Raw genomic sequence first — 57,285 nt, forward strand, 5'->3', positions numbered from 1 at the left:
AAAAGACCTATGTGCTGCGGCGTATCCTGAACCCGATGGGGACGACGGATGGCATCGAATTCCTGTTGGGTAAGTTGAAGCAGACCAAGACCAACGGTGAATTCTTCGATTCCATGAACGCGTAAAATGGGCGACACGATCTTTGCCCTGGCCTCGGCGCGGGGCAAAGCGGGGGTTGCGGTTTTTCGGGTCTCGGGGCCAATTGCGGTGGCGTCTGTCGGGCGGCTGTGCGCTGTGCCCGAGCGGATGGGTCTGCGCCGGCTGGTCTGGGGTGAAGTCCTGGACGAGGCCTTGGTGCTGCGCTTTGCGGCAGGGGCGAGCTTTACCGGCGAAGAGGTGGTCGAACTGCAGGTGCATGGGTCGCTTGCGGTGATCCGGGTAGTCTCGGAGGCGCTGTTGGCGGTGGGGCTGCGGCCGGCGGAAGCGGGCGAGTTCACCCGGCGGGCGCTGGAGAATGGCCGGCTGGACCTGGCGCGGGTTGAGGGGCTGGCCGATCTGGTGGATGCCGAGACGGAGGCTCAAAGGCGGCAAGCCTTGCGGGTGTTTTCGGGGGCGATTGGGGCGCGGGCCGAGGGTTGGCGGGCTAAGCTGATCCGGGCCGCGGCGCTGATCGAGGCGACGATTGATTTTGCCGACGAGGATGTCCCAGTGGATGTGACGCCGGAAGTCCTTGAACTGATTGAGACTTTGCAAGCGGAGTTGCGGGCGGAGATTGCCGGATCAGTCGTGGCCGAGCGGGTGCGCGACGGGTTCGAAGTGGCGATCATCGGGGCTCCGAATGTGGGGAAGTCGACCTTGCTGAACGCTTTGGCGGGGCGTGAGGCGGCGATCACCTCTGAAGTGGCGGGGACGACGCGGGATGTGATCGAGGTGCGGATGGACCTGGGTGGGCTTGCCGTGACGCTGTTGGATACCGCGGGGCTGCGTGAGACCGAGGACCGGGTGGAGGCGATTGGCGTGGCGCGGGCTTTGAAGCGGGCGGAGCAGGCGGATTTGCGGGTCTTTCTGCTGAGCGCACCGGATGAGGAGTTGATGATGGCGCCGTTGGCGGGTGATGTCGTCGTTCTTGGGAAGGGCGATCTGCGCGGTGACGGGGTGTCTGGGCTGACCGGGCAGGGGGTTGATGAGCTGGTTGCGCGGGTTCGGGCGGAGTTGGAAGCGCGTGCGGCTGGGGCCGGGGTCATGACGCGGGCGCGGCACCGCTATGCGATGGTGGCGGCGGTGGAGGCTTTGGAAATCGCGGCGAATAGGGTAAGGGTGGCGGGGGCCGAACTGGTTGCCGAAGAGTTGCGGCAGGCGGGGCGGGCTTTGGATGTGCTGGTCGGGCGTGTCGACGTGGAAAACCTGCTGGATGAGATCTTCTCCAGCTTTTGTATTGGCAAGTAGGGAGTGTTTCACGTGAAACATTTCGACGTGATCGTGGTGGGTGGCGGGCATGCGGGCGCGGAAGCGGCTGCTGCTGCTGCACGGATGGGTGCCCGCGTGGCGCTGGTGTCGATGCGGCGGGACCGGATCGGCGTGATGTCGTGCAATCCGGCGATTGGCGGCTTGGGCAAGGGCCATTTGGTGCGCGAGATCGACGCGCTGGATGGGATCATGGGTCTTGCAGCGGATGAGGCCGGCATCCAGTATCGGCTTTTGAACCGGCGGAAGGGTCCTGCCGTGCAGGGCCCGCGCGTTCAGGCGGATCGGAAACTGTATCGCCTGGCGATTCTGGGGATGCTGGAGCGGCAGGCCGGGTTGGAAATCATTGAGGGCGAGGTTGTGGACCTCGTTGATGAGGCAGGAAAGATCGTCGGCGTGGACCTCGCCGAGGGGGTTCGGATAACGTCGGCTGCCGTAATCTTGACCGCCGGGACATTTCTGAACGGGGTCATTCACATCGGGAATGTTCGGCGCTCTGGTGGGCGCGAGGGAGATGTGGCTTCGGTTCGCCTTGGGCAGCGTTTGGCGGGATTTGGACTGGATCGCGGTCGGTTGAAGACTGGCACGCCGGCACGCCTGGATGGTCGCACGATCAATTGGGCCATTCTGGATCAGCAGCCTGGCGATGAAATGCCCGTGATGATGTCCTTTGCAAATCGCTCGCCCAAGGTGCGTCAGGTCGCCTGTGGGATCACGCATACCAACGAACGCACCCATGACATCGTGCGCAGCAACCTTTCCCTTTCGGCCATGTATGGCGGCCACATCGAGGGCGTTGGTCCACGCTATTGCCCCTCGATCGAAGACAAGGTCGTCCGGTTCGCCGATAAAAGTGAGCACCAGGTGTTTCTTGAGCCGGAAGGGCTGGATGACGACACTGTCTATCCGAACGGGATCTCTTCTTCGCTGCCCGCAGAGGTTCAAGAGGCCTATATTCGAAGCATTCGGGGCCTCGATTCTGTTCGGATTCTGCAGCCCGGCTATGCCATCGAATATGATTATTTCGACCCACGAGCCTTGGGGCCCGGTCTGGAAACAGTGGTCCCCGGTCTGTATTTTGCCGGTCAGATCAATGGCACGACAGGGTATGAAGAGGCCGCCGCACAGGGGTTGGTGGCGGGTGCCGCCGCCGCATCAAGCGTTTTGGGTCGCGATGGTCCGATCTTTACGCGTCGGAACAGCTATATTGGTGTGATGATCGACGATTTGCGAATGCGTGGGGTGACGGAGCCCTATCGGATGTTCACATCGCGCGCCGAGTTTCGCTTGCAGTTGCGGGCTGACAATGCGGATCAGCGGCTGACGTCCATGGGGCGGGATGTTGGCTTGGTGGGCGCCGGCCGTCATGCTGACTTCCAAAAAAAGATGGCGAATGTTCATGGGTTGCGTGATTGCCTTGCCAATGTCTCTGTGACCCCGGCCGAGTTGCAAGCCGTTGGGATCTCCACAAGCCGAGATGGCGCCCGGCGTAGCCTGTTGCAAGTCTTAGCGTTTCCTAATGTCTGTTGGGATCAGATCGTTCCTCTGGTGCCCGATGTGGCCACAGCGGACGAGGCCACGCGGTCCCAGGTCTGGTGTGACGCGCTCTATGCGCAGTATCTTGACCGTCAGGACAATGACGTGGCGGGCCTGGACCGCAATGCGCTGACACCGATTCCACGGGAAATCAGCTATCTTGGCCTGCCGGGGTTGTCCAATGAGCTGGCTTCAAAGCTGGAGCGGTTCAGGCCAAGTTCGATCCAAGAGGCTGAGCGGATCGAGGGCATGACGCCGGCGGCCTTGGTTTTGATCCTTGCACAATGCCGAAAGTTCGCATCGCTGAAAGCTGTCCATGGCTGACCAGACCAACTTGCCCCAGCCCGAGTGGCTGAATGTTTCACGTGAAACAATGGATGATCTGGCCCGTTTTGGTGCTCTGGTGACCCAATGGACCGCGCGAATCAACCTGATCAGCCCCGCATCCATTCCTGATATCTGGAATCGCCATATTCTGGACAGTGCGCAGCTCTTTGGTCTGGCCAAGGATGGCCGCACTTGGATTGATTTGGGCAGTGGTGGCGGGTTTCCGGGCATCGTGGCTGCCATCATCGCCCGAGAGCTTCAGCCAACTTGGCGATTCAATCTCGTGGAATCGGATCAAAGAAAGACCGCCTTTCTGCGGAAGGCAGCGATTGAACTTGGCCTGGTTCTTCACCTGCATGCGACTCGGGCCGAATCTCTGAAGCAAATGAAAGCGCAAACACTGACGGCGCGGGCTCTTGCTCCGCTGTCGGACCTGCTGTCCCTGGTTGATCGTCATCTAGAACCGGGTGGCCGCGCGATCCTCCCCAAAGGGGCGCGCGCCCAAGCCGAAATTGATGAAGCCCGCGCCTCTTGGTCCTTTGATCTTGATGTGATCCCAAGCCGCACTGACCCCGCAGCGCAAATCCTGATGATCGAGAACCTGCGACATGTCTGACTTCACCCGTGCCCGCCAACCCATGATCGTCGCGATTGCCAACCAAAAGGGCGGCGTGGGCAAAACGACGACGGCCATTAACCTGGCGGCTTGCCTCGTGGAGTCCGGGGCCCGGGTGCTGTTGGTCGACCTTGATCCCCAGGGGAACGCGTCGACGGGACTTGGTGTCGCGCCAGATGCACGGAAATCGACCTCCTATGACCTTTTGGTCGAAGAAGCCGCTGTCCACGACATTCTGATGCCAACTTCAATCCCGGGTCTGGACATCATTCCCGCCAATTCTGACCTATCTTCTGCAGACATCGACCTTGTCGCCAACGAGAAACGGACGTTCCTTCTGCATGACTCGCTCCGCCACGGCATCGAGGACAGTTTGGACTATGACTTTCTGCTGATTGACTGCCCGCCTTCGCTTAGCCTTCTGACGATCAATGCCCTGGTCGCCGCACATTCCGTTCTGATTCCTCTGCAGGCGGAATTCTTCGCGCTTGAAGGCTTGTCGCAGCTCATGATGACGATCCGCAAAGTCCGCGCTGCCGCCAATCCAGGTCTTCGCATCGAAGGCGTCTTGCTGACGATGTCCGATGCGCGCAACCGTCTCAGCCAGTTGGTCGAATCCGATGCGCGGCAGACGCTTGGCGACCTTGTTTTCCGCACAGTAATCCCAAGAAATGTGCGATTGAGCGAGGCGCCCTCTTTCGCTCAGGCCATCCTGCAGTATGATCCGCAATCACGGGGCAGCGAGGCCTATCGCAACCTCGCAGCCGAGTTTCTTCAGCGCCACCCGCTGACGGATCGCAAAGCGGCAGGTTAAGGCAAGGAGAAAGACATGGAAAAACGTGGTTTGGGTCGAGGCCTCTCGGCGCTTCTTGCTGATGCCAACCTGACCGGCGGCGCCGAACCGGCGCGGCCGCTGAAGTCGGAGCTGCTGGTCCCTGTGGACCATCTCCACCCGAATCCGGATCAACCGCGCAAGACCTTCACGCCCGAGGCGCTCGATCAACTGGCTCAGTCGATCCGGCAAAAGGGGATCATTCAGCCCTTGATCGTTCGTGCTTCTTCGCGCGCCGATCACTACGAAATCGTTGCTGGTGAACGGCGCTGGCGCGCGGCGCAACTTGCTGAACTTCATTCTGTGCCGGTGGTGGTTCGTGAGTTCTCGGATGTCGAAGTCCTTGAAATCGCAATTATCGAGAACATTCAGCGCGAAGACCTCAACCCGATCGAAGAGGCACTGGCCTACCGACAGTTGATGGATCGCTTTGGGCACACCCAGGAAAAGCTTGCGGAGGCCCTGTCCCGCAGCCGCAGTCACATCGCGAACTCCATGCGGCTGCTGACTTTGCCCGAGACGGTGCAATATATGCTGCGCAAGGGTGAGCTGACGGCTGGCCACGCGCGCGCCCTGATCACCTCAGCGGACCCGACAAAGTTGGCGGTTCAGGCGGTGCAGCGTGGGCTTTCCGTCCGTCAGGTGGAAGAGCTGGTCAAAAAGCCCGTGCCCGACTCCAAGCGTCGCCCCCCCAACACCGAGAAAGACGCTGACACGCGGGCCATCGAATCGGATATTTCGGCCAATCTTGGCATGGGTGTGAAGATCGACTTTCGGGGCGTGGATGGCGGGACCGTCACGATTTCGTTCCGTTCGCTCGACGAACTGGACCTGCTGTGCGACGTTCTTTCGCGCCTGGACCGCAAGGAAATGATGGACCGCCTCTAAAGCTTGCCTGCAGGTCTGGGCCGGAGCACTTCGGCCCTAGCCAACCAAAAGCTCACGCAGGATGGCATTTAGCACCATCCGTCCGGTCGGCGTTGCCCGCAGCCGATCACGGTGAAGATCGACGAACCCGCCGTCAATGAGCTCGGCAATCTTTTTCTCGGGCAGGTCCTGCCCCCGAAGCCGGGCATATCGCGCGACATCCAGCCCCTCCGACAAGCGCAGCGCGTTCAGGAGATATTCCGTCGCCTGATCCTCTCCCTCCGACAGGTTGCGCGGAAGCTCACCTGTGGCGCCAGATTCCACCAGATTCAGCCAAGCGCCAGGAGCCTTCGGTGCCTCCGTTGCCCAGCGTTGCCCCTGCAGGGTCAGCCGCCCATGCGCGCCCGGGCCGATCCCAGCGTAATCCCCAAGGCGCCAATAGATCAGGTTATGACGGGCTTCCTGACCAGATTTGGCGTGGTTCGACACCTCATAGGGCATGAGGCCGGCCGCCACGGTCATGTCTTGGGTCAGGTCATAGAGCTCGACCGACAGGTCCTCATCGGGCAGCCCGACCAGCAGACCGCGCGCATGCCGCGCTGCAAAGACGGTGCCTTCTTCGACGGTCAACTGATAAAGCGATAGATGATCGGGTGCCATCGCCAGGGCTTCGGTCAACTCCTGCTGCCAGTCCGCAGCCGTCTGATCCTGTCGCGCATAGATCAGATCAAAACTCACGCGCCCGAAATGCTTCCGTGCGATATCATAGGCGAATTTACCCTCCGCAACGCTGTGCATCCGACCCAAACGCTTCAAATCGCCATCGCGCAGGGCCTGCAAGCCGATCGAGATCCGATTGACCCCGGCCTGGGCATAGCGTTCAAACCGTGCAGCCTCGACGGAACCGGGATTCGCCTCCATCGTGACCTCGAAGTCATTCGCCACCGTCCAGGTCGCCCGGATGCGCTCCAGCATCGCGGCAACCAGATCGCTGTCCATCAGCGAAGGGGTCCCACCACCAAAGAAGACCGTCGACAACAGCCTTCCCTGGGTTTCCCGTCCGATCCGGTCGATCTCTGCCAGATAGGCGCTCTTCCAGCGGTTCTGGTCGATCCGATCCGCCACATGGCTGTTAAAGTCGCAATAGGGGCACTTCGACTGGCAAAAGGGCCAGTGCAAATACAGCCCAAATCCCCCATTCTGCCAATCTTCGCTCATCCCTGGTAGGCCGTCACTTCGATCTCGACCAGCATTTCTGGCCGGATCAGGCCCGCGATCACCATGGTCGCTGCTGGCCGGATCTCGCCCAGATGTCGGCCAAGGACCGGAACCAACTGTTCGACCAACGAAGGATCGACCACCGTATATTGAACCCGAACCACGTCGGAGGGCTCGAATCCCGCCTCCTCCAACACCCGCCAGATCGTCGCAAAGCAGTTCTCCGCCTGGGCCGCAATCCCCTCGGGCATGGCCATCGTGGCGTAATCATACCCCGTGACGCCGGACACAAAGCACCAGCCCCCCTTCACGACAGCACGGCTATAGCCCATGGTCTTTTCGAAAGGCGATCCCGTCGAGATATGTTTCACGTGAAACACTCCGCTACAAGTTTCCGAAACGCATCCGCCCGATGGCTGATCAAATTCTTCTCTTCATCGGCCATTTCCCCAAAGGTCCGATCATGCCCAACGGGCTGAAAGATCGGATCATAGCCGTGTCCCGTGCTTCCCCGCATTGGCCAGACGATCCGCCCTTCGCAACGCCCCGCCACGACCATCTCCGCCCCATGTGGCTCTACAATGGCCAAAGTGCAGCAAAAAGCTGCCGAGGTTGCCCCTCCGACCACCTCCAGCATCCCCCAAGTCTTCCGCATCGCCCGTGTAAAGTCCCGCCCGCCAGAGCCCTCAGCCCAATCCGCCGTATAAATCCCCGGAGCCCCGCCCAAAGCCGCGACCTCCAACCCGGAATCATCGGCCAATGTCACCAGACCCGACCCCTTCGCCCCCGCCCGCGCCTTCACCAAAGCATTCCCGGCAAAGCTCCGCTCGGTCTCCTCCGGCTCGCTCAGCCCAAAGTCCTTCAGCCCCAGGATTTCCACCTCGAAAGGCGCCAGCAGAGCCTGAAACTCCGCCAGCTTTCCCTTGTTTCCGGTGGCGACCAGCAATTGGCTCCCCCGTGCGATCTTCATCCCAAAGCCGCCTTCTGCGCTGCCACCAACTGCGCAATTCCGGCTTCGGCCAGATCCAACAACCCGCCCATCTCGTCCCGCGAGAAAGTTGCCCCCTCCGCCGACATCTGCAGCTCGATCATCCGGCCACGCCCGGTCAGAACAAAGTTCCCATCCGTGCCAGCAACCGAATCTTCGGCGTAATCCAGGTCCAAGACGCCTTGCCCGGCATAGATCCCGCAAGACACTGCCGCGACATGGTCAAGGATCGGGTCCGACACAATCGCCCCCGACTTCAGCAACCCATTCACCGCCAGCCGCAAAGCCACAAACCCGCCGGTGATCGAGGCGCATCGCGTCCCGCCGTCCGCCTGCAACACGTCGCAATCAATGACGATCTGCCGCTCTCCCAGGGCCGAGCGGTCGACCCCCGCCCGCAAAGCCCGTCCGATCAGCCGCTGGATCTCTTGCGTCCGGCCCGACTGTTTGCCCGCCGCAGCCTCGCGCCGCGTCCGCGACCCGGTTGCGCGCGGCAACATGCCATATTCCGCCGTCACCCAGCCCAGCCCCGTCCCTTTCAGGAAGCTCGGCGGCTTGTCCTCGATCGAGGCCGAGCACAGAACATGCGTTTCCCCCATCTTGATCAGACAAGACCCTTCGGCGTGTTTCATCACACCGGTCTCGATCACCACCGCCCGCATCTCGTCCAGTTTCCGTCCCGAGGGTCGCATGCTTCACCTTTCAGCTTTATCCACAGGCCAGATACGCCCGCGACCCGCCCTCACGCAACCCTGATTGACGTTTCGCCCGTTACATCCCTACATTCCCCCCATGATCCCAAAGTCCCCGCTCTCCGAGTTGAACGACCGTTCCCGCGAGGTCTTCCGCCGCGTCGTCGAATCCTACCTGTCCAACGGCGACCCGGTCGGCTCGCGCACCCTGACCCGCGCGATGACGGAAAAGCTTTCCGCCGCCACGATCCGCAACACGATGCAGGACCTGGAATACCTCGGCCTTCTGGACAGCCCCCATATCTCCGCCGGTCGCATCCCGACGCAAACCGGCCTCCGCCTCTTCGTCGACAGCCTGCTGGAGGTCGGCGAGATCGACGCCAATGACCGCTCCCGCATCGAATCCGCCTTGCCGCAAGAAGAAACCGAGGTCACGACCCTGCTGGATCAGGTCGGCGGCGCGCTTTCCCATATCACCGGCTCCGCTTCGCTCGTCCTGGCGCCAAAGCAGGAAACCGCGCTCCGTCATATCGAGTTCGTCTCCCTCGCCCCTGACCGCGCCCTGACCGTCCTCGTCTTTGTCGATGGCCATGTCGAAAACCGCGTCTTCACCCCACCGCCGGGCCAAACCCCCGCCTCCCTGCGCGAAGCCGCCAATTTCCTGAATGCCATTGCCGAGGGCCGCCGCCTCTCCGAACTCCGCCCCCTGATCGCCGCCGAAATCGCCTCCCGCCGCCAAGAGATCGACACCCTCGCCCGCACCATGGTCGAATCCGGTCTGGCGCTCTGGCAAAACCCCGGTGAGCGTGGCGAACGCCTGATCGTCCGCGGCCAAGCGAATCTCCTCCCCAACGCGCCCGAGGTCGACCTCGACCGCATCCGAACCCTGTTTGACGACCTGGAAAAGAAGCGCGACATCGCCGATTTCCTGGAAATGACCGAGACAGGAGAGGGTGTGCGCATTTTTATCGGTTCCGAGAACAAACTCTTCTCACTTTCGGGTTCCACTTTGGTCGTTTCTCCCTATATGAACGCCGACCGTAAGATCATCGGCGCCATCGGCGTCATCGGCCCCACCCGGCTCAACTACGGCCGGATCGTGCCCATCGTGGACTTCACCGCCCAACTCATCGGGCGGCTGGTCTCCGAACGGGGCAAGGGCTGACACAGAAGGAAAGAACCATGGCTGAAGAGACCGCAGCTCAGGCACATACCGACGACAAGGACTTGGAACATTTCCTCGCCCAGGATGGCGAGATCGAGGCGCTCAAGGCCGAGCGCGACGAGTTCCGCGACCGCTACATGCGCGCCCTGGCCGATGCCGAGAATTCGCGCAAACGCGCCGACCGCGACCGCCGCGAGGCCGAGAACTACGGCTCCACCCGCCTGGCCCGCGACCTGCTCCCGGTCTTTGACAACCTGCGCCGCGCTTTGGGCGCCGTGACCGACGAACAGCGCGCCGCCAATGCCGCCCTGCTGGAAGGCGTCGAACTGACCCTGAAAGAGCTGACCGCCGTCATGTCCAAACACGGTGTCAAGCCGATCGAGGCCAAGCCCGGCGACCTCTTCGACGCGCAATGCATGGAGGCGATGTTCGAAGCCCCCCTGCCGGGCACCAAGGCTGGCCAGATCATCCAGGTGATGACCGAGGGCTTCATGCTGCACGACCGCCTTCTGCGCCCGGCGCAAGTCGGCGTGTCGTCCTTCACCGGCTAAGCAACGGCGGGATTTAACCCGCCCCACGCCGCCCTACCGATCCCGCCCAAGCGTAGGGCGGGATTTATCCCGCCGCCCCCGCCAAGCCCTTCAGCTCATAGATCAAGGCCAAGGCATCGCGCGGAGACAGCTCGTCCGCGCTGATATCGCGAAGCCGCTTTTCCACCACCGACTCACGCGCAACCGGCCTCGACACCTCCGCCACCGCCCGAAACAGCGGCAGGTCGTCGATCAAGGCCTTCGAGGGCCGCTCGCGGTCGCCCTTCTCCAAAGCCTCCAGCACCACCTTGGCGCGGTCCACCACCGCCAAAGGCAGCCCCGCCAACCGCGCCACCTGCACGCCGTAACTGCGGTCCGCGGCGCCTTCCTTGACCTCGTGCAGAAAGACCACCTCGCCCTCCCATTCCCGCACCGCCAGGGTCGCATTGCGCACCCCCGACAGCTTTCCGGCCAGCGCGGTTAGCTCATGATAATGCGTGGCGAACAAGGCCCTGCACCGGTTGACCGCCTGCAGATTCTCCAACACCGCCCAGGCAATCGACAGCCCGTCCCAGGTCGCCGTGCCCCGGCCGATCTCGTCCAGGATGACCAAAGCGCTGTCGTCCGCCTGGTTCAGGATGGCCGCGGTTTCCACCATCTCGACCATAAAGGTCGACCGCCCCCGCGCCAGATCATCCGCCGCCCCAACGCGGCTGAAGATCTGCCCCACTACCCCGATCCGCGCCTTGCGCGCTGGCACATAGCTCCCCATCTGCGCCAGCAAAGCGATCAGCGCATTCTGCCGCAGAAAGGTCGATTTCCCCCCCATGTTCGGCCCGGTGATCAGCCAGATCGCCGGAACCCCCGCCGCCGTCAGCCCGCAGTCATTCGGCACAAAGGCCGCGCCCTGCCGCCGCAAAGCCGCCTCCACCACCGGATGCCGCCCGCCCTCAATGACAAAGGCCCGGCTCTCGTCGACGTCAGGAGCCACCCAATCCTCGACCACCGCCAGTTCCGCCAGCCCCGCCGCAAGGTCGATCTCGGCCAAGGCCCGCGCCGCCGAGGCCACCGCGCCCGAGCGTTCCAGCACCGAGGCCCGCAGCCGGTCGAAAATCCCCTTCTCGATCTCCAGCGCGAGGTTTCCAGCGTTCAGGATACGCGTTTCCAGCTCTGACAGTTCGACCGTCGAAAACCGCACCTGGTTCGCCGTCGTCTGGCGATGGATGAAGCGAGGATTGCCCCGCATCACCGCCTCATGCGTCGTCGTCGTCTCGATGAAATAGCCCAAGACATTGTTATGCTTGATCTTCAGCGACGAAACGCCGGTCTCGGCCACAAACGCCGCCTGCATCTCGCCCACGACCCCGCGCCCCTCGTCGCGCAGGCGCCGCGTCTGGTCCAGCCCGGTGTCGAAGCCCTCGGCCACAAAGCCGCCATCCCGCGCCAGCAAAGGCGGCTCCGCCACCAAAGCCGCATCCAAAAGCCCCACCAGATCCTCATGGCCGAGCAAAGCCGCGTCGAACAACGGCCCGCCCTGAACCATCCCCGCCACCCGCGCGGCGCCCATCAACCCTGCCCGCACCGCCGCCAGATCCCGCGGCCCACCGCGCTCCAAGGCCAGCCGCGACAGAGCCCGGTCCATATCCGGCACCATCCGCAAGGCATCGCGCAGCCCGTGCCGGTCGCCGTCGATCACCCAGGTCACCCGCGCCAGCCGCCCCCGCACCACCGCCACATCCCGCGACGGAGACCCCAACCGCGCCTCCAACAACCGCGCCCCCGCCGAAGTCACCGTCCGGTCGATCACCGACAGCAAAGACCCCTCCCGCCCGCCGCTCAAAGCCTGCGTCAGCTCCAGGTTCCGCCGCGTCGCCCCGTCCATCTGAACGGTCCCTCCCGAAGCCTCCCGCACCGGAGCCCTCAGCAGCGGCAGTTTCCCCCTCTGCGTCAGCTCCAGATAGTCAACCAAAGCCCCCATGGCCGAAACCTCGGCCCGCGTGAAAGCCCCGAACGAAGCCAACCCCGCCACGCCATAAAGCCGCGCCACCCGCGCCTCTGACCCGCTGGAATCAAACGACCCCCGGCCCAGCGAAGTGACCTGAGCCCCCGCCTCCTCGATCCCCTCGCGCCAAACCGCCTCCCGCGCCTCGGACACCAGCACTTCCTTCGGCCCCAACCGCGCCAATTCCGCCCCAAGCTTCGCCCCCGGGCAGGTCATCACCCGAAACTCCCCGGTGGAAATATCCGCCCAGGCCAAAGCCCCCTCATCCCGCACCTCGGCGAAAGCGCACAGGTAATTCGCCCGCCGCGCCTCCAGCAACGTGTCCTCGGTCAGGGTCCCCGGCGTCACAAGCCGCACGACATCCCGGCGAACGACCGACTTATACCCGCGCTTCTTCGCCTCCGCCGGGTCCTCCATCTGCTCGGCAATCGCGACGCGGAACCCTTTGCGGATCAGCGCCAGCAAATAGCCCTCCGCCGCATGGACAGGCACGCCGCACATCTGGATGGGCGCGCCCTGATGCGTGCCGCGCTTGGTCAGGGCAATATCCAAGGCCTCGGCCGCCAGCACCGCATCCTGAAAGAACATCTCATAGAAGTCGCCCATCCGGTAAAAGAGCAAAGCCCCCGGATGCTGCGCCTTGATCTCCAGATATTGCGCCATCATCGGCGTCACGTCGTCAGCCATCGCCCACTCCTTGATCGCCGCCACAAAACCACTGCCCGTCGCAAAAGGGAACCCGTCAAGCCACTGGTAAGCCCCGCCCCCTCTGGTATTCTCGCCCCGGAAACAATCGGTCCAACCATGCAGAACCAGATCCATTTCGATCTCTCGCCCGAGGTTCTGATCCTCGACCCGTTCCACACGCCGGACTTCCATGTCCTGCGTCAGCCGGATTTCCTGTGGCGTGCCATCCCGGCCGGCCGCATCCATGGCTTTGCCGCCTCCGAACACCCGCAGGTCAACGACCGCATCCAGTCGGTCCTGACGGCCACCAAACGCGACCGGCTGTTTACCCGCGCTTTGGAAGTGGCCACGGTGCCCGTCCACCTGTCCGACGTCTGGTTCCGCAAATCCTGGGTCACGCAAGGCGCGCGCTGCCTGATTTCGGGCGCCGCCGGCCTGCGCCTGCTGAACCGCTACGCCTGGGAGCATGAGGCGACCGACGGCGACACGCGCCTGGCCGATCACTTCGCGCGCCTGCAGGCGATCCCCGGTCCCCGGACCCTTGCGCAGGTCCCGGATGACCTCGCCCCCGGCACGCCGATTGCCATCGAGTGTCGCAACACCTTCAACTACTACCACTTCCTGACCGAAAGCCTCTGCCAGCTGTGCCTGGTTCAGGAAACCGGCCTCAAGGGTCCGATCTACCTGCATTTCCCGAACAACCAAGAGAAAACCCGCGGCTTCACCCGCGCCTTTGTCGAGGTGCTTTTCCCCGAACTGGCCCCCCGCGTGATCTTTGACCGCGCCCCGGTGCATCACGCCGAAGTCGTGGTGCCCTATAACTTCACCGCGTCTCTGTATCAGCTTTCCAGTGCCGAACTGGACGGCTTTGAACACGAATTCCCGCCCGTGGGTGCGTGGAAAGGCCGCCGCGCCACCCGCGCCAGTCACGCGATCCTGGCCGGTCATGCGGTCGACTCCAGCCTGTTCAAACTCCGCGCCCGCGCGCTGCAGGCGATCCAGGGTCGCGACACCACCCACCTGCCGAAACGCTTCTGGATCACCCGCGAGGGCGAGGCCCGCGACCGGCGGATGAAGGGCGAAGAGGATATCCTCGACATGCTGCGCCTGTTCGGTTTCGAAGAGGTCGCCTTCGAACGCCTGACGCCCTTGGACCAGATCGCCCTGATGGCGGGTGCCGAGATGATGATCTCCTACCACGGCGCCGGTTTCACCAACATGCTCTTCGCCCCGCCCGATGCGACAGTGATCGAGATCGGGACCCTGCAAACCGCCATGTATCGCTGGCCAGACTTCTGGCCGCTGGCCGCGGTTTCGGGCTGCCGCTACCTGACCTTCTTTGCCGATTTCGACGCCGAGGACCCAACGCGCGAACCGCAATTCTCCGAGGACGGCATCGTCCCCGTCCATCTCTCGCGCTTGGGCCTTGCGCGGATCATGTCGGTCGTGGTCTCGCTTCTGGGAGAGACCCCCGAATTCCAAAGCGCGGATGAGGTTCAGACTCTGGGCCAGACCCTGATGGCCATAGGCGAACACGACCGCGCCAAGGCCTTGTTCGAGACACATGTGGCCCTGTCCGAAGGCCATGTCGGCCTGTCGCTGGCCATGGCGGACCTCGCCGACCACCAGGGCGACAAGGCGGCAACCCTGGCAGCCCTTTACGCCGCCTACCGCGCCGATCCTTCGGACTGGGCCATCCTGATCCGCATGCTCTGGTGCGCCCGCGCGATGAACCAATCGGAACTGGTCGGCACGCTTCTGGCCACGTTGCACGACGGTTTCCCCGACCGCTATGACGCCTTCGCCCGCGCCCGCCCCTGGGTGCGCGACTATTACCAATCCGAAAAGGCCGCCGCCCAATGACCGACGTGTCCACCCACCAGGCCGAAGAAGACGCCCGCAACGAAAACATCCTGATCTGGCTGAACGGCGCCGTGGTTCCCAAGGCCCAGGCCCTCGTTTCAGTCTACGACGCAGGCTTCATGCTGGGCGATGGCGTCTGGGAGGGCATCCGGCTTTACAACAACCGCTGGTCCTTCCTGGATGAGCATATCGACCGCCTGTTCGAGGCCGCGCTTGCCATCGACCTGGACATCGCCCGCAGCAAAGATGATGTCAAAAAGGCCATCACAGATACACAATCCGCCAATCAGATGACCACAGACGCCCATGCGCGCCTGATGGTGACGCGCGGCGTCAAGTCCCGCCCCTTCCAGCACCCGAAACTCTCCCGCCAGGGCCCGACGATGGCGATCATCATGGAACATTCGCGCCCGAAACTGCCGCGGCCCATCCGTCTTGCGACCGTCCCTCACCTGCGCGGCCTGCCGATGACCCAGGACCCCAAGCTGAACTCCCATTCCAAGCTGAACTGCATCCTGGCCTGCATCGCCGCCGAAAAGGCCGGCGCGGACGAGGCCCTGATGCTGGACATCCACGGCTTTGTGAACACCACCAACGCCTGCAACTTCTTCATCGTCCGCAAGGGCGAGGTTTGGACCTCCACCGGCGACTACTGCATGAACGGCATCACCCGGCAAAAGGTCATCGACCTTTGCCGCGCCAACGGAATCCCCGTCCGCGAGAAAAACTTCTCCCTTGTCGAAACCTATTCCGCCGACGAAGCCTTCCTGACCGGCACCTTCGGCGCGCAAACCCCGGTTGGCATGATCGACGGCCGCCAGATCGGCACCGGCCAACTTGGCCCGATGACCGAACGCATCCGCGCCCTATACAAAACCCTCGTCGGCGCCTGATTTCACACTGACCCAAATATTCCACGGGGGTTTGGGGGTGGGAAACCCCCAATCTCCCGGTCAAGCAGAGATACCATGACCCAGAAAATCGCCATGTGGAGCGGCCCGCGCAATCTCTCCACCGCCATGCTCTACAGTTTCGCCGCGCGGGGCGATTGCGCCGTTTGGGACGAGCCCTTCTACGCCGCCTATCTGCAGGCCACCAACCTTCCCCATCCCATGGCCGCCGAGGTCATCGCAGCTGGTGAGCCCGATCCGCAAAAGGTCGCCACCCTTTGCACCCAAAACCCGCCTTTGCAGAGCCTGTTTTACCAAAAGCACATGACGTTGCACATGATCCCCGCCTTTGATCGCGGGTTTCTGAAAGACCTGACCAATGCCTTCCTGATCCGCCACCCCGCCCGCGTCATCGCCTCCTATGCGCAAAAGCGGGAATCCCCGACGCTGGCCGACCTTGGCTTCACGCAACAGACCGAGCTTTTCGACCAGGTCGCCCAAATGACCGGCGCGGCCCCGCCTGTGGTCGACAGCGCCGACATCCGCGCCAACCCGAAAGCCACCCTGTTTCGGCTCTGCACCCGCCTGAATATCCCCTATACCGACCGGATGCTGACCTGGCCGCCCGGTCCCAAACCCTTCGACGGGGTCTGGGCGCCACATTGGTATAACGCGGTCCATGCCTCGACCGGACTGGGCGATCCGGAAGGCCCGCTCCCGACCCTGACGCCAGAGCTTCAAAGGCTCTGCGACCAGGCCATGCCGCATTACGACAGATTAAGGAAATTCATCTAGCCTTCCACAGGCGATTCTTGACAGAGAACCGCCGATCCATATCCTATTGCCCATCAACAATAAAAATGAGCAGCACATGACCATTACCGCGCAAAGCGCCCCGTCCTTGATTGAATCCGTCGGATTTTACGACATCACAGATGTCACCAAGCTTCCCCGCAACACCGATATCGCGACGCTGTCCGACGGCCGCTATGTCGTGGTCTGGCAAGAGATCCTCGGTCGCCCGGCCGCGGGTGTCTCTGACACCGACGGCGCCATCTTTGGCCGGATCTACAACGCCGACGGCACCGCCGCGACCGAGGCCTTCCAGCTGAACCTGTTCTTCCCGGGCCTGCAGGCCAATCCCCGCGTCGTGGCGACGCCCGGCGGTGGATTTGTCGTGTCCTATGACTCGACCCTGACCTGGGCATCGACGCCGACCGATGTCGACACTTTCGCGGTCTGGTATGACGGCAACGGCGCCGTGGTTCCGATCCTCAGCAATTCCAACGCGGTCAACACCTATGACATCGACCGCGACGCCCCGACCCTGGTCGAGACCAAGAACTTCATCACCGGCCTGAACAACGGCAATGTGGCGGCGGTTTCCGACAACAAACTGGTTCAGATCTTCGATACGCCCGGTCATGTCCTGACCAGCAATGCCGATGTCTCGGCTGGTGGCTTTGTCGAGATCACCGGCATCACCCAACTGGCCGCGGGCAATATCGTGATCTCGGGAAAGACCGCCAATGGCAGCGCGATCCTGCGGGTTTCGGATTCCACCCTCGGCGCCGCGCCGCCGGATATCCCGGGCCTGGCCGGTCCGGTCATTTTCGGCACGCTGCTGAATGGCCTGGTCAAGGATGTGCGCGTGACCGCCGCCAAGCCCGGCCAGTTCAACCCGATGGACCCCGACAGCTTTGCCCATGGCGGCTTTTTGATCACCGCTCTGGTGCCGAATGGCGCCGCGGCCTCCAAACTGGTGCTTCAGGCCTTCACCGCCTGGGGTCAACAGCTTGGCACGGATGTGCAACTGCCCAGTGCCATCACGCTGAACACCGGCAAGCCGGACTATGACGTCCTGGCCCTGTCGGACGGGACCTTTGTCATTGCTTGGGTCACGCAGGGCGACACGGGGCAAGATGTGATGGTCGGCCATTACGATGCCGATGCCCAACCGCTTGGCGCGCCGGTCATCGTGCAGGGCAGTGCCCTGACCGGAGACCAGACCGACCCGCACCTGGCGCAACTGGCCAATGGCCGGGTTGTCCTGACCTATACCGACTTCGGCCAGAACGTCATCGGCGGCATCACCGAGACGCTGCACAGCGTGACGCTTACCCTTGCCTCGACTTCGGGTCCCCTGAACGCGACGGCTGGGGCGGATGTGCTGAACGGCACCGGGACGCATGATGCGATCTCGGGTCTTGCGGGGTCGGACACGATCGACGGCAAGGCGGGCAACGACGCGATCTATGGCGGTCTTGGCAATGACGTCCTGCGCGGCGACCTTGGCAATGACATGCTGAACGGTGGCGCGGGCGGAGACCAGCTTTTCGGTGCCACCGGCGACGATGCGCTTTGGGGCGGCGAGGGCAATGACATCCTGCGCGGCGAGATCGGGCGCGATTTCCTGCGAGGCGGGGCGGGCAATGACCAGCTTTTCGGCGGGCTGGACAATGACCGGCTGGACGGGGGTGCTGGCAACGACACGTTGAACGGCGGGCCCGGGGTCGATATCTTCATCTTCCGCAGCGGCGGCGGGATCGACCAGGTCCAGGACTTTGCCGGCGAAGACTTCTTGCGGCTGGATCACGCGCTTTGGGCGGCCAGCGGAGACCTGACGGCCGCCGCTGTCCTGACCACCTTCCGCACCGAGGTCGCGGGCAGCACGATCCTGACCTTTGCGGGTGGCGAACAGATCACGCTGACCGGCATCATCGGGATCACCGCCGCGGATTTGCAGATCCTGTGACTTCGGGCCCGGCCAGCGCGTCTGGCCGGGCTTAACCCTCCGGGTGAAAACGCTTTTTCGTCAGCAGGTTGGCGGCCATGAAGCCGACCGGCCCGGTCGCCATAGACAAGACAAAGGCGATGGGCCACGCTTGGACAAAGCCAAATCCCCAGGCCGCGAAAAAGCCGGGGACCCAGCCCATGTGCAAAAAGGTGAAGATGCCGGTCATCAGGCAGGCCATCTGGGCCGAGATGAAGACTTGGGCGGTGATCAGGGTTTTACGATCCATCAGCGGTTCCTTTGGGGGCGCGCAAAAGCGTCCCCCGGTTGGGGTGACGCCGTGGGTTCGAAAACTCGACTAATTCCCTTGCGGGGGCCGGAATAACCTAACCGGCCGATCATTTTTCGGCCTGTTCGGGATAGGCCGCCCGGGTCTGTGCGTCAAGGGCAGAGGCCCCGGGTGAAGCCCGGGGCGCCTTGGTTCTTGCGGGCAAGGTTACTTTTTGACCCGAGCGTTGCGCGTCGCGACCAGCTTCAGCCGCAGGGCGTTCAGGCGGATAAAGCCCTCGGCGTCCTTCTGGTCATAGGCGCCGGCGTCCTCTTCGAAGGTCACGTGCTTTTCGCTGTAAAGGCTGGACTCCGACCACCGCGCCACCGTCCGGGCAGAGCCCTTGTAAAGCTTGACCCGCACCGTGCCCGACACATGCTCTTGCGTCTTGTCGATCAGCGCCTGCAGCGCCTCGCGCTCGGGCGAGAACCAGAAGCCGTTGTAGATCAGTTCCGCATAGCGCGGCATGATCGAGTCTTTCAGGTGGCCGGCACCCGAATCCAGCGTGATTTGTTCGATGCCGCGGTGGGCCTCCAGCAGGATCGTGCCGCCGGGGGTTTCATAAAGGCCGCGCGACTTCATCCCGACGAAGCGGTTTTCGACCAGGTCCAGCAGACCCACGCCATGTTTCCCGCCGATGTCGTTCAGCCGCGCCAGGATCGTGGCGGGCGACAGGGCCTCACCGTTGATCGAGACGGCATCGCCGCGCTCAAAGCCGATTTCCACGTATTCCGGGGTATAGGGCGCCTGTTCGACCGGGGTGACGCGCTGATAGACGAACTCGGGCGCCTCTTCGGCGGGGTTCTCCAGCACTTTGCCCTCGGACGAGGTGTGCAACAGGTTGGCATCGACGCTGAACGGCGCTTCACCGCGCTTGTCCTTGGCAATCGGGATCTGGTTCGCCTCGGCAAACTCCAACAGCTTGGTCCGCGAGGTCAGGTCCCACAGACGCCAAGGCGCAATCACGCGGATCGAGGGGTCCAAAGCCGCAGCCGAGAGTTCGAACCGCACCTGATCATTGCCCTTGCCGGTCGCGCCATGGGCGACGGCATCGGCCCCGGTCTCATGCGCAATCCGCACAAGGTGCTGCGAAATCAGCGGGCGCGCAATCGACGTGCCCAGCAGATACAGCCCCTCATACAAAGCATTGGCGCGGAACATCGGGAAGACGAAGTCGCGCACGAATTCTTCGCGCACGTCGACGATATGGATGTTCTTTTCCTCGATCCCCATCAGGATCGCCTTCTGCCGCGCGGGCTCCAGCTCTTCGCCCTGGCCCAGGTCGGCGGTGAACGTCACCACCTCGCAGCCATATTCGGTCTGCAGCCATTTCAGGATGATGGACGTGTCGAGCCCGCCCGAATAGGCGAGGACGACTTTCTTGGGCTTGAAGGACATCAGATGCTCCGGGCAAGGTTTCCCGGGGGAATAATCGCTTTATGACGCTCTCACAAGATCAAGCGGCAAAGGCCCCGGCCTGTCCGCCCAGGAAAAGCGCGCGACTTTCGACATAGGTGGCGCGCAGATGGTCCAGGTTGACCGATAGATCCCCCTGATTGGCGCGGCGTTCGCCATCCTGACAGCATTGCGCCAGGGCGTGAAAGCCCAGGTTCAGCGCGGCGCCCTTCAGGTAATGCAGGTCGGCGGCGAATTTCTTGGCGCCGACATCGGGCGTCATCCGGGCGACGGTTTCATCCGCCTCGTCCATGAAAAGGCCAACGACCTCTTCAAACCCATCCTCGCCGATTTCATAGCGCAGCTCACGCACGCGCGCCCAGTCGATCAACTGATCGTCGGTCATTCCATAACCCCATACACGACACCCAATCCCAATCTGCCAGCGCCAGATGAACGCCGCGTTAATCCCTGCCGCGGTCGGACGAGTTTTATGCTTCACCCGGCCTTAACCTGCCGGGGGTCAGATGTGCGCATCCGGGGGAATACCGGTCCGAACTCGGGCTTTTGTTGCATGATGTTGAATTTGCCGATCCCTGCCGCGGTCGATGCTGCCACACCCGTTCGGGTGCTGGTCGTCGATGACAGCCGCGCCCAGCGTCGCATCCTGACGATGCAGCTGGAACGCTGGGGCTATCTTGTCACCGAGGCCGAGTCGGGCGAGGCTGCGCTTGACTTCTGCCGGGCGCAGAAGTTCGACATCGTCCTGTCCGACTGGGTGATGACCGGCATGACCGGTCTGGAATTTTGCCAAGCTTTCCGGGCGCTTCCGCATGAGGGTTACGGCTATTTCATCCTCTTGACCTCCAAATCCGAAAAGGCCGAGGTGGCGGACGGGCTGGAAAACGGCGCCGATGACTTCCTGTCGAAACCGGTGAATTCGGATGAATTGCGCGCGCGGCTGCGGGCCGGGCAGCGCATCGTCTCCATGCAGAACGAGTTGGTGGACAAGAACCACCTGGTGTCGACCACGCTGGACCAGATCCAGAAGCTGTATGATTCGCTGGACCGCGACCTGATCGAGGCGAAAAAGCTGCAACAGTCGCTGATCCGCGACCGGATGCGGGATTTCGGGCTGGGCAAGGCTTGGCTGATGCTGAAATCCTCGGGCCATGTCGGCGGCGATTTCGTGGGGTCCTTCATCATCGACGAAAGGCGGATCGCGCTGTTTTCGGTCGATGTCTCGGGGCATGGCGTGGCCAGCGCGATGATGACGGCGCGGCTGGCGGGGCTTTTGTCCTCGGGCTCGCCGGATCAGAACATCGCCCTGACCCTGACCGAGGGCATCCGCGGCGCCTATCCCCCGCATGAGGTTGCAGCCCGCCTGAACCGCATGATGATCGAGGACGTGCAGGTCGAACAGTATTTCACCATGGCCTACGCCGAAATCGACCTGCTTTCGGGCGAAGTGCAGCTGGTTCAGGCCGGCCATCCTCATCCGCTGGTCCTGCGCCGCTTGGGTCAGATCGACCGGCTGGGGCAGGGCGGCTTGCCCATCGGCCTGATCCCGGGGGCAGAGTTCGAGACGGTGTCGACCGTGCTTTTGCCCGGCGATCGGCTGTTCTTGGTGTCGGATGGCGTGACCGAATGTCCCGGCCCCGATGGCGATCTGGGCGAAGAGGGGCTGGCCGATATCCTGACCCGGTCCGCCCATCTGCAGGGCAACAACCTGCTGGAAAGCCTCATGTGGGACCTGTCCACCCATTCCGGCGGACAGGATTTCCCCGATGACGTCTCTTGCCTGCTGTTCGACTATACCGGACCGATCTAGACTGGGCCCGCCCTAGGTCTTGATCCGCGCGACCAACTTGTCAAAGTTGGCCAGCGATTGCAGATGCAGATAGATCAGCTCGGCCCCGTCGGTGCGCATCAGCTCGGCCAGTTTCGCTTCGGGCAGGGCGCGCAGCTTGTCGCGGTTGACCACCAGAAAGCCCGCCAAGGCGACTTGCCCGCCACCCGGCTTGTTCACGCGGGCCTCCTGCGGCTCCAGCACGCCTAGGGCGGCCAGAAGCTTGCCAAAAGCGCGGGTCCTCTGGTGTTCGACCTGGAAGGCGTTCACGAAATCCAGCATCCGCGACAGGAACTCTGACTTTTCGCCGTTCTGGAACAGCTTTTCGCCGGTCTGGCCCTTGCGATCCAGCGCGGTGCAGGCCTCGTCGATGCACAGCGTATAGGTCTGCCCATCCGCCGAGGTCGAGAAAACAAAGGGATAGCGCCGCACGAAGGCCGGGATATAGCGCGCATCCCAGCCGCTTTGCGTCACGAAAAGCCCCGCGTCCTTGTCAAAGCCCAACAGCGCGACCGGAACGGCCTCATCGGCCTCCAGCGTGAAAACGATCGGGTATTCCTGCGCGGCCAGCTGGAATTCCGGGATGGTCAGCGGGACAGAGTTCGTTCCGGCGGCAAAGCTGAAATCGGTGATCGGCCCCAGCGACCAATCGGCATGACGGGTCAGCGAAATCGGCGTCACCAGTTCGTAAAACAACAGTTGCTTGGCCATGCCTGCTCCGGAAATAGGGGAAAGGATCTTTGCGCCCAAGGCTTGCGGAAGCCCCATCCCTTGTCAATCCACCTGTCGTTGCGCGGGTCACGCCGAATTCCCTTGCCTAAAGCGCCAAAAATGCCGCACAAAATGCGCGGAATCTCATTGTTTTGAATGCCGCCCCATAATGTCGCTTCAAGAATCTTCGCATATCCTGCACCTTGCGCGACGAACGGGGGCAAGCATGGACCTGCTTGGCAATATCGGACCGGACCCGACCAGCTATTGGCAAGCCGTGATTACGGCGGCAGGCCTTGGCGTGTGGGATTACGACATCACAACGGGGGAAAAGCACTATTCCCGCCGCTGGCATGAAATCCGTGACCTGACGTCTGACACGCCGATGCCCCAAACGGATGAGGAATGGTATGACATCGTCCATCCCGACGACCGCGCCATTGCCCGCCATTACACGACCCTGATCAACGAGGGCCGCGCCGACGAGGTCTCTTTCGAATACCGCGAGAAAAAGCCCAACGGCGACTGGGTCTGGATCATGTGCCGCGGCCGCGCCATCGCGCATGATGCGGCAGGTCGGGCGATCCGCTTTGTCGGCGTCGACACCGACATTACCGCGATGAAAAAGACCGAGGACGAGCGCGCGCTTTATGCGCAACAGCTGGACCTGGCCCTGACGGTCGGCAAGATCGGCATCTGGCAGTTCAATGCCGAAACGAATTCGGTCACCTGGGACCGCCGTTTGCGCCAGATCTACGGGATTCCGGCGGACATGACCCCCTTGCCGCGCGACATCTGGGAGCAGTCGATCCATCCCGACGACCTGGAAACGGTGTTGGAAAAGACCGCCTGGGGCCAAAGCCAGGCGCAGGATTACGACCTGGATTACCGGATCATTCGGCGTGACGGCGTGATCCGCCACATCCGCAGCCGGGTATCCCTGGTCGAACACGGGCCCTCGGGCGCCAGTTACATGGGCATCAACTGGGACCTGACCGACGACATCCAGCGCAACCTTCAACTTGAAGAGGCCAAGCGCGAGGCCGAAGAGCGGCTTTATCAACTCAGCCTGGCGCACAAGGAGTTGGAGTATCTGTCCAACCACGATCCGCTGACCGGGTTGCACAACCGCCGGTCGCTGCGCGCTTATCTGGCAGAGCTGTGCCCCGACGGGCGGGCGCCGGACGGCACGGGCTTCCTTTTGTTCGACGTCGACCGGTTCAAGCGGGTGAATGACCGCTTTGGTCATGCCGTGGGCGACGAGATGATCGAATGTGTCGCCCGCGCCCTGACCGAAAAGCTGCCCGAGGCCGATATCATCGCCCGCACCGGCGGGGACGAGTTTCTGGCCATCATCGCGGCCGGCATGGGCTATGACCGCATGGTCAGCCTGGGCCAGGGCGTGATCGACCATGCCCGCACCCTGACCCGCGGCCAGGGCGAGGAAATGACCGTCAGCGTCGGCATCGCCATGGCCGATGCGACCTCCAGCATATCGGATGTGCTGACATGGGCCGACCGCGCGATGTATAAGGCGAAACTGATGGGCGGGGCGGTCGCAGCGCTCGCCTGACGGGGTGTTGACGGACCGGGGGGCGTGATGCGGTTGATACCTGTGGGACTTGCGGCGGCCCTGACGGTTCAGGCCTTTGCGCTGGTGTTTTTCTTTCTGGACGCGGGCGAAGAGCTGGACCGCGACCCCCTTGGCCTGCATCCGATCAGCGAGGCGTTGATGGCGCTGGGCCTGGCCTTGGGCATGGTCCTGGTGGCGCGTTCCCTGCTGGCCAGCCTGCGGCGCGGGCGCGATCAGGCCTCTGCGCTGACCCGCGCCGCGACCGAGTTCCGCCTTCTGGTCGAGACGCAGTTCGACCAATGGCAGTTGACCAAGGCCGAGCGCGAAGTGGCGCTTCTGTCGCTGCAGGGCCACGAGATGGACCGGATCGCCGCCCTGCGGGGGGCCGCAGCGGGCACGGTGCGGGCGCAGCTGACGCGGATCTATGCGAAATCCGGCACCGCGAATCGGGCGCAGCTTTCGGCGGTCTTTGTCCAGACCCTGCTGGCGCCGCAGGGACCAAGGTCGGAAACCGCCCTGCAAGAGGTCGTAAGCAAAAGCTGACGCTGGGTTTGGTCGCATAGACGCTTGGTTCAAACGGTCGATAAACAGACTTTGGTCGATTGACCGGAGCGAGGGATTTCCCGGCCATGGGTGCAACCAACCCATGCATGGATGCCCCAGATGACCCTTCCCGCCAACAAAATCACCCTTTCCACCGCCGTTTTGACGGAGGGCTATACGCTGACCTCGGATTTCGTCGGAGACCTCTCGACGCCCCTTGGTGCGGCGACGGGCAATATCGCAGGTCTGGGCGACCTGACCGGGGATGGCGTGGCCGACCTGGTGATCGGCGCGCCGGGGGATGACGACAAGGCGGTGGATGCCGGGCGGGCCTTCGTGCTGTTGGGGGCCGCCACGCCGGGCATGTCCGAGAAGTTCGGCGACTACCTGCCCGATGTCCTGGTGATCGACGGGGTGAATGCCGGCGATATGGCGGGCTTTGCCGTCGGCGGGATTGCCGATCTGAACCTGGACGGCTTGGGCGAAATCCTCGTTTCGGCGCCCGGGATGGCGGCCAATGGCGCGGCGGATGCCGGCATGGGCTTTGTCCTTTGGGGTCGCGGGGTGGGGGCGGGCAATGGTGTCGATCTGGCCGACGTGGTGGGCAATGGCGCCGAGGGCTACTCGATCCGCGGCCAGGCGGCGGGCGATATGGCCGGCTGGTCGATGAGCGCCGTGGCGGACATGAACGGCGACGGGCGGGCCGAGGTGCTGATCGGCGCGCCGGGTCACGCGGGCGGCGCGGGGGCGGCCTATGTCGTCTGGGGCAAGGGCACCGGGACGACGGTGCAGTTGAACTCTGTGGCCGCGGGGACGGGTGGCTTTGCGATCAACGGCGCGGCGGCGGGGGATCAGATCGGCAAGGCCCTGGCCGCGCTGGGCGATCAGACTGGCGACGGGCGGGCCGAGATTCTGGTGGGCAGCGCCACCGCCGATGGTGGTGCCGGGGCGGTCTGGGTCGTGGACGGCAAGGCCAGCGGTGGGGCGGTGTCCTTGGGCGCTCTGGCGGCGGGATACAAGATCAGCGGCGAGGCGGGTTCGGGTGCGGGGGCCTCGGTCGCCTCGGCTGGGGATGTGAACGGCGACGGGCTGGACGATATCCTGATCGGCGGCACCGATGCGGCCTATCTGGTCTTGGGCCAGGCCGGTCATGCGGCCGTCAACCTGGCGGATGTGGCGGCGGGCGTGGGCGGCGTCAAGATCACCGGCGGCGATCTGACCGGGCTGCGGGTGCTGGGCAATGTCGACCTGAACCGGGACGGGATCGCGGATCTGGTGCTGGGCACCCCGGGCGATACCGAGGGCGGCTTTGACGCAGGCGCCGTCCATGTCATCTGGGGCGATCACCTGTATCGGCCCATCGACTTGGACCTGATCTCGCAAAGCATCGGCGGGGCGAAGATTGTCGGCAGCTTTGGCAGCCGCACCGGGGCCGCTTTGGCTCTGGCCGGAGACCTGAACGGCGACGGCACGGCGGACCTGATGATCGGCGCTCCGGGATTGGCGGAGTCGGTGCAGGTGCTGTTCACCCCCGCGGGCTGGGGTCCTGACGCCAACACCTATGGCAGCCAGGGCGATGACCTGATCGGCGCGGGCTATGGCGGGGCCCATCACGCGGTGGGCGCGGGCAATGACTCGGTTCTGGGGCTGGATGGCGATGACACGATCGACACCGGCGCAGGCGATGACACGCTGGAGGGCGGGGCAGGGGCCGACAGTCTGATCGGCGGGGCGGGCAATGACACCTATGTCCTGGACGGCGCGGATCAGGTGGTCGAGGACCTGGACGGCGGCATCGACACGGTTCTGGCGCAAGCCGATCTGACCCTGGGCGACCATGTCGAAAACCTGGTCCTGATGGGTGCGGCCCATGCCGGCACTGGCAATGCACAGGCCAACCGGATCACCGGAACCGCCTTTGCAGACACGCTTTCGGGTCTGGGTGGCATCGACACGCTGGAGGGTGGCGCGGGCGCCGACACCTATGTTGTGGCAGAGCTGGGCGATGTGATCGTCGAAGCTGTGGACGGCGGGATCGACACCATCCGCGCCTCGGTCGATTACACTTTGGGCGCGAACCTGGAGACCTTGATCCTGGACGGTGCGCTGAAGGGCACCGGGAACACCCTGGGCAATACGCTGATCGGCAATGCCTTGGCCAACACGCTGGACGGCAAGACCGGGGCCGACACGATGCGGGGGGCTGCGGGGGATGACATCTACCGCGTCGACACCGCAGCGGATGTGGTCATTGAACTGGCCACAGAGGGCAATGACACGGTCTATACCTCGGTCGATTACACGCTTTCCGCCAATACAGAGACGCTTGTGATGTCGGTCGCCAATCACCGCGGCACGGGGAGTGCGGGGGAAAACACGCTGAAAGGCTCTTCCGGGGCCGATACGCTGGATGGTGGCGCGGGGGCGGACCGGCTGCAGGGCGGGCGGGGCGACGATGTCTATTACGTCGACCAACTGGGCGATATGGTCAGCGAGGGCGCGAACTCTGGCACCGATACGGTTTTCGCCTCGGTCGATTGGGTTCTGTCCGGCAATCTGGAAAACCTGACCCTGACCGGCGCCGCGCGCATGGGCACGGGCAATACGATGGCCAATCTGATCACCGGCACCGCCTTTGCCGACACTTTGGACGGCAAGACCGGGGCCGATACGCTGGCGGGTGGCGCGGGCGATGACCTTTACCGAATCGACGACGCCGGCGACACGGTGGTGGAAACCGCAGGCCGCGATTCTGCCCTGTCCTCGGTCAGCTGGACCCTGTCCGACGGGGTCGAGGTCCTGACCCTGACCAAGGGCGGGCTGACCGGCACCGGGAACCTGGGCGACAACCTGTTGAACGGGTCCTCGGGTAATGACAGTCTTGTGGGGCTTGACGGCGCCGATACGCTGGACGGCAAGGCCGGCGCCGACACGATGGAGGGCGGGGCGGGCGACGACACTTATATCATCGACAACCTTGGCGATGTGGTGATCGACACGGCGGGCATCGACACCGTGGTCCTGATGAAAGACGGGCTGACCGTGACCGGCGATGTCGAGATCATCCGGCTGGGCGGCACGGCGCACAAGCTGACCGGCAGCGCGGGGGATAACGTGCTGGAGGGTGGCGCGGGCAATGACTCGATCGACGGGGGGGCGGGCAATGACCTTCTGCTGGCCGGCGAGGGCAATGACGACCTGCGCGCGGGGTCCGGCCATGATGTGCTGTCGGGCGGGGCGGGCAATGACCGCTACCGGATCAACGGCGCTTCGGTCGAAATCGAGGACTTCTTGGGCCATGACACACTGGACGCCTCGGAAGGGGTGGGCCACGACTACCTGGACCTGTCGGGCGATACTGACAGCGTGATCGAGGGCGAGACCTGCCATATCGGCGGCGGCGGAAGCACCGTCTCGCCCTTGGATGTGCAGTTCCTGCAGGACCTGACCGGCAGTTTCGGCGACGATATCGCCACGGTGCGCGGGTTGGTGCCGCAGCTGGTCAGCGCGATCCAGGCGGTGCAGACCAATGCGCGGTTTGGGGTCAGTTCCTTTATCGACAAGCCGATTTCGCCCTTTGGCGTCAGTGGCGAGTGGGTCTATCGGCTGGAACAGGCGCTAAGCCCGGATGCCGCGACGCTGACCGCGACCTATAACCGGATCGCCAACCTGTCCGGCAATGACGCGCCCGAAGCGCAGATCGAGGCGCTGATGCAACTGGCGCTGCATGCGACGGAAACCGGCTTTCGCGCCGATGCCGCGCGCTTCGTCGTGCTGTTCACCGATGCGCCCTTCCATATGGCGGGCGATGGCGCGGCGGCGGGGATCACCACGCCGAACAACGGGGATGGCGTCCTGGACGGCGGCGGGCTGGGAGAGGATTACCCGGTGATCGCCCAACTGGCGCAGGCCCTGCAGGCGGCGGGGATCATCCCGATCTTTGCCGTGGCGGGCGGCTATGAGACGACCTATCAGGCGCTGGTGGGCGAATTGGGCCGCGGCGCGGTTGTGACCCTGACGGCGGACAGCGGCAATATCGTCAGCGCCATCACCTCGGGCCTGACTGCCGCGACCCAGACCCATATCGAGGACGCGATCTGTGGCATCGGCAACGACACGGTGATCGGCAGCGCCGATGACAACGCGATCAGCGGCGGCGCGGGCAATGACAGCCTGTCGGGCGCGGGTGGGGCGGATGACCTGCTGGGCGGCTCGGGGCGCGACACGCTGCAGGGCGGCGAGGGCGACGACCACATCACCGGCGGCCTCAGCGCGGATCAACTGTCGGGCGGGGCGGGCAGCGACGTCTTTGTCTTTGGCCAAAAGGACTCGCTGCGGACCTCGTCGGATCTGGTGCTGGACTTCGCCAGCGGTCAGGACCGGATCGACCTGTCGGCCATCGACGCCGATACGCTGACCCTGGGGGATCAGGCCTTCCACTTCATCGAAACCGCCTTTGGCCTGGTCGCGGGCGAGATGCGGTTGAACGCTGCGGGCGCACTGGAGGGGGATACCAATGGCGACGGCCTCGCCGATGTCTTGTTGCGCTTCGACCTGGTCGGGGGGATGGCGCCGGTTCTGGCCGATCTGATCCTGTAACCCCGGCTTGACGCGGCGGGGTGTGCCGCCTTATCCAGACCCCGACGGCGTTCCGTCGGAGTCATCATGTCTGGTCTTTCCACCCTTCTTCGGCCTGTGATGTTGCTGCTGCTGATGTTTTCGGCGCAGTTCCAGGTGGGTTTGATGCCGGCCGAGGATGCCTCGGGCCAGATGGTCATGGTCATTTGTTCGGGTGACGGGCCGATGATGATGGTGCTGGACCCCCAGACCGGAGAGCTGCGCCAGGCCCCGCCCTCGACCACGAAATCTGGTTGCCATTGGGCCAGCGCCGATGTCGCGGTCGTGCCGGTCAGCCTGCCCGTGGTGATCGCGGCTCCGGTGCGGGCCGTTTCCCATGTGACGGAATCCGACCTTTGGCGCCCGGCGCATGATCCGCGCGGGCTGTGGGCAAGGGGTCCGCCTCGGCTGATGTGAGCCCGTTTTCACATCAACATCCGAGGATATCATGGTCACTATCGACGCCGGGCTTGACGCCCAGGCGGGTCAATCCCGCATCCAACGCCTGTATTTCGCCGTATGGCGCTGGCATTTCTATGCCGGGCTTTACGTCATCCCCTTTCTTTTGATGCTGGCCAGCTCTGGCCTGATCATCCTGTGGGTCACGGCCATTGCGCCCGAGTTCGGCGACCGCATGGCCGTGACGCCCGGCACGGCGCTGACCGTGACGGAACAAGAGGCCGCCGTGGTCGCCGCCGTTCCCGGCACGGTGGACAAATATGTGGCGCCCATCGACGCCGAAAAGCCCGCGCTGTTCCGCGTCCAGACCAAGGCCGGCGCGGTGATGGTCGCCCTTGACCCCTACACCGGCGCCGTGGTGCATCAGCGCCCCGAGGCCGGGACCTGGAACGACTGGGCGACCAACCTGCATGGCAAGCTGTTGACCGGCACCGATCAGGGTTGGGCCGATTACCTGGTCGAAACCGCGGCATCGCTTGGGATGCTGATGGTCTTCAGCGGGTTGTGGCTGGCCTGGCCGCGGGGCGATGAGGGCTTTTCCGCCATGTTCGTGCCGAAACTGGCTGCCAAGGGCCGCGCCTTCTGGAAGTCGACGCATCGCGCGGTGGGGTCCTGGATTGCACTTGTCCTGTTCTTTTTTCTGCTGTCGGGCCTGGCTTGGGCGGGGATCTGGGGCGGGCGGCTGGTCCAGGCATGGAGCAGCTTTCCGGCCGAGAAATGGGGAGCGCCGCTGTCGGATGCCACCCATGCCGACATGAACCACACCCATGTTAAAGAGGTCCCTTGGACGCTGGAACTGACGCCGCTGCCGGCTTCGGGCTCGACCGTTGGCGTTGAAATCCTGCCGCCGGGAACGCCCGTGGTGCTGGAGACGGTCGTGGCCTTGGCCCGCGCCATTGGGTTCGAGGGCCGGGTGCAGGTCACGAAACCGGCGGACGAAACCGGCGTCTGGACGCTGAGCCGCGACTCGATGTCCTATGACAGTGCGAATCCGATGGACGATCGCACGGTTCATGTCGACCAATACACCGGCAAGGTTCTGGCCGATGTGCGCTTTGCCGATTACCCGGCGCTGGGCAAGGCCATGGCGGTTGGTGTGGCCCTGCACGAGGGGCAAACCGGCCTGTGGAATATCGTGGCGAACTTCGCCTTCTGCCTTGCGGTGATCTTCCTGTGCCTGGGGTCTTTGGTCATGTGGTGGGTCCGCAGGCCGGCCAAGGTCGGCCGTCTGGCCGCGCCGCCGCTGCCCGCGGATGTGCCGATGAGCGGTTGGGTCCTCTTGGCGCTGATCGTCCTGTCGCTGGCCGTGCCGGTGCTGGGCATCACGCTGGTGGTCCTGCTGGCGCTGGACCTGATCGTCCTGCGCGCCCTGCCGCCCTTGAAGCGCCTGCTCTCGTAACCGGCGAATCACCCCTTGGCCGCTGCTCCCCGGGGTGGCGGCCTTTTGCTGCGCTGCGGCATCAGCTACGTGCAACTGCCCATCGTGCAAGGGTTTTCCCCAAATGCCGCACCCCGTCTATTGCCCGGTTTGCATATAGTATTACTTTTGTTAGGGTGTAACGACGGTGCGGGAGACACCGCCAATCTTTGGGAGGAACCATGAAAGCCTTTACGAAACTCGCGCTGGCCGCGGGACTGGGTGCGCTTTTGTCGACGACCGCCATGGCAGATGGCATGGTCGTGGGCTTTAGCCAGATCGGGTCGGAATCCGGCTGGCGGGCGGCTGAAACCTCGGTCACGAAGCAAGAGGCCGAAGCCCGCGGCATCGACCTGAAATTCGCCGACGCCCAACAGAAACAAGAGAACCAGATCAAGGCCTTGCGCGGCTTTATCGCCCAAGGCGTCGATGCGATCCTGGTGGCACCGGTCGTCGCAACCGGCTGGGACGAGGTCCTGGGCGAGGCCAAGGACGCCGGCATCCCGGTTGTCCTGTTGGACCGCGGCATCGACAGCTCGCCCGACCTTTACCTGACCTCTGTCGCCTCGGACCAGGTCCACGAAGGCACTGTGGCCGCGCAATGGCTGGTCGGCGCGGTCGGCGACAAGCCCTGCAACATCGTCGAACTGGAAGGCACCGTGGGCTCCTCGCCCGCGATCAACCGCAAAAAGGGCTTTGACGAGGAAATCGCCAAGCACGCCAACTTTACCATCTCGCGCAGCCAGACCGGCGAATTCACCCGGTCGAAGGGCAAAGAGGTGATGGAGGGCTTCATCAAGGCGGAAGACGGCGGCAAGACGATCTGCGCCGTCTATGCCCATAACGACGACATGATGGTCGGCGCGATCCAGGCGATGAAGGACGCGGGGCTGAAGCCGGGGACCGATATCCTGACCGTGTCCATCGACGCGGTTCCGGACATCTTCTCGGCGATGGCTGCGGGCGATGCCAATGCGACGGTGGAACTGACGCCGAACATGGCGGGCCCGGCGTTTGACGCGCTGGCCGCCTTCAAGGCCGATGGAACAGAGCCTGCAAAGGCCATTATCACCGAATCCAAGCTTTACACCCAGGCCGATGATCCGGCTGGCGAGGCCGAGCGTCGCAAGTCGCTGGGCTATTGATCCCCACCGCCGGGGGCAACCTCGGCGGAATTGCCTTGCCTCGGGTCGCGGCCCGAGGCTTTCTTTTGACGGGGGGATCATCATGGAACCGATGTTGCAAGGGCGGGGCCTGGGGAAGGTCTTTGGCGCGCATCAGGCCTTGGCGGGGGTGGATATCGACCTTTTCCCCGGCGAGGTTCATGCTTTGCTGGGTGAAAATGGCGCCGGGAAATCGACGCTGATCAAGATCTTGACCGGGGCCTATCAGCCGGATTCCGGTGAGGTGGCGTTGGAGGGGGTCGAAGTCGCCTTCCGCGATCCGCTGCAGGCCCAGGCCGCGGGGATCGGCACGGTCTATCAGGAAGTGAACCTGGTGCCGAACCTGTCCGTGGCCGAGAACCTGTATCTGGGCCATCAGCCGACCCGTTGGGGGATGCTGAACAAGCGCGCCATGCATGACGGTGCCCGCGAAATCCTGTCCGGCTATGGGCTGGAAATCGACGTTCGGGCCGAGTTAGGCTCGTTTTCGGTCGCCGTGCAGCAGATCGTGGCGATTGCCCGGGCGGTGAAACTGTCGGGCAAGGTCCTGGTGCTGGACGAGCCGACGGCCTCGCTGGACCGGGCCGAGGTTGACCGGCTGTTCGACGTGGTGCGGCAGTTGAAGGCGCGCGGTCTGGCGGTGGTCTTCATCACGCATTTTCTGGATCAGGTCTTTGCCTTGGCCGACCGCGTGACGGTGCTGCGGAACGGCAAACTGGTCTCTACACAGGCGATTTCGGGCCTGTCGCGCACCGATGTCGTGCGGATGATGCTGGGCAAGGATGTGGTCTTTGCCCATGCGCCGCAGGTGGAAACCGCCGAGGCGGGGCCTGCCCTGGCGGTGTTCAAGGGGTTGGGGCGCAAGGGCTCGGTTGCGCCCTTTGATCTGACGCTGCATCAGGGCGAGGTCGTGGGGGTCGCGGGGCTTTTGGGCTCGGGCCGGACAGAGATGGCGCGGCTGATGTTTGGTGTCGATTTGGCCGATACAGGGTCGATTTCGATGGGCGGGCCGTTGGTTTTGCGCAGCCCAAGGCAGGCGGTTGCGGCGGGGATGGGCTTTTGTCCCGAGGATCGCAAGGTGGACGGGATCTTCGGTGAACTCTCGGTGCGCGAAAACATCGTGATCGCGCTGCAGGCCAAGCTGGGGTGGTTCAAGGCCCTGTCCCGTGACGAACAGGACGACATTGCGGGTCGTTTTGCCGAGGCCTTGGACATTCGCGCTGCCGATCACGACATGGCGGTGAAACTGCTTTCGGGCGGGAACCAGCAAAAGGTGATCCTCGCCCGTTGGCTGGCCATCGACCCGAAACTTCTGATCCTGGACGAGCCCACCCGCGGCATCGACGTTGGCGCTCATGCCGAAATTGTGCGCACGATCAACAGGTTGCGCGAAGACGGGCTGGCGCTTTTGGTCATCAGCTCGGAGCTGGATGAGGTCGTGGCCTATTCCTCGCGCGTTGTGGTGATGCGCGACCGGCAGATGGTGGCGGAACTGAGGGGCGCCGATATCGCGCCGCAAGTCATCGTGCAGGCGATTGCCGCGCAAGAGGAGGCCAGCGCATGAAATTGCCTGTGCAGAGACTGATTTCGCCGCAAACCATCGCGCTAGCCGCGGTGCTTTTGTTCAACTGGCTGCTGTTCCCGGGGTTCTTTTCGGTCGAATGGAAGGACGGCAGGCTTTTCGGCAGTCTGATCGACGTCTTGAACCGTGGGGCGCCTGTCGCGATCCTGGCCGTCGGCATGACCATGGTCATCGCGACCAAGGGCGTCGATCTGTCGGTCGGCGCGGTCATGGCGATTGCGGGGGCCGTCGCGGCCACCGGGGTCGAATCCGGCCTGACCGTCTGGCAGGCCGTCCCCCTCGCCCTGATCGCGGGGCTGCTCTGTGGCCTCTGGAACGGAATCCTGGTGGCCGTTCTGGACATCCAGCCGATCATTGCCACCCTTGTGATCATGGTGGCCGGCCGAGGCATCGCGCAGCTGATCACGCAAGGGTTCATCGTCACCTTCAACGACCCCGCCCTGATCTATATCGGCACCGGAAGCGCCCTAGGCCTGCCGATGCCGGTCCTGATCGCGGCGGCCCTGACCCTGATCACCACACTTCTGATCCGCCGCAGCGCGCTGGGTCTGTTGATCGAGGCGGTGGGCGTCAACCGCTCTGCCGCGAGGTTCGCGGGGATATCCGCCCTGTCTCTGCTCGTGCTGGTCTATGTCTTTTCCGGCCTCTGTGCCGGGATTGCCGGGGTCATCGTCGCCGCCGACATCCACGGAGCCGATGCCAACAACGCCGGCCTTTGGCTTGAACTGGATGCGATCCTGGCCGTGGTCATCGGCGGCACCTCTTTGCTGGGAGGGCGGTTTTCCATCCCCATGGCGGTGATGGGCGCCATGATCATTCAGGCGATGAACACTGGCATCCTGGTCTCTGGCTTTCCGCCGCAATTCAACCTGATCGTCAAGGCGGGGATCATCATCGCCATCCTGATCCTGCAATCCCCCGTCGCGGGCCACCTGTTCAAGAGGGCGAAATGAACCGTTCCTTCCGCCCCTTGGCGGCCACCGCGGTGATCTTTCTGATCGCCTATGCCGCCGCCGCATTGCAGTTTCCGGGTCTGGTTTCGACCCGCGTTCTGGGCAATTTCCTGACTGATAACGCCTTTTTGGGTATCACTGCGGTCGGCATGACCTTTGTGATCCTGTCGGGCGGCATCGACTTGTCGGTCGGCGCGGTCATCGGGTTCACCGGGGTTTTCGTCGCGGTCATGATCTCGTGGGGAGGCCTGCATCCCGTTCTGGCCTTTGCCATAGCCCTGACCGTGGCGGCGGCCTTTGGTGCGGCCATGGGCGCCGCGATCCACTGGCTTAGCGTGCCAAGCTTTATCGTCACGCTGGCGGGGATGTTCCTTGCACGCGGTGCGGCCTCGGTCATCTCGGCGGATTCCATCCCGATCAACCACGCGCTTTATGACTGGATCAGCCAGACCTATTGGAAAATGCCGGGTGGCGGTCGCATCAGCCTGATCGGCGGCCTTATGGTCCTGACCTTTGTCGTCGGGGCGCTTTTGGCCCATCGCACCAAGTTCGGCGCCAATGTCTATGCGCTGGGTGGCAATGCCCATTCGGCGGAATTGATGGGCGTGCCGGTCGGGCGGACGACGGTGCTGATCTATACGCTGTCCTCCACCCTTGCGGGGCTCTCGGGGATCGTGTTTTCGCTGTATACCCAGGCGGGCTATAGCCTAAGCGCGGTGGGGGTCGAACTGGATGCCATCGGCGCGGTGGTCATTGGCGGCACGCTGCTGACGGGCGGATATGGCTTTGTCGCCGGCACCTTCATCGGGGTCATGCTGATGGGGCTGGTGCAGACCTATATCATCTTTGACGGGACGCTGTCGTCCTGGTGGACAAAGATTGTCATCGGCGTGCTTCTCTTTATGTTCATCCTGCTGCAAAGGCTGGTATTCCGGGCGCAAACCGCGCGGGGTTAAGGGGACGAACACGGCATGCCAGAGCCCGGACACCTGATCCGCTCCCTGACCGGGCGGCCGGCTGCGCGGAACTTCCATTCCTTCGTGATCAACGAAATCGGGATGGGGGTGGCCTCGGGCAGCTTTCCGGCGGGGTCGACCCTGCCGGGCGATGCCGAGATGATCGCGCGCTATGACGTCAGCCGCACCGTCCTGCGCGAGGCGGTCAAGACGCTGGAGGCCAAGGGTCTGGTCGAGGCCCGCGCCAAGGTCGGCACCCGCGTTCTGCCGCGCAACCGGTGGAACCTGTTCGACCGGCAGGTGCTGTTCTGGATCTTTCACGCCGCGCCAGAGCCCGGGTTTACCGACGCCCTGCAAGAGGTCCGCGCGGGGCTGGAGATGCAGGCGGTGGCCCTGGCCGCCCGCCACGCCCATGCCGAACAGCTGCGGATGATGCGCTATTGGCTGGCTCAGGCGCAGATCTCGTCGGGGATGGTCGAAAACTACGGGCTGGCGGTGTTCGAAATTCACCGTCTGGTGGCCGAGGCGAGTCAGAACCCGATCTTGCGGTCCTCGACGGGTCTGTCCGAATTCGCCCTTGCGCTGGCCTTGCGCGGGCAAATGGCGCAGGGCGAGGCCGACTTTGCGGGCGCCCGCACCGCCCACCACGAGGCGCTGATCGCCGCGCTGGACCAGGGTCAGGCGGATCAGGCCGGGGCGGCCATGGCGGCGCTTCTGGCCATCGACCGCGGCGAAAAAGCCTAAACTTTTCCGATAATTGACCCGTTCCGAAATTGCCTGACCTTCTAACGAAAGGTCGGCGGGCTGCCACAATTCGGCCACGGCCTCTCCTGCCCTGCGGCCCAGATTTGCCCCCGGATCAAACGGATTGGGGGCAGTCATGGCGATCATCGAAAACACCACGCTTGCGGCGCTGACCACGCGCGGCGATGCGATCACCGCGCGGCATGTCGGGATGAACCTGACACAGGGCTATGAGCGCTTTGGCACCCTGCCATGGGAGAAGTTCGACGAGGTTCAGGCCCAGATCGGGTCCAAGCTGGTCCGCTTTCCAGGCGGGACCGAGGCCGAGACGCTGTTCGACTATGCCAACCCCCAGGCGACTTCGGCGATGTCGCCCACGGGTCAGGTCATGAGCCTGACGACGCCGGCGCAATTCCTGGCCTATTGCAAGGCGACGGGCTCTCAGGCGACCATCGTTTTGAACACCGAACAGCTGTTGACCCATACCGCCTATGGCACGCGGGATTTCGATCCGGCCATGTCAGGGCTGGTGCGCAATTATGTCCGCTATCTGCTGGACACGGCCGGTCCGGGCGGCATCGCGACCTTTGAGCTTGGCAACGAATACGCGGGCTATATGAACGCGGTCGAATATGGCAAGGTCGCCAGCGCCCTGGCCCTGATCGTCGACCAGGAGATCGACCGCTTTTACGACGCCCGCCCCGGCCTGGCAGCGCCGCGTCCCGATGTCGCGGTTCAGGTCTGGGTGGTCAGCGCCGGCGAAAGCTTTTCCATGACCGACCTTGCCGCGCGCAATCAGAACGTGATGGCGCAGTTCAACACCGCCGAACTGGCCTCTGTCACCGCCGCCACGACGCATTTCTATTACACCGAGGGCAAGTTTCTGGGTCAGGCCAATTCCCACACCTATGGCACGATCGCTTCGACCCTGGGCTATTCGATGGACCTGCTGAACGCTTGGTCCACCAAGGCCGGGCGCGCCTTGGACACGGTGGTTTCCGAATGGAACGTCCACTTCAAGGACCCGCAAAGCTTTGGCCTGCAACAGGTTCCGATCCTGCTGGAGATGTTTTCGGCGCTGGTCACTTTGGGTGTCGACGAGCTGGACATCTGGTCGACCATGTATAACGCCTCGGCGCTGGCGGATTACCGCGGCCAGCTTCAGGCCTCGGGCGCGCTGATGCAGATCATGGCGAAAGAGACCCTGGGGATGAAGGTCGCCGATGTGCCGGTGGCCTCGGCGCATTACGACATCCATGGGTTTTCGGATGGCGAAAAGACCTTGCTGTTCGTGTCGTCGCTGGTGGATGGCGCGTTGCAGATCAACATGAACCTGGCCAGCTATCTGGACCGGTTCGATGTGACCTCGGCCCGGGTGATCGCTGTCGATGCGGCGGGGGCGGATGGGGTTTACAAGACCTTTACCGGGCTGGCCCCCTGGGAAGAGCCCGATGCTCCGGTCCGGGTCACGGCGCAGAACCTGGCCTCGTTCCTGTCGGGCGGGGTCTATGCGGCGCAACTGGGCGCGCATGAGACGCTGGTGCTGCAGCTGACCAAGGCGCCGATCCGCATGGGGTCGATGGCGGCGGACAACATGACCGGCCTGGCCAATGCCAATGACCGGATCGACGCCATGGCCTCGAATGACAAGATTTACGGCCTGGGCGGGAATGACACGCTGTTGGGTGGGGTCGGCAATGACGGGATCTGGGGCGGTGACGGCGATGACCGGCTTTGGGGCGGACCTGGCAGCGACACGCTGACCGGCGGCGCCGGGGCCGATGTGATGGAGGGGCGCATCAACCCCGATGTGCTGTATGGCGAGGCGGGCGACGACTATATCTCGGGCGGCGAGGGGCCGGATACTTTGTGGGGCGGCACGGGGGCGGATGCCTTTGTGTTTCGCGCCGGTGAAAGCGGCACCGACATCATCCGCGACTTCCGCAAGGCCGATTTCGACTTCCTGATCTATGAGGGGGCTTCGGCCGTCACGGCTGCCAACTTTACGCTAGAGCGCAAGGTGGTGGCGGGGATCGGCGGGACCGGGGCGGAACTGCTGGTCCATTGGGGCGGGATTGGCGGGCCGGTGCTGGCCATCCTGCAGGACGGCGCGGGGATCACCGGATTGACGCTTCAGGACGGAATGACGGGGGCGATGCTGACCCTGTAACGCTCGGACTTCAGGCGCATCTGACGGCGCAGGCGGGCGATGGCTGCGGGCAGGGCGTCGAAGGGACAGGTCAGCATCAGGTCCTGCAGCGTGCCCCAGCTTTGGCTTTCGCGAAACAGGCTGGTGGCGGGATGGCTGGCAAAGGGCACCGCCACGGCGCGCAGCCGCGGGTTGCGCGCCATCAGCCAGCGCGTCGCGGCCTTGTCGTCGGGGTGATGCGGGTCATACAGGATCACGCCGCGGGGCAGGGCGCGCGTGGCCTGTTCGGCCCGCGCCTGCCAGCCGGGGGGCGGGTTGGTCGCGTAAATCTTGGCCGTCCGTGGCCAGCCCAAAGGCGCGGGAAACCGCGGCGAGACCATGATGACCTCGGTCGTTCCCAGGGCCGCCGCGAACAGCAGCGCGCCAAAGGCCCCCATCGAAATCCCCAGCGCCCGACCCGTCCCCGGTGTCAGGGCCAAAGCGGCCTCCAGATCAGGGCCAAGATACCAATCGTTGCCAGAGGTTTGCACATGGCAGGGCGCATAGCCCGCCGTCGTCGCCGTCTGGGGCAGGCGCACCGGGTCGAACCCGCGCCGCGCGGCGTCGAAATTGTCGAACGTCGCCCAAAGCGGGCCGCAGCCCTGTCGGGTGATGCGGATATGGGCGCCGTCAAACAGTCTTTGCGGGTCCAAAGCTTTCCACCCAGTCGATCATCTGCGGCAAAAGGATGCGCTGATCATAGCGGTCAAGCGCGGTGCGGCGGGCGGAGATCCTGACGGCCTCATAGGCCTCGGGGCGGGCCAGCGCATCGGTCAGCTTGGCCGACCAACCCGGCACGTCAAAGAAATCGACCAGCGACCCGTTGACCCCGTCGCGGATCACCTCTGTCACCGGGGCGGTGGCGCTGCCGATGACATGGGCGCCGGCCGACATGGCCTCGATCATCGACCAGGATAGCACGAAAGGATAGGTCAGATAGGCATGGGCGCGGGAGACCTGCATGATCGAAACGAACTGGTCATAGGGCACTTTCCCCATGAAATGCACGCGCGACATGTCCAGACGGTCTTGGACCTCGGACAGGATCAGGTCTTTCCAGCCCTTGCGATCCTTGGGCGCCGAGCCATAGCTGACCTCGTCGCCGCCGACGATCACCACCTGAGCCTGGGGCCTTGCGGCCAGAACCTCAGGCAGGGCGCGCATGAAGGTGTGATAGCCGCGATAGGGCTCCAGGTTGCGGTTCACAAAGGTCAGAACCTCGTCCCCGGCGCGCAGGATGCGGCCATCGGGAAGCGTCACCGCAGCCGCCGGGTTGGGCGTCATCACATCGGTGTTCACGCCGTCATGGATCACCTTGATCATCCGGCGCAGCGGGGGCGGAAAGGTCGAGGCCTGCCATTCGGTCGGCGCCAGCCCCGCATCGGCATGCAGCAGCGATTGCCCCAGATGCCCGGCGCGGCCCTGAGCAATCATCACCTGATCAAAGTTGGGCGGGTTGAATTCGGGGTCAAAGCCCACGTCGGCGCCGCGCCCACGATAGTAGAACTCGGCATAGATCAGCAGCTTGGCCTCGGGCCAGACCTCTTTCAGGAACAGCGTTTCACCCCAGCCGGAGTGGCCAAAGATCACATCAGGGACATAGCCCTTGGACTGCCGCAACTGCAGGCAGGCGCGGGCGACGGTGACACCGCGGTCGGACATCTGGGTGTAATTGCGGCCCAGACGAGTGACGGCCGGATCGACCTTGGGCGCCTCATGCTTGTATTTCAGCACCGGGATCGCGCTGTCGCGGGTGTTGGTGAAATCGGTCAGCGCCAGACACTCATGGCCGCGCTTTTTCATCTCGGGCGCAAGGTAAAGGTATTGCCCCGGGAAATTCTGGTGGACGAAAAGCAGTTTCATGAAGGGGTCCCGAAAGCGGCCAGCATCAGCGCCTTGGTATAGTCGCTTTGCGGATGGGCGAAAATGGCCTCTGTCTCGCCCTGTTCGACCACATCGCCGGCCCGCATCACCATGACCTTGTGCGACATGGCCCGCACCACCCGCAGGTCGTGGCTGATGAAGATATAAGCCAGCCCATGCCGCCGTTGCAGATCGCGCAGAAGGTCGACGATCTGCACCTGGACGGTCATATCCAGCGCAGAGGTCGGCTCATCCAGCACCACCAGCTTTGGGTTCAGGATCATCGCCCGCGCAATCGCGATGCGCTGCTTTTGCCCGCCCGAGAATTCATGCGGATAGCGGCTCATCATGGCGGGGTTCAGGCCGACTTCCTCCATGATCGCGCCGACCATGTCGCGACGGTTGCGGCCGGGATCGACGCCATGGACGCCCAGGCCCTCGGCGATGATCGCTTCGGCGGTCATGCGGGGCGACAGGCTGCCATAGGGGTCTTGGAACACCACCTGCATGTCGCGCCGATGCCCCCGCATCGCGCGTTCCGACAGCCGCGAGATGTCCTGACCGTTCAGGTAAACCCGCCCCTCGGCTTGCGCCAGGCGCAGAACGCCAAGCGCCAGGGTCGATTTCCCCGATCCGCTTTCGCCGACGACGCCCAGAGTCTCACCGGCGCGGATCGACAGGTTGACCGGGTTCAGCGCCTTGATATGCCCCGTGGTGCGGCGCATCAGGCCCGTGGTGATCGGGAACCAGACCTTCAGGCCCTCGGTGCGCAGGACCTCGGGCGCGCCTTGGGGCACGGGTTCGGGGGCGCCAACCGAATGGGCCGCCAGCAGTTTCTGGGTATAGGGGTGCTGGGGGTTGGCGAAAATCTGGGACGTGACGCCCTGTTCGACGATTTCCCCGCCCTGCATCACACAGACCCGATCTGCGATCCGGCGGACGATGTTCAGGTCATGGGTGATGAAGAGCATCGACAGCCCCTCCGACGCCTTCAGAACCGCCAAAAGGTCCAGGATCTGCGCCTGGATCGTCACATCCAGCGCCGTCGTCGGCTCATCCGCGATCAACAGCTCCGGCTTGTTCGCCAGGGCCATGGCGATCATCACGCGCTGGCGCTGACCACCCGACAGCTGATGCGGAAAAGACAGCATCCGGCTTTCGGGGTCGCGGATGCCGACCTTGGTCAACAGTTCGACCACCCGCGCGCGGGCCGTTGCCCCCTTGACCCCCTGATGCAGCGACAGGCTTTCGGTGATCTGGCGTTCCACAGTATGCAACGGGTTCAACGAGGTCATCGGCTCTTGGAAGATAAAGCTGATGTCGTTGCCCCGCACGCGCCGCAGGGCGCTTTCCGGGGCGCCCACCATTTCGGTCCCGGCATAGCGGATCGACCCTGTCACCTCGGCCGCTTCGGGCAGCAGGCGGACGGTGGACAGCGCCGTCACCGACTTGCCCGAGCCCGACTCGCCGACAAGGGCCAGGGTCTCGCCTTTGTTCAGGGTGAAGGACACGCCACGGACGGCCTGAGTCACCTGGCCCTCTTGGCGAAAGCCCACGGTCAGGTTTTGAACGGTCAAAAGGCTCATCTGAAAGTCCGGCGCGGGTCAAAGGCATCGCGGACGCCTTCGAAGATGAAGATCAAAAGCGACAGCATCAGGGCCGAGGTGAAAAACGCGGTAAAGGCCAGATGCCAGCCCTCCAGGTTGTTTTGCGCCTGCCGTGTCATTTCCCCAAGCGAGGGGTAAGCGGCGGGCAGGCCATAGCCCAGGTAATCCAGGCTGGTCAGCGATCCGATGGCGCCGGTGACGACAAAGGGCATCATCGTGGTCGTCGAAATCGTCGCATTGGGCAGGATGTGGCGGAACAGGATCACCCAGCCCGGCACGCCAAGCGCCTTGGCCGCGCGGACATATTCGAAGTTGCGCACCCGCAGCGTTTCGGCCCGGACAAGGCCCACCAGGCCCATCCAGCCAAAGGCCACCATGATCGCGATAAGCAACCAGAAGCTCATGGAAAAGATCGAGGCCAGGAAGATGATCAGGTAAAGCTGCGGCGTCGAAGAGATCACCTCTAGCACGCGTTGAAGGATCAGGTCGAACCGCCCGCCCAGGTAGCCTGACAAAGCCCCCACGATGACGCCGATGACCGAAGTGATGGCCGAGTAGATCAGGCCGAACGTGACCGAGATGCGAAAGCCATAGATCGCGCGGGCCAGCACGTCGCGCGTCGTGTCATCGGTGCCCAGCCAATGCGTGCCGTCGGGCTTGGTCGGCGCGGCGGCCTCCAGGTCGTTGATCGTGTCATAGCTGAAAGGGATCGGCGCCCAGATGATGCGCCCCGGCTGGAACCCATCCAGCGCCGCGCCATAAGACCCGTCGGCCACCGTTGCCACGATATCTTCGGGCGTATCAAGGCAATCGACCGCGCCACCGGTCAGAATCAGGCATTGGACGACGGGGTCCTTGTAGCTTGCCTCGGTCTTGAAATCGCCGCCGAAGTCCTGTTCCGAATAGAACGACAGAAAGGGCGCGCGCCACTCGCCCTGGTATTGCACCGCCAAGGGCTTGTCATTGGCGATCAGCTCGGCACAGAGCGACAGGCCGTAAAGGATGGAAAACAGGATCAGCGAGTAAAACGCCCGCTTGTTCGCCTTGAAGTTCCGCCAGCGGCGCTGGTTCAGGGTCAGCGGCTTCGTCGCGGGGGCCAGGGGGGGGGCCAGGGGGGGAGCCAGGGGGTCGATCTTCATTTCCGGGCCTCGAAGTCGATGCGCGGGTCGATCAGCATATAGGTCAGGTCGGATATCAGCGTGATCGCCATCCCCAAAAGCGTCGAGACATAAAGCGTCGCAAAGATGATCGGATAATCCCGCCCGACGATGGCGTTAAAGCCCAAAAGCCCCAGCCCATCCAGCGTGAAGATCTTTTCGATGAACAGCGACGACCCGAAGAAAACCCCGATAAAGGCCGCAGGAAAGCCCGCAATGACGATCATCATGGCGTTGCGAAAGACATGACCATACAGAACCTGATGTTCCGACAGGCCCTTGGACCGGGCGGTCATCACATATTGCTTGCCGATCTCGTCCAGGAAGGAATTCTTGGTCAGCAGGGTCAGTGTCGTGAATGCGGTAATCAGCTGCGCCGTGACCGGCAAGACGATGTGCCACAGGTAGTCCAACACCTTGCCCATCGGGGTCAGCTGGTCCCAGACCTCTTGGGGTGAGGTCAGGCCGACCAGGGGGAAGATGCGGAAAAACGACCCGCCCGCGAAAACGACCATCAGCATCACCGCGAACAGCAGCGAGGGGATGGAATAGGCGGCGATGATGATGCCAGAGGTCCAGACGTCAAAGCTTGACCCGTTGCGCACGGCCTTGCGGATGCCCAAGGGGATCGAGATCAGATAGGCCAGAAGCGTCGACCACAGCCCCAGGGTGATCGACACCGGCAGCTTGTCGGCGATCAGGGTCATGACATTCTCGCCGCGGAAATAGCTCTCGCCGAAGTCGAAGGTCAGGTATTTCCCCATCATGATGAAGAACCGTTCGACCGCGCCGATCTTTTCCTTGCGGCAGGCCGTGTCCTTTAGCGTCGGGGTGCCGACAAAGCCGGTGTCGCAGACGATGCGGGCAAAGCCGAATTCGACCTCGATCTGGTCCAGGAACTCGGGCGGCAGACCGCGCGCGCCCTTGTAGCCGCCGGCTTCCTCGGTCGTCTCGGAGCCGCCTTGCAGCTTGTCGCTGGCCTCGCCCTCGCCTTCCAGCCGGGCCGAAAGCGTCTCGATCGGGCCACCGGGGACGGCCAGGGTCAGGGCAAAGTTGATCAGCATGACCCCGATCAGCGTCGGGATCATCAACAGGATGCGGCGCAGGATATAGGTCGGCATCAGCGCAACACGCCATCCGCTTTCAGCTTGTCGCCCTTGGCGGCGTCATACCACCAGAACGAGGTCTCGCCCAAAGCATAGGGCGGCATCTTTTCGGGATGGCCGTATTGGTCGTAATAGGCCGTCCAGACCGAGGCCTTATACCACTGAGGTATCCAGAACCGCTCTGCCAGAAGCACGCGGTCCAGCGCCTGCGTGGCCGTCACCAGCTCTTCTTTGGTCTTGGCGGCTTCGACCACCCGGGCCATGGCATCGACGGCGGGGGATTTCAGTCCCATGACGTTATAGGACGAATTGTCCGCGGTCTCCGAGCCATAGAACTGCCGCATCTCGTCGCCCGGCTCCATGTTGGCGTGGGCGGCGCTGGTGATCAGGTCAAAGTCGAAGGCAGGCGGCTGGGTGCGGGTTTCGAATTGCGCATCATCGACATTCTTCAGGCTGGCGTCGATGCCAAGCGCCTTGAGGTTTTCGATGAAGGGATTGTGGACGCGGTCAAACTGCGGGTTGTCGTTCAGGATTTCCACCGTCAGGACCACGCCATCCTTGCGGCGCAAACCGTCGTCGCCGACCTCCCATCCCGCCTCGTCCAGCAGCTTGGAGGCCTTGCGCAGGTTCTTGCGGTCCAGCTGATCTTCGCCCGACACCGGGGCCGTGATCGGCGGGTCGGTCAGGATGGCGGCGGGCAACAGGCCCTGGTCCACAAGCGGCTGCAGGATGGCCTTTTCGGCCTCCGAGGGCGCGCCCTGGGCCGCCAGATAGCTGTTTTCCCAGACCGAATTGATGCGGGTGTAAAGCCCGTAAAACAGCGACCGGTTCGACCATTCAAAGTTGAACATCAGGCTGATCGCCTCGCGGACACGGGGGTCCTGGAACTTTTCGCGGCGCAGGTTAAAGACATAGGCCTGGCCCGAAGCCTTGGCGCCGTTGGCGATTTCCTCTTGTTTCACCGTGCCGTCCTGGACGCCGGGGAAGTCATAGGCCGTAGCCCAGGACTTCGAAGAGCTTTCCTGGCGGAAGGTATAGGTGCCCGCCTTGAAGGCCTCAAACGCCGCATTCGGGTCGCCGAAATATTCAAACCGCAGCGAGTCGAAGTTGTTCTGACCCTTGTTGATCGGCAGCGCCTCGCCCCAGTAATCCGGGTTGCGCTTCCACACCACGGCGCGGCCGGTCACGGTGCGCGCGCTGTCCAGTTGATAGGGGCCGGTGCCCAGAAAGGGGTCGCGCGTCGAGTCTTCCAGACTGCGCTTCTTGGCCACGAAATCGGCCTTGGAAAACACCGGAAAGCCGCCCATCTTGGCCGGCAGATCGCGGAAGGGAACGCCAGCCTTGAAGGTAAACTTCACCGTCAGCGGGTCGATGACCTCGGCCTTGTCGACCTGAGTGCTGAGGATGGTGCGGAAGTCCGAAAGCCCATGGTCGCGGAACTGTTCATAGGAAAAGATCACGTCCTCGGCGGTCATGGGCGACCCATCGGCGAATGTCACGTCGTCGCGCAGGTGAAAGATCACCCAGGCGCGGTCGGCGGGGTATTCCAGCGTCTTGCACATCAGGCAATAGGCCGCGCCGATTTCGTCTGCGGTGCCGGTCAGGATGGTTTCATAAGGCGCGGTGGCGCCCGCGCCCGGAACGCCCTTGATCGAATAGGGGTTCAGCGTGTCCCAGGTGCCCCCCACGGCGGCCATCGAGATCTCGCCGCCCTTGGGGGCATCGGGGTTGACGTAATCGGGGGTGAAATCGGGCCCGTATTTCAGGTCGCCAAAGGTCGAAATCCCGTGGCTTGTGATGATGTCCTGCGCTCTGGCCTCATGCGCCAGGGCGGCCATCAGCACCAGCCCCGCCATCCCCAGCCGCCAATCCCGAACCTGTGCAACTGCCAGCGATTTCATCGCGCACCTCCGTCTTCTTTGGCGGTAAAGGTAATGCGCTTTGCAAAAGGTCCACAAGCCGCGATTGCGTGAGCGGGGGGTGATCAACGAAAAAGGCCGCCCCGAAGGACGGCCCTTGATCGAATGTCGGACCGCTTACTTCAGCGATTCCAGATAGGCGATGACATTGGCGCGGTCTTCGGGCTTGGGCAGGCCCGCAAAACCCATCTTGGTGCCCGGGACATAGGTCTTGGGGTTCTTCAGGAAGTCATACAGATGCTCGGCCGTCCAGGGGTCCTGCACCGAAGCCATCGTCTCGGAATACTTGAAGCCCGCGACCGAGCCGCGTGCCCGGCCCACGACGCCGTTCAGATGCGGACCCGTGCCGTCGCCGCCATCAATCTTGTGGCAGGATTTGCATTTGCCAAAGACCTTTTCGCCCGCGGCGGCATCGGCGGTGGCTGCAACATCGGCATAGGCCACTTCGACGGCGCCTTCATCGGCGGCGGCGGTTTCCTCACCCTCGACGGCGGCAGGATAGACCGCAGCGGCATGTTCGCCATGGCCCTTTTCGCCAAGACCATAGATCGAGCCCGCGGCCCAGACGCCGAAAAGGAAGAACAGCAGCGCTCCGCAAACACTGCCAACGATCTTGGTCATGGTCATCGTGTCGAACATGCAGCACCTTCCTTCAGGCAGTTCTTTGCGCGCTATCTACCCGCTTCCCCCTTGTCCTTGCAAGGTGTAGCAACGCGCCAAAAGGTCGCTTTGACCCCATTTTTTACGAAAGGGTTGCCTCAATGTCGGTCCGTATCGCGTTTCAGGGCGAACTTGGCGCCTATTCGCATCAGGCCTGCGAACAGGCCCGCCCGGGCTGCATCCCCGTGCCCTGCACCACCTTTGAAGACGTGGTCGAGATGACGCGGTCGGGCGAGGCCGACATGGGGATGCTGGCGGTCGAGAATTCGACCTATGGCCGCGTGGCCGATGTTCATTCGCTGTTGCCGAAGTCGGGGCTGCATATCGTCGACGAGGCCTTTGTGCGCGTCCATGTGAACCTTTTGGGGGTCAAGGGAGCGACCCTCGCCGATGTCCGCGAGGCGCATGGCCATGTGGTGATCCTGCCGCAATGCGCGGGGTTTTTGCGCGCCCATGGCATCAAGGGGAAGGTCAGTTCCGACAATGCCCGCGCCGCGCGTGAGGTCGCCGAGGCGGGCGATGTGACGCGGGCGGCCCTGGCCAGTGAGCTGGCGGCGCGGATCTATGGGCTGGACGTTCTGGCCCGCCATATCGAGGATCACGCCAACAACACGACCCGTTTCCTGCTGATGTCGCGTGAGGCCGATATGGCGCGGCGTGCCGCCGACATGATGACGACCTTCGTCTTCCGCGTCCGCAACATCCCGGCCGCGCTGTATAAAGCGCTGGGCGGTTTCGCGACCAATGGTGTGAACATGACCAAGCTGGAAAGCTATATGGTCGACGGCAGCTTCACCGCGACCGAGTTTTACGCCGATGTCGAGGGCCATCCCCAGGACGCAGGTCTGCGCCTTGCGCTGGACGAGCTGGCCTATTTCACCACCCATCTGACGATCCTGGGCGTCTATCCGGCCGACCGGAAGCGGTGAATCGCCTTTAGCGCCGCAGGCTGTCCCGCAGGTTGGTGGGGCGGCGAAAGCGGTCCTCGATCTCGACGGCCAGCTGGCTGATGCGGTTGGCATATTGCCGCTCGACCTTTTTGCGGGCCAGTTTCAGGCCCTGGACATAAAGCCGCGCCGCGATGGTGCGCGGTTTCAGCTCGGTCTTGACCTCGATGCGCGTGCGGGTGGAGGTCAGGTCCATCAGGCTGATGGCCATGGTGACATCGGCCAGCGCCGATTGTCCCGAAACGGTCAGTTTTTCCGGCTCCGTCATCAGATGCACCGCCAGCGTCGCCTTGCGCGCCTGGCCACGAAAGGCAAAGCCCAGGGCCCAGGCCATGCCGGCGCCCTTTTGCGTCATGCGGTCGGTGCGCGTGACCTCGGCCCCGCGGCGCATGGCCATGCGCTCCCAGGCCTCGAAGTCGGTGATCTCTGCCCAGACGAAGTTGACGGGAACATCAACATCGTATCGCGCCACAAGCTTCATGCCGTCATCCCGTTCGTAAGGCGGCGAATGTCGCCGGAATCGCCAGCGACCGCAAGCCATGCTGCGGCGAGTTTATTAACGGTGAGGTGGATTGGTGGAGCAAAGGGGGATCGAACCCCTGACCTTATCATTGCGAACGATACGCTCTCCCAACTGAGCTATTGCCCCATCCGCGCAGCGTTTTTCGCGGATGGGGGCGGGAATGTCAAGGGGGCCGGCGCTGTGGTGGGACGGCAAGGCGATCAAGATTGTCGGGCTGGCAAGGCCCGGGCGCCGGGGGGCGCCTGGGCCTCGGCTGGCGGGAAACAGGCTCTGTGCTGGCCCTATTCCCGGACCCAGACCTGCATCGGGTTCGCTCCGCGGTTGCACCAGGCGTAATAGGGCAGCGCCAGCAAGGGCGAGGGCTGCTCGGTCGGGGGCTCGGTCTGATATAGCGCGGCCGGGTTTTGGAGGGCGGCGCCTTGGGCTGTCACCACGGCGACGCCTCCCAGCAGGTCGGCGCGGAAGGTTGCGGTCAAATCAGCCCCGCGCGGCAGGCGCAGGCGGTGGAGGGGCGCGGCCTGGTCCTGGGCTTCAAGGCAATAGACCAGCGGGCCACGCATCAGGGCGACGCGGCCGATGTCGGCCTTGACCTCGGGATGGGCATGGACCCGCTGCGGCGTCATGGGAAGGTGAAGCGCGACCCTGTCATCCCCCCAGTGCCGATGCAGGCGCAGGTAGCCGCGTTCCGTCGTCATCGGCACGGGTGCGCCGTTGACCGTCGCCGTGGCGCCCTTGGCCCAGGCGGGGATGCGCAAGCTTAGGGTGAAGGCGCGGTCGGACTGGACTTGGACGCGGATGGCGCCGTCCCAGGGATAGGCTGAGGTCTCGGTGATCGTCGCCTGACCCTCCGCCACGGGCAGGGTGGCTTTGGCGCCGCCGTAAAGGTGAACCGCGATTTCGTCCTTGGCCAGCCCCATGACATAGCCGCCAACCGAGGCCACCAGCCGCGCCACGTTCATCGTGCAGCAGGGGCAGGGGTGCCATTCCCAACGCTGATGCGAGCCGTCGGACTCCAGCTTGTTGTCGTAGAAATAGGTCTCGCCGTCGCGCGACAGGCCGGCCAACGAATTGTTATACAGGGCCAGTTCCAGGATATCGGCATATTGGCCGTCCAGGTCCAGGTTCAGCATCCGTGCCGCCCAAAAGACCATGGCCACCGAAGCGCAGGTCTCGGCATAGGCGGTGTCGTTGGGCAGGTCGTAATCTTGGGTGAAACCCTCATTCCGGGCCGAGGGGCCGAAGCCGCCGGTCACATACATCCGGGTTTCGGTCACATCGCGCCACAGGGTCTGACAGGCCTGCTTCAAGGCGGTGTCGCCGTGTTCGGCGGCAAGATCGGCCATGGCGGTATACATATACATGGCGCGGACGGCGTGGCCCACGACCTTGGTCTGTTGACGCACCGGGATATGGGACTGCGAGTATTCATAAGTCCCCTGGCCGTATTTCCCGGCAGGCTCGCCGCGGGCGGCGGCTTCCTGGTCGAAGTAATGCGGCTGGGCGCCCCTTTCGTCGATGAAATAGGTCGCAAGGTCCAGGAACTTGGTCTTGCCCGTCGCGTGAAAGGCCTTGACCAGGGCCAGTTCGATTTCCTGATGGCCGCAATAGCCGCGTTTCTTGTCCGGGCCGAAGGTCGCGGCGATGTGGTCCATGTAACGCTCCATCACCTGAAGCATCCGGTCCCGGCCGGTGGCGCGGTAATAGGCCACGGCGCCCTCTAGCAGGTGGCCGGCGTTATACATCTCGTGATTGTCGCGCAGGTTGGTCCAGCGGTTTTCCGGCTCGCGCTCCTGATACCAGCAGTTCAGATAGCCGTCGGGGGCCTGGGCGCGTTCAAGGTCGGTGACGATCTCTTCGATCTGCGCCTCGATGACCGCGTCGCGGCGGTGCGACAGGGCATAGGACGCGGCCTCGACCCATTTGCCGACATCGCTGTCCCAGAAGATCTCGGTCGTGAAGCCGTTCGGATGCGGCGGAATGGTCAGGGGCGGCACGGGTTGCGGCAGTTTCAGGCTGCGCAGGATGTTGTGCTTGGCCAGTTGGGCATGCTGGCTGGGGATGGTGCGGGTCAGGACGGTTTCCAGACGCTCGGACCAAAAGGCGCCGGTGATCTGGACATCGGAGAAGGGAACAGAGGCATAGCGGCGCATTTACGTGCTTTCTCGGTGGATGAGGGTGCAGGGCAGGCGATGGGTGCCGGTTGGCTTGGCGCCCTTGATCATGGCCGCCAGCTGGCGCCCGGCCTCGGCCCCCAAGGCGGTCAGGTTCATGTCGACCGAGGTCAGGGGCGGGCGGCAGGCTGTCACCATCACGTCCCAGTTGTCGAAACCGACCAGGGCGATGTCTTCGGGGCATTTGAGGCCCGCTTCACGGATCGTGTCGGCGACGCCGCGGGCGATCTGGTCGTTGCCGCAGAAGATGGCGTCGGGGGGATGGGTCAGCAGGCGGGCCATCGCCTCGCGGCCCCAGGCTTCGGACCAGGGGCCATGCAGGACCGGGCCGGGGGGGAGGTTGGCTTGTGTCAGGGCCGCGCGCCAGCCGATTTCGCGCAGGCGGACGGCCTCGAAATTGTCGGGGCCGGTGATATGGGCGATGCGGGTGCGGCCCTGTTGGATCAGGTGTTCGGTGGCGAGCCTTGCGCCGCCCTCGTCATCGGGGAGGAAGGACAGCGCATCCTCACCGCCTTGGGAAAAAACATAGATGACCGGGATCGGCAGGCCCTGAATTTCAATGGAAGGACGGCGGTCGGCGCGGCGCGAGGTGACGACCAGACCGTCGATCTGCTTGGCCAGAAGCTGCTCCAGATGGGCAAGTTCACGCTCGGGGTCGTCGGTGGCGTTGGCCATGAAGACGCCGATGCCATCCTCGGACAGGACGCGTTCCAGGCCCTCCATGATCGGCATGGTGAAACGGCCGAAGCTGTCGTTGGAGATCAGCCCGACTGACCCGGACAGCCCGGTGTGCAGAGATTTGGCCAGCAGGTTCGGGCGGAAGTTCAGCGCGCGGACCGTGGTCATCACGCGGTCACGGGTGGATTGCGCAAGCGAGCCGGTGCCGTTCAGCGCCTTGGAGACCGTGCCGATCGAGACCCCGGCGGCGCGGGCGACGTCATGGATCGTCGGGTTCCGCCGGTCGTCGGCCATGGGCGCTCCTGGGTTGGGAAAACGTTTTCCTAAGGTCCAAGGTGGCGCGGGATTGGCGGCTTGTCAACGGGGTTAAGGTGGGGGCCATGAGGCTGTGCGTCGGCCGCCCGTTACGGTGCGACTGTGGGGCCGGGCTTTGCCGACTGCAAGGGCGTGTGTTGCCCTGCCGATTGCGGGGTCAGTCCTCGTCCTCGACCGTGCCGCGGGCGGTTTTCACGCCAGCGCGGACCTTTTTCGCCACCAGACGGCGCTGGATCGAGCCATAGGTGGGTTTCGTGGCGATCCGCCGCTTGGGCACCACCAGGGCGGCGCGGATCAGTTCGATCAGGCGGTCGCGGGCGATCTCGCGGTTTTGGGCCTGACTGCGGGTGTCCTCGACCTGCAGGACGATGGCGCCTTCGTTGGTCCAGCGGCGGCCCGCCAGTCGTTTCAGGCGCGCCTTGACCGCGGGGGTCAGATGGGGCGAGCGTTCCGCCTCGAACCGCAATTCGACGGCGGTGGAAACCTTGTTCACATTTTGCCCGCCGGGGCCGGAAGACCGCACGAATTGCTCGGACAATTCCCAATCGGCGATGCTGATCGTTTCGTTGATTATAAGCATGTTCACCAAACGAGAAAGGGTCGCAGCGCGCGACCCTTCCCGAGTTCCAAGGAGATGGGGCCAGTTAGGTGCCATCCAACTTGGTGAGATTTTTCAAGGGGTTGCCCTTAGAAAACCATCCTCCAAGCTGTCCCGACGCACTTCTCCAATATCACTCTAGACACTGGATCACCTCCTTTCGAATGGTTGCCGATAGGGTGAGTCTGACACGGATTTGCGGTTTGTCAAAAGCTTTCCGCAACTGGTTGTGCCAATTTCGCGATAATTAGACGGAACGGCAGCAGACCGAACAAGGCGATGGCAAACTTCACCGCCCAGTCGGCGACGCCCAGCGAAATCCAGTAGGGGACCGCGGGGCCAAAGCCCAAAAGCGGGCCGATTTCGCCCGCCCAAGAGACGTCGTTGCCGGGTTCCAGAAAGCTGAGCGCGCCGGCGAAGGCCAGCGTAAAGAACACCACCGAGTCCAGCGTCGAGCCAAACAGCGTCGCCACCAGCGGCGCCCGCCACCAGGCCGCGCGGCGCAACCGGTCAAAGATCGTGATATCCAAGAGTTGCCCCAGCGCAAAGGCGGTCAATGAGGCAAAGGCGATGCGCAACGTGGTCAGGCCGGGGACTTGGGCGGCCACGACCGAACAGGCCAGGCCCACGACAAAGCCCGCCAGCACGACGATGCGGGCGGCGCGCTTGCCCTCCAGCCGGTTGATGACGTCATTGACGAGAAAGCAGAAGGGATAGGTCAGCGCGCCCCAGGTGAGGTAAGCCCCAAGCGGGTGGTTGACGAGGATATTCGAGGCCACGACAAGCGCGGCCATGGCAATTATGCCAGGCAGAAGCGTTTTCATTGCTGTTTTCCGTTTTTTACAAGGTCGCGGAGACTTGAGGGTGCCCATGGGGCTGGGTGCCTTTACGCCCGCAGCCCTAGTCCGGCAAGCGATATTCCACGAGTTCGGCGCGAAACAGCTTCAGGAAATTGTCGTCCGACACCATCGAGGCCACCAGCCCCGTCCCATCGCGCCAGATCGACAGCCCCTCCAGGTTGTCATGGGTGCCAAGCGCGGTTTGCAGGATCAGCGCTTCGGTCCCTTGGTCAAACCGCCTGATGCGGCTGGCAAAACCCGCGGGGCCTGCGAAAAGCCGCTCCAGCACATAAAGTCGGCCCTTGTCGTCGAAACAGGCATCGGCGACCAGCCAAAAGGGGTCATGGCGCAGGGAATAGGCCTTTTCCCAGGCGGTCCCGGTCCAGGTGAAGACCGGCAAGTCGCCCTTCACCGCCGCTTCGGGGATCAGCCACAGCGTGCCATCGGGGGCGCGGGCCAGGGCCTCGAAGGCGGTGTTCGGGGGGAATTGCGCGAACGCTTTGGGCCGCGGCATCCGGGTTGAGGGCTGGCCGATCCGCGGCATCGAAAGGACCCGCGCCGTGCCCTCTGTCGATATCCAGGCCCGCCCGCCGGGACCCACGGCCAGGCCCTCGGTGTCGGACTGGCCGTCGCGCAGGGGCCGACCCTTTGCGTCCAGCACCGCCAGCAGGGGCCCGGAGGTCACTTGTCCTGCCGCACGGTCGATCTTGACCCGCAGAAAGCCGCCCTTGTCGGTCAGGATCACCGCGCTGGCGCCATCCGCCGTCATATGCAGCGCCGAAAAGCCGCCGCCGGGCAGGGCTTTCAGGTCAAAGGACCGCAAGAAGCCCTCGGGCGGCAGCGGGCCCGCCGCGCTTTGCAGGCCCATCAGCCACAGACCAAGGATCAGTTGGCCGAGAGAACGGCGGCGCATTGTGCAGGCAGATCGGACATCAAAAGCTGGCGCGCGCCCTTTTTGCGCGGGGCGGCGGGGACCGGCGTCTTGGAGGGCTTCGGATGCAGATAGGCATCCGACACCCACCACATCAGCGTGTCGTCGCAGCCATCCCCACCGTTCGACAGTTCAGCCACCGTGGGCTTTTGCCTTTCGCACAGCGGCGAGCCCTTGGGGCATTTCAGCCGGACATGCATGTGGTCTTCGTGGTTCGCCTCGGGCCGGATCTTTTGCAGCCAGGCCTTGTCGGCGGGGGTGGCGGTCTTGCACATCTCGATCTTGATGGCGGCGGCGACGAAGATGCGGTCGACGCGGGGGTCCTGGGCCGCCAGCCGCAGAACCTCACGATAGGACGGGTCCCAGTTGCCATTGACCGACAGCTGGTCATCCGACCGGATCGAGATGGCCGACATCTTCTCGCGCTCGCGCCGGGAATGGTCCAGCCGGTCGGGGATAGAGAACCAGATGTCGACATCCAGCCCCATCTGGTGACTGGCATGGCCCGAATTCATCGGCCCGCCGCGCGGATTGCCGATGTCACCGATATACAGACCGCGCCACCCGGCGGCCTGCACGGCGGCCGACAGTTCCATCAGATAGGCCACCGTCACCGGCTGGCCCCAGTTGCGGTTGCGCGACAGGCGCATGGCCTGCCAGGTCGGCCCGGTCTCGGCCAGTTCGACATTGCCAGCCGCACAGCCCTTGCCATAAGCGCCCACAGGCTGCGCTTCCCCGGCAGTCGGCAGGGGCTTGGCGGAAAACAGCGTAGCGGCGGTGGTTTCGGCAAGCCCCGCACTGCCCATGCAGGCCATCAGCCCGGCGATGATCCAGGTTTTCATCTTTCCCCCTTGGGTTTGACCCATCCGAGCAGCACCATCCCCAAAAGGAACAGCAAGATCAACGGGATGGCGATGCCGATGCGCTGGCTTCCGCTGATCGTGGTGGCCAAGGCAATGCCGGCGGGCGCGATGAAGGACGTGACCTTGCCCGACAGCGCATAAAGCCCGAAGCTTTCGGTCGCATGGGCGGGCGTCGTGTGAAACACCATCATCGTGCGGCTTGACGATTGCAGCATCCCCCCCGCCGCGCCGATCAACATGCCGCAGGCGTAGAATATCTTGTCCGCCACGCCAGGCGCCAGAGCCGCCCCGTAAAAGCTGTCCGAGGTCATCCCCGCGATCACCAGGCAAACCGCGATCAGCACCCAGATTGACACGACCATGACCGGCTTTGGCCCGCGGGCGGAATCCACGCGGCCTCCGATCCAGGAGAACACCGCCGCCGCCAAGGCCCCCGCGATGCCAAAGACGCCGATCTGGGTGATCGACCAGCCCAGAACCCCCGCCGCATAGACCCCGCCAAAGGCGTAAAGCGCGTTCAGCGCGTCGCGGTAGATCATCGACGACCCCAGATGCGCAAACAGCGACCCGCGCCGCGGCAGGCTGCGGATCAGGTCGGTCAGGCTTTGCAGCGCGCGGCCCATGCCGGTGGCGACCCTTGGCACCTCATGCACCCACAGAAAGAAGGGCACCATGAAGACCGCGAACCAGATGGCGGTAAAGGGGCCGACGGACCGCGTCCCCTCGCGTGCTGCGGGGTCAAGGCCGAACAGCGGGTCCAGCCCGATCAGCGTCTTGCCGCTGTCGCCGCTTTCGGCCAGCAAAAGCAGCATGATGACCAAGGAGATGATCCCGCCCAGATAGCCAAAGGCAAAGCCATAGCCCGAGACCCGGCCCATATCCGCGTCGTCACACAGGTCGGGCATCAGCGCATTGGTAAAGATCGTGGCGAACTCCATCCCCACCATGCCGATGCCGAACCAGATTTGCGCCATCAACAGGTCGGGTGAGGTGGGCATCAGGAACCACAACATCGCCGAGCCCAGGATATACAGCCCGGAAAAGCTGACGATCCAGGGCATCCGCCGCCCCGTGCCATCGGCAAAGGCGCCCAGCAAAGGCGCCATCACCGCGATCAGAACGCCGGTGATCGACTGGCCCCAGCCCCAATAGGCCTGAGCTGCGGCGCCCGCCGCCTCGGGGGCAAGGCCCTGGCCTGCGAAATGGGCCGTCGCGACCTGCTGGAAATAGGGGCCAAAGACAAAAGTAAGAAGCAGCGTGTTATAGGGCTGGCTGGCCCAGTCAAAGAACCACCACCCCCAGATGCGCTTCCTGCTTGTCGTTCCCATGCCGCAACCCCATCTTTTCCCCGGATGAAGCCCCAAGCCCCGCAATTAAGCAAGCCAGAGATTGCGGATGCCTTGGGTTCAAGCTACCACATCTACGCAAACGAAAGGGCCTGCCATGACCTCGATCCTGCAAATCCTGTTGATGCTTGTTGGCATCGCCCGTTGGGTCATCCTGATCCATGTCATCATGAGCTGGCTGATCAACTTCCAGGTGCTGAACCTGCGTCAACCCTTGGTCGCGCAGATCTGGTATGGGCTGAACCGCGTTCTGGACCCGGTCTATTCCCGCGTGCGCCGGTTGATCCCCGGGACGGGCGGCATCGACTTTGCGCCGCTGATCGTGCTGTTGGCGATCTATGCGCTGGAAATCGTGATCCGCAACAATCTTTACTCCTTCTAGGCTGGGGTTAACCCGGCCTTAACCAAGTTCGGGGCAAAAGTCCCATGTGTTCCAGATTGACCTCATGACCTCACCGGAAGAGTTGCTCCACCAAGTCTGGGGCTTTGCAGGGTTTCGGCCAGGCCAGGAAGAGATCGTCCAGGCGGTGATCGCGGGCGAAAACACGCTGGCCATCATGCCGACGGGCGGGGGCAAGTCGCTGTGCTTTCAACTGCCCGCGCTGTGTCGGGATGGGGTGACGGTGGTGATTTCGCCGCTGATCGCGCTGATGCGGGATCAGGTCCGCAGCCTGAAGGCGGCAGGGGTCGAGGCGGGGGCGCTGACCTCGGGGAATACGGAATCCGAGACGGAAGAGGTGTTTCGCGCGCTGGACGACGGGCGCTTGCGGCTGTTGTATCTGGCGCCCGAACGGCTGGCCTTGCCGGGGACCCTGGCCCTGCTGCGTCGGGCGCGTGTCGGGCTGATCGCGGTCGACGAGGCGCATTGCGTCAGCCAATGGGGCCATGACTTCCGCCCCGATTACCTGCGCATCGGGACGCTGCGGCGCGACT

Annotated in this window: 51 protein-coding genes and 1 tRNA gene (2 of these 52 only partly in view); 27 read left to right on the plus strand and 25 right to left on the minus strand. The window is 63.8% G+C overall.

The annotated features are described in order from the left end of the window. The 6 genes in view from rho to NX862_RS09060 are tightly spaced (at most 15 nt apart) and all read left to right on the plus strand, a layout consistent with a single transcriptional unit that may run on beyond the window. On the plus strand, positions 1-125 hold the 3' portion of the coding sequence (rho, locus tag NX862_RS09035; protein ID WP_264493579.1) for a transcription termination factor Rho. The gene continues 1,147 nt to the left of window position 1, outside the view; only the last 125 of its 1,272 coding nucleotides appear in the window; the start codon falls outside the window, past its left edge; its stop codon occupies positions 123-125. Between the two features lies 1 nt (position 126). Next, positions 127-1,386 carry a tRNA uridine-5-carboxymethylaminomethyl(34) synthesis GTPase MnmE gene (gene mnmE, locus NX862_RS09040; protein WP_264493580.1) on the plus strand — a complete coding sequence of 420 codons (1,260 nt, stop codon included), beginning with the start codon at positions 127-129 and terminating at the stop codon, positions 1,384-1,386. A 12-nt stretch (positions 1,387-1,398) separates the two neighbouring features. Then, positions 1,399-3,264 (plus strand): tRNA uridine-5-carboxymethylaminomethyl(34) synthesis enzyme MnmG, encoded by a 1,866-nt coding sequence (mnmG, locus tag NX862_RS09045; RefSeq protein WP_264493581.1) that lies wholly within the window; start codon positions 1,399-1,401, stop codon positions 3,262-3,264. Continuing rightward, the gene (gene rsmG, locus NX862_RS09050) at positions 3,257-3,883 is read left to right on the plus strand and encodes a 16S rRNA (guanine(527)-N(7))-methyltransferase RsmG (protein ID WP_264493582.1); all 627 of its coding nucleotides are present in this window, start codon (positions 3,257-3,259) and stop codon (positions 3,881-3,883) included. The genes mnmG and rsmG overlap by 8 nt, the downstream gene beginning before the upstream one ends. Continuing rightward, positions 3,876-4,697, plus strand: coding sequence for a ParA family protein (locus NX862_RS09055; RefSeq protein WP_264493583.1), 822 nt, complete (start codon positions 3,876-3,878; stop codon positions 4,695-4,697). The genes rsmG and NX862_RS09055 overlap by 8 nt, the downstream gene beginning before the upstream one ends. A 15-nt stretch (positions 4,698-4,712) precedes the next feature. Beyond that, on the plus strand, positions 4,713-5,603 hold the full coding sequence (locus NX862_RS09060; RefSeq protein ID WP_264493584.1) for a ParB/RepB/Spo0J family partition protein: 891 nt from the start codon (positions 4,713-4,715) through the stop codon (positions 5,601-5,603). Positions 5,604-5,639: 36 nt separating this feature from the next. Here the strand turns inward: NX862_RS09060 and hemW are convergent, their stop codons facing one another. Genes hemW through rph form a run of 4 tightly spaced genes read right to left on the minus strand, consistent with a single transcriptional unit; the run spans position 5,640 to position 8,480 of the window. Then, positions 5,640-6,800, minus strand: a complete 1,161-nt coding sequence (gene hemW, locus NX862_RS09065) for a radical SAM family heme chaperone HemW (RefSeq protein WP_264493585.1) — start codon at positions 6,798-6,800, stop codon at positions 5,640-5,642. Continuing rightward, positions 6,797-7,171, minus strand: coding sequence for a RidA family protein (locus NX862_RS09070; RefSeq protein ID WP_264493586.1), 375 nt, complete (start codon positions 7,169-7,171; stop codon positions 6,797-6,799). The genes hemW and NX862_RS09070 overlap by 4 nt, the downstream gene beginning before the upstream one ends. Further along, positions 7,168-7,770, minus strand: coding sequence for an RdgB/HAM1 family non-canonical purine NTP pyrophosphatase (gene rdgB / locus NX862_RS09075; RefSeq protein WP_264493587.1), 603 nt, complete (start codon positions 7,768-7,770; stop codon positions 7,168-7,170). The genes NX862_RS09070 and rdgB overlap by 4 nt, the downstream gene beginning before the upstream one ends. Then, a complete protein-coding gene (rph, locus tag NX862_RS09080) occupies positions 7,767-8,480 on the minus strand; it encodes a ribonuclease PH (protein WP_264493588.1) in 714 nt (237 codons plus the stop codon). Before rph ends, rdgB begins: the two co-directional genes overlap by 4 nt. Before the next feature lie 100 nt (positions 8,481-8,580). Here rph and hrcA point away from each other — a divergent pair, with 100 nt between their 5' ends. Continuing rightward, a complete protein-coding gene (gene hrcA, locus NX862_RS09085; protein ID WP_264493589.1) occupies positions 8,581-9,645 on the plus strand; it encodes a heat-inducible transcriptional repressor HrcA in 1,065 nt (354 codons plus the stop codon). Between the two features lie 17 nt (positions 9,646-9,662). Beyond that, on the plus strand, positions 9,663-10,196 hold the full coding sequence (locus NX862_RS09090; RefSeq protein WP_413694549.1) for a nucleotide exchange factor GrpE: 534 nt from the start codon (positions 9,663-9,665) through the stop codon (positions 10,194-10,196). Positions 10,197-10,260: 64 nt separating this feature from the next. Here the strand turns inward: NX862_RS09090 and mutS are convergent, their stop codons facing one another. After that, positions 10,261-12,864: a DNA mismatch repair protein MutS gene (gene mutS / locus NX862_RS09095; protein WP_264493590.1), complete on the minus strand. Its 2,604-nt coding sequence runs from the start codon at positions 12,862-12,864 to the stop codon at positions 10,261-10,263. Between the two features lie 117 nt (positions 12,865-12,981). Here mutS and NX862_RS09100 point away from each other — a divergent pair, with 117 nt between their 5' ends. From NX862_RS09100 to NX862_RS09115, 4 genes are all read left to right on the plus strand, one after another. Continuing rightward, on the plus strand, positions 12,982-14,727 hold the full coding sequence (locus NX862_RS09100; protein ID WP_264493591.1) for a glycosyltransferase family 61 protein: 1,746 nt from the start codon (positions 12,982-12,984) through the stop codon (positions 14,725-14,727). Continuing rightward, positions 14,724-15,620 (plus strand): D-amino acid aminotransferase, encoded by an 897-nt coding sequence (locus tag NX862_RS09105; RefSeq protein ID WP_264493592.1) that lies wholly within the window; start codon positions 14,724-14,726, stop codon positions 15,618-15,620. Before NX862_RS09100 ends, NX862_RS09105 begins: the two co-directional genes overlap by 4 nt. A gap of 75 nt (positions 15,621-15,695) precedes the next feature. Next, complete coding sequence (locus NX862_RS09110) at positions 15,696-16,412, plus strand: sulfotransferase-like domain-containing protein (RefSeq protein WP_489686361.1); 717 nt, start codon at positions 15,696-15,698, stop codon at positions 16,410-16,412. Between the two features lie 76 nt (positions 16,413-16,488). Continuing rightward, complete coding sequence (locus tag NX862_RS09115; protein WP_264493593.1) at positions 16,489-18,372, plus strand: calcium-binding protein; 1,884 nt, start codon at positions 16,489-16,491, stop codon at positions 18,370-18,372. Positions 18,373-18,403: 31 nt separating this feature from the next. On the opposite strand, the gene NX862_RS09120 is transcribed toward NX862_RS09115, so the two are convergent. From NX862_RS09120 to NX862_RS09130, 3 genes are all read right to left on the minus strand, one after another. Further along, positions 18,404-18,640: a DUF2798 domain-containing protein gene (locus NX862_RS09120; RefSeq protein WP_264493594.1), complete on the minus strand. Its 237-nt coding sequence runs from the start codon at positions 18,638-18,640 to the stop codon at positions 18,404-18,406. 207 nt (positions 18,641-18,847) lie between these two features. After that, positions 18,848-20,077, minus strand: a complete 1,230-nt coding sequence (locus NX862_RS09125) for an argininosuccinate synthase (protein ID WP_264493595.1) — start codon at positions 20,075-20,077, stop codon at positions 18,848-18,850. Between the two features lie 58 nt (positions 20,078-20,135). After that, positions 20,136-20,480, minus strand: coding sequence for an Hpt domain-containing protein (locus NX862_RS09130; protein ID WP_264493596.1), 345 nt, complete (start codon positions 20,478-20,480; stop codon positions 20,136-20,138). A gap of 171 nt (positions 20,481-20,651) precedes the next feature. Here NX862_RS09130 and NX862_RS09135 point away from each other — a divergent pair, with 171 nt between their 5' ends. Then, positions 20,652-21,905, plus strand: a complete 1,254-nt coding sequence (locus NX862_RS09135) for a PP2C family protein-serine/threonine phosphatase (RefSeq protein ID WP_264493597.1) — start codon at positions 20,652-20,654, stop codon at positions 21,903-21,905. A gap of 12 nt (positions 21,906-21,917) precedes the next feature. On the opposite strand, the gene NX862_RS09140 is transcribed toward NX862_RS09135, so the two are convergent. Next, positions 21,918-22,634, minus strand: coding sequence for a SapC family protein (locus tag NX862_RS09140; protein WP_264493598.1), 717 nt, complete (start codon positions 22,632-22,634; stop codon positions 21,918-21,920). Between the two features lie 226 nt (positions 22,635-22,860). Between NX862_RS09140 and NX862_RS09145 the strand changes: the two genes are divergently transcribed. From NX862_RS09145 to NX862_RS09195, 11 genes are all read left to right on the plus strand, one after another. Then, the gene (locus tag NX862_RS09145) at positions 22,861-24,207 is read left to right on the plus strand and encodes a sensor domain-containing diguanylate cyclase (RefSeq protein ID WP_264493599.1); all 1,347 of its coding nucleotides are present in this window, start codon (positions 22,861-22,863) and stop codon (positions 24,205-24,207) included. A 27-nt stretch (positions 24,208-24,234) separates the two neighbouring features. Continuing rightward, entirely contained in the window at positions 24,235-24,750 is a 516-nt protein-coding gene (locus NX862_RS09150; RefSeq protein ID WP_264493600.1) for a helix-turn-helix transcriptional regulator, read from the plus strand. 120 nt (positions 24,751-24,870) lie between these two features. After that, on the plus strand, positions 24,871-29,349 hold the full coding sequence (locus NX862_RS09155; RefSeq protein WP_264493601.1) for a M10 family metallopeptidase C-terminal domain-containing protein: 4,479 nt from the start codon (positions 24,871-24,873) through the stop codon (positions 29,347-29,349). A 99-nt stretch (positions 29,350-29,448) separates the two neighbouring features. Then, positions 29,449-29,784: a hypothetical protein gene (locus NX862_RS09160; protein WP_264493602.1), complete on the plus strand. Its 336-nt coding sequence runs from the start codon at positions 29,449-29,451 to the stop codon at positions 29,782-29,784. Between the two features lie 31 nt (positions 29,785-29,815). Beyond that, positions 29,816-31,225, plus strand: coding sequence for a PepSY-associated TM helix domain-containing protein (locus tag NX862_RS09165; protein WP_264493603.1), 1,410 nt, complete (start codon positions 29,816-29,818; stop codon positions 31,223-31,225). 200 nt (positions 31,226-31,425) lie between these two features. Then, complete coding sequence (ytfQ, locus tag NX862_RS09170) at positions 31,426-32,388, plus strand: galactofuranose ABC transporter, galactofuranose-binding protein YtfQ (RefSeq protein ID WP_264493604.1); 963 nt, start codon at positions 31,426-31,428, stop codon at positions 32,386-32,388. Positions 32,389-32,470: 82 nt separating this feature from the next. Beyond that, a complete protein-coding gene (locus NX862_RS09175; protein ID WP_264493605.1) occupies positions 32,471-33,970 on the plus strand; it encodes a sugar ABC transporter ATP-binding protein in 1,500 nt (499 codons plus the stop codon). After that, complete coding sequence (locus tag NX862_RS09180) at positions 33,967-34,941, plus strand: ABC transporter permease (RefSeq protein ID WP_264493606.1); 975 nt, start codon at positions 33,967-33,969, stop codon at positions 34,939-34,941. Before NX862_RS09175 ends, NX862_RS09180 begins: the two co-directional genes overlap by 4 nt. Further along, positions 34,938-35,897 (plus strand): galactofuranose ABC transporter, permease protein YjfF, encoded by a 960-nt coding sequence (yjfF, locus tag NX862_RS09185; RefSeq protein WP_264493607.1) that lies wholly within the window; start codon positions 34,938-34,940, stop codon positions 35,895-35,897. The genes NX862_RS09180 and yjfF overlap by 4 nt, the downstream gene beginning before the upstream one ends. A 15-nt stretch (positions 35,898-35,912) precedes the next feature. Beyond that, positions 35,913-36,641, plus strand: coding sequence for a FadR/GntR family transcriptional regulator (locus tag NX862_RS09190; protein ID WP_264493608.1), 729 nt, complete (start codon positions 35,913-35,915; stop codon positions 36,639-36,641). 136 nt (positions 36,642-36,777) lie between these two features. Next, on the plus strand, positions 36,778-38,811 hold the full coding sequence (locus tag NX862_RS09195) for a calcium-binding protein (RefSeq protein ID WP_264493609.1): 2,034 nt from the start codon (positions 36,778-36,780) through the stop codon (positions 38,809-38,811). Here the strand turns inward: NX862_RS09195 and NX862_RS09200 are convergent. The 7 genes from NX862_RS09200 to NX862_RS09230 all read right to left on the minus strand — a co-directional run bounded on the left by NX862_RS09200 (position 38,775) and on the right by NX862_RS09230 (position 47,120). Beyond that, complete coding sequence (locus NX862_RS09200; protein WP_264493610.1) at positions 38,775-39,482, minus strand: hypothetical protein; 708 nt, start codon at positions 39,480-39,482, stop codon at positions 38,775-38,777. The two genes, NX862_RS09195 and NX862_RS09200, sit on opposite strands and share 37 nt — an antisense overlap. Beyond that, a complete protein-coding gene (locus tag NX862_RS09205; protein ID WP_264493611.1) occupies positions 39,460-40,692 on the minus strand; it encodes a glycosyltransferase in 1,233 nt (410 codons plus the stop codon). Before NX862_RS09205 ends, NX862_RS09200 begins: the two co-directional genes overlap by 23 nt. Next, positions 40,689-42,278 carry an ABC transporter ATP-binding protein gene (locus tag NX862_RS09210; protein ID WP_264493612.1) on the minus strand — a complete coding sequence of 530 codons (1,590 nt, stop codon included), beginning with the start codon at positions 42,276-42,278 and terminating at the stop codon, positions 40,689-40,691. Before NX862_RS09210 ends, NX862_RS09205 begins: the two co-directional genes overlap by 4 nt. Next, positions 42,275-43,438, minus strand: a complete 1,164-nt coding sequence (locus NX862_RS09215) for an ABC transporter permease (RefSeq protein WP_264493613.1) — start codon at positions 43,436-43,438, stop codon at positions 42,275-42,277. The genes NX862_RS09210 and NX862_RS09215 overlap by 4 nt, the downstream gene beginning before the upstream one ends. Beyond that, entirely contained in the window at positions 43,435-44,577 is a 1,143-nt protein-coding gene (locus NX862_RS09220) for a microcin C ABC transporter permease YejB (protein WP_264493614.1), read from the minus strand. The genes NX862_RS09215 and NX862_RS09220 overlap by 4 nt, the downstream gene beginning before the upstream one ends. After that, positions 44,577-46,463: an extracellular solute-binding protein gene (locus NX862_RS09225; RefSeq protein ID WP_264493615.1), complete on the minus strand. Its 1,887-nt coding sequence runs from the start codon at positions 46,461-46,463 to the stop codon at positions 44,577-44,579. Before NX862_RS09225 ends, NX862_RS09220 begins: the two co-directional genes overlap by 1 nt. 135 nt (positions 46,464-46,598) lie before the next feature. After that, the gene (locus NX862_RS09230) at positions 46,599-47,120 is read right to left on the minus strand and encodes a c-type cytochrome (RefSeq protein ID WP_264493616.1); all 522 of its coding nucleotides are present in this window, start codon (positions 47,118-47,120) and stop codon (positions 46,599-46,601) included. A 122-nt stretch (positions 47,121-47,242) separates the two neighbouring features. Between NX862_RS09230 and NX862_RS09235 the strand changes: the two genes are divergently transcribed. After that, positions 47,243-48,070, plus strand: a complete 828-nt coding sequence (locus NX862_RS09235) for a prephenate dehydratase (RefSeq protein ID WP_264493617.1) — start codon at positions 47,243-47,245, stop codon at positions 48,068-48,070. Between the two features lie 7 nt (positions 48,071-48,077). On the opposite strand, the gene NX862_RS09240 is transcribed toward NX862_RS09235, so the two are convergent. From NX862_RS09240 to NX862_RS09280, 9 genes are all read right to left on the minus strand, one after another. After that, positions 48,078-48,569, minus strand: a complete 492-nt coding sequence (locus NX862_RS09240) for an SRPBCC family protein (RefSeq protein WP_264493618.1) — start codon at positions 48,567-48,569, stop codon at positions 48,078-48,080. A gap of 92 nt (positions 48,570-48,661) precedes the next feature. Next, positions 48,662-48,737, minus strand: a tRNA-Ala gene (locus NX862_RS09245). Positions 48,738-48,892: 155 nt separating this feature from the next. Next, complete coding sequence (locus NX862_RS09250; protein ID WP_264493619.1) at positions 48,893-50,761, minus strand: glycoside hydrolase family 127 protein; 1,869 nt, start codon at positions 50,759-50,761, stop codon at positions 48,893-48,895. Beyond that, positions 50,762-51,754: a LacI family DNA-binding transcriptional regulator gene (locus tag NX862_RS09255; RefSeq protein WP_264493620.1), complete on the minus strand. Its 993-nt coding sequence runs from the start codon at positions 51,752-51,754 to the stop codon at positions 50,762-50,764. Positions 51,755-51,932: 178 nt separating this feature from the next. Next, positions 51,933-52,355: an alternative ribosome rescue aminoacyl-tRNA hydrolase ArfB gene (gene arfB / locus NX862_RS09260; protein WP_264493621.1), complete on the minus strand. Its 423-nt coding sequence runs from the start codon at positions 52,353-52,355 to the stop codon at positions 51,933-51,935. Between the two features lie 224 nt (positions 52,356-52,579). Further along, positions 52,580-53,197 (minus strand): queuosine precursor transporter, encoded by a 618-nt coding sequence (locus NX862_RS09265; protein ID WP_264493622.1) that lies wholly within the window; start codon positions 53,195-53,197, stop codon positions 52,580-52,582. Positions 53,198-53,273: 76 nt separating this feature from the next. Continuing rightward, the gene (locus NX862_RS09270) at positions 53,274-54,125 is read right to left on the minus strand and encodes an esterase-like activity of phytase family protein (RefSeq protein ID WP_264493623.1); all 852 of its coding nucleotides are present in this window, start codon (positions 54,123-54,125) and stop codon (positions 53,274-53,276) included. Beyond that, complete coding sequence (gene mepA, locus NX862_RS09275) at positions 54,098-54,985, minus strand: penicillin-insensitive murein endopeptidase (protein ID WP_264493624.1); 888 nt, start codon at positions 54,983-54,985, stop codon at positions 54,098-54,100. The genes NX862_RS09270 and mepA overlap by 28 nt, the downstream gene beginning before the upstream one ends. Beyond that, on the minus strand, positions 54,982-56,334 hold the full coding sequence (locus NX862_RS09280) for an MFS transporter (RefSeq protein WP_264493625.1): 1,353 nt from the start codon (positions 56,332-56,334) through the stop codon (positions 54,982-54,984). Before NX862_RS09280 ends, mepA begins: the two co-directional genes overlap by 4 nt. 115 nt (positions 56,335-56,449) lie before the next feature. Here NX862_RS09280 and NX862_RS09285 point away from each other — a divergent pair, with 115 nt between their 5' ends. Beyond that, a complete protein-coding gene (locus NX862_RS09285; RefSeq protein WP_264493626.1) occupies positions 56,450-56,734 on the plus strand; it encodes a YggT family protein in 285 nt (94 codons plus the stop codon). 64 nt (positions 56,735-56,798) lie between these two features. Beyond that, a protein-coding gene (recQ, locus tag NX862_RS09290; RefSeq protein ID WP_264493627.1) for a DNA helicase RecQ crosses the window boundary here: on the plus strand, positions 56,799-57,285 show its beginning. It continues 1,562 nt past the right edge of the window; the window shows 487 of its 2,049 coding nt (coding positions 1-487); the start codon lies at positions 56,799-56,801; the stop codon falls past the right edge of the window.

Source organism: Stagnihabitans lacustris (genome assembly GCF_025950525.1).
Lineage (GTDB): Bacteria > Pseudomonadota > Alphaproteobacteria > Rhodobacterales > Rhodobacteraceae > Stagnihabitans.

Excerpts from the sequence above, each read along its gene's own strand:
- mnmE (WP_264493580.1), top strand. The coding sequence starts at position 127 with ATGGGCGACACGATCTTTGCCCTGGCCTCGGCGCGGGGCAAAGCGGGG.
- rsmG (WP_264493582.1), top strand. The coding sequence starts at position 3,257 with ATGGCTGACCAGACCAACTTGCCCCAGCCCGAGTGGCTGAATGTTTCA.
- NX862_RS09055 (WP_264493583.1), top strand. The coding sequence starts at position 3,876 with ATGTCTGACTTCACCCGTGCCCGCCAACCCATGATCGTCGCGATTGCC.
- NX862_RS09060 (WP_264493584.1), top strand. The coding sequence starts at position 4,713 with ATGGAAAAACGTGGTTTGGGTCGAGGCCTCTCGGCGCTTCTTGCTGAT.
- hemW (WP_264493585.1), bottom strand. The coding sequence starts at position 6,800 with ATGAGCGAAGATTGGCAGAATGGGGGATTTGGGCTGTATTTGCACTGG.
- rdgB (WP_264493587.1), bottom strand. The coding sequence starts at position 7,770 with ATGAAGATCGCACGGGGGAGCCAATTGCTGGTCGCCACCGGAAACAAG.
- rph (WP_264493588.1), bottom strand. The coding sequence starts at position 8,480 with ATGCGACCCTCGGGACGGAAACTGGACGAGATGCGGGCGGTGGTGATC.
- hrcA (WP_264493589.1), top strand. The coding sequence starts at position 8,581 with ATGATCCCAAAGTCCCCGCTCTCCGAGTTGAACGACCGTTCCCGCGAG.
- NX862_RS09090 (WP_413694549.1), top strand. The coding sequence starts at position 9,663 with ATGGCTGAAGAGACCGCAGCTCAGGCACATACCGACGACAAGGACTTG.
- mutS (WP_264493590.1), bottom strand. The coding sequence starts at position 12,864 with ATGGCTGACGACGTGACGCCGATGATGGCGCAATATCTGGAGATCAAG.
- NX862_RS09100 (WP_264493591.1), top strand. The coding sequence starts at position 12,982 with ATGCAGAACCAGATCCATTTCGATCTCTCGCCCGAGGTTCTGATCCTC.
- NX862_RS09105 (WP_264493592.1), top strand. The coding sequence starts at position 14,724 with ATGACCGACGTGTCCACCCACCAGGCCGAAGAAGACGCCCGCAACGAA.
- NX862_RS09110 (WP_489686361.1), top strand. The coding sequence starts at position 15,696 with ATGACCCAGAAAATCGCCATGTGGAGCGGCCCGCGCAATCTCTCCACC.
- NX862_RS09115 (WP_264493593.1), top strand. The coding sequence starts at position 16,489 with ATGACCATTACCGCGCAAAGCGCCCCGTCCTTGATTGAATCCGTCGGA.
- NX862_RS09120 (WP_264493594.1), bottom strand. The coding sequence starts at position 18,640 with ATGGATCGTAAAACCCTGATCACCGCCCAAGTCTTCATCTCGGCCCAG.
- NX862_RS09125 (WP_264493595.1), bottom strand. The coding sequence starts at position 20,077 with ATGTCCTTCAAGCCCAAGAAAGTCGTCCTCGCCTATTCGGGCGGGCTC.
- NX862_RS09130 (WP_264493596.1), bottom strand. The coding sequence starts at position 20,480 with ATGACCGACGATCAGTTGATCGACTGGGCGCGCGTGCGTGAGCTGCGC.
- NX862_RS09135 (WP_264493597.1), top strand. The coding sequence starts at position 20,652 with ATGTTGAATTTGCCGATCCCTGCCGCGGTCGATGCTGCCACACCCGTT.
- NX862_RS09140 (WP_264493598.1), bottom strand. The coding sequence starts at position 22,634 with ATGGCCAAGCAACTGTTGTTTTACGAACTGGTGACGCCGATTTCGCTG.
- NX862_RS09145 (WP_264493599.1), top strand. The coding sequence starts at position 22,861 with ATGGACCTGCTTGGCAATATCGGACCGGACCCGACCAGCTATTGGCAA.
- NX862_RS09150 (WP_264493600.1), top strand. The coding sequence starts at position 24,235 with ATGCGGTTGATACCTGTGGGACTTGCGGCGGCCCTGACGGTTCAGGCC.
- NX862_RS09155 (WP_264493601.1), top strand. The coding sequence starts at position 24,871 with ATGACCCTTCCCGCCAACAAAATCACCCTTTCCACCGCCGTTTTGACG.
- NX862_RS09160 (WP_264493602.1), top strand. The coding sequence starts at position 29,449 with ATGTTGCTGCTGCTGATGTTTTCGGCGCAGTTCCAGGTGGGTTTGATG.
- NX862_RS09165 (WP_264493603.1), top strand. The coding sequence starts at position 29,816 with ATGGTCACTATCGACGCCGGGCTTGACGCCCAGGCGGGTCAATCCCGC.
- ytfQ (WP_264493604.1), top strand. The coding sequence starts at position 31,426 with ATGAAAGCCTTTACGAAACTCGCGCTGGCCGCGGGACTGGGTGCGCTT.
- NX862_RS09175 (WP_264493605.1), top strand. The coding sequence starts at position 32,471 with ATGGAACCGATGTTGCAAGGGCGGGGCCTGGGGAAGGTCTTTGGCGCG.
- NX862_RS09180 (WP_264493606.1), top strand. The coding sequence starts at position 33,967 with ATGAAATTGCCTGTGCAGAGACTGATTTCGCCGCAAACCATCGCGCTA.
- yjfF (WP_264493607.1), top strand. The coding sequence starts at position 34,938 with ATGAACCGTTCCTTCCGCCCCTTGGCGGCCACCGCGGTGATCTTTCTG.
- NX862_RS09190 (WP_264493608.1), top strand. The coding sequence starts at position 35,913 with ATGCCAGAGCCCGGACACCTGATCCGCTCCCTGACCGGGCGGCCGGCT.
- NX862_RS09195 (WP_264493609.1), top strand. The coding sequence starts at position 36,778 with ATGGCGATCATCGAAAACACCACGCTTGCGGCGCTGACCACGCGCGGC.
- NX862_RS09205 (WP_264493611.1), bottom strand. The coding sequence starts at position 40,692 with ATGAAACTGCTTTTCGTCCACCAGAATTTCCCGGGGCAATACCTTTAC.
- NX862_RS09210 (WP_264493612.1), bottom strand. The coding sequence starts at position 42,278 with ATGAGCCTTTTGACCGTTCAAAACCTGACCGTGGGCTTTCGCCAAGAG.
- NX862_RS09215 (WP_264493613.1), bottom strand. The coding sequence starts at position 43,438 with ATGAAGATCGACCCCCTGGCTCCCCCCCTGGCCCCCCCCCTGGCCCCC.
- NX862_RS09220 (WP_264493614.1), bottom strand. The coding sequence starts at position 44,577 with ATGCCGACCTATATCCTGCGCCGCATCCTGTTGATGATCCCGACGCTG.
- NX862_RS09225 (WP_264493615.1), bottom strand. The coding sequence starts at position 46,463 with ATGAAATCGCTGGCAGTTGCACAGGTTCGGGATTGGCGGCTGGGGATG.
- NX862_RS09230 (WP_264493616.1), bottom strand. The coding sequence starts at position 47,120 with ATGTTCGACACGATGACCATGACCAAGATCGTTGGCAGTGTTTGCGGA.
- NX862_RS09235 (WP_264493617.1), top strand. The coding sequence starts at position 47,243 with ATGTCGGTCCGTATCGCGTTTCAGGGCGAACTTGGCGCCTATTCGCAT.
- NX862_RS09240 (WP_264493618.1), bottom strand. The coding sequence starts at position 48,569 with ATGAAGCTTGTGGCGCGATACGATGTTGATGTTCCCGTCAACTTCGTC.
- NX862_RS09250 (WP_264493619.1), bottom strand. The coding sequence starts at position 50,761 with ATGCGCCGCTATGCCTCTGTTCCCTTCTCCGATGTCCAGATCACCGGC.
- NX862_RS09255 (WP_264493620.1), bottom strand. The coding sequence starts at position 51,754 with ATGGCCGACGACCGGCGGAACCCGACGATCCATGACGTCGCCCGCGCC.
- arfB (WP_264493621.1), bottom strand. The coding sequence starts at position 52,355 with ATGCTTATAATCAACGAAACGATCAGCATCGCCGATTGGGAATTGTCC.
- NX862_RS09265 (WP_264493622.1), bottom strand. The coding sequence starts at position 53,197 with ATGAAAACGCTTCTGCCTGGCATAATTGCCATGGCCGCGCTTGTCGTG.
- NX862_RS09270 (WP_264493623.1), bottom strand. The coding sequence starts at position 54,125 with ATGCGCCGCCGTTCTCTCGGCCAACTGATCCTTGGTCTGTGGCTGATG.
- mepA (WP_264493624.1), bottom strand. The coding sequence starts at position 54,985 with ATGAAAACCTGGATCATCGCCGGGCTGATGGCCTGCATGGGCAGTGCG.
- NX862_RS09280 (WP_264493625.1), bottom strand. The coding sequence starts at position 56,334 with ATGGGAACGACAAGCAGGAAGCGCATCTGGGGGTGGTGGTTCTTTGAC.
- NX862_RS09285 (WP_264493626.1), top strand. The coding sequence starts at position 56,450 with ATGACCTCGATCCTGCAAATCCTGTTGATGCTTGTTGGCATCGCCCGT.